This is a genomic window from uncultured Campylobacter sp., assembly GCF_937980635.1.
GTDB lineage: Bacteria > Campylobacterota > Campylobacteria > Campylobacterales > Campylobacteraceae > Campylobacter_B.
In genome coordinates this window covers 1-57,671 of the sequence record NZ_CALJPG010000037.1, presented here as the reverse complement: position 1 = coordinate 57,671, position 57,671 = coordinate 1, and the positions used below count along the sequence as shown (strand labels likewise).

Here is a 57,671-nt window from a genome sequence, read left to right as displayed (position 1 = left end):
TAGTGCCACTCCGTTTTCCATGCTCACGAGCGCGCCGTTTTGTCGCTTCTCGACCGCGCCGATGAAGGGGCGGAATTCCAAAAAGCTATGATTCATCACCCCTTCGCCGCGAGTATCGGTCAAAAACTGCGAGCGAAAGCCGATGAGACCGCGCGCAGGGATCTCAAACTCCATGCGCGTCTGCCCGTCACCGGTAGGATTCATCACCTTCATCTCGGCCTTTTTGCGACCGAGCTTTTCGATGACGGTGCCGGTGCAATCATCGGGCGCGTCGATGACTAGATGCTCGAAAGGCTCGCATTTGATGCCGTCGATCTCTTTAATGATGACTTCCGGGCGTCCGAGGCAAAACTCAAAGCCCTCGCGACGCATATTTTCAGCCAAAATCGTAATCTGCAGCTCGCCGCGACCGCTTACTTTAAATTTACCCTCGCCCGCGTTTTCATAGCGCATCGCGATGTTGGTTTTCATCTCCGCTTCCAAGCGCTCATCGATCTTGTTTGAGGTTACGAATTTACCCTCCGTGCCGGCTAGCGGTCCATCATTTACGCTAAAAATTACGCTAAGGGTCGGCTCTTCGATATGCAGCGCATCAAGCGGAATCGGATTATTGGGATCGACGATACTATCGCCTACGTCAAGCGCGTCAAAGCCCGCAATCGCCACAATGTCGCCCGTGCCCGCTGTATCAATATCGGTGCGCTCAAGCCCGTTAAAACCGATCAGTTTTGAAATTCTACCGTTGATATGCGTGCCGTCGGCTTTGGCTAGCATAACGCTTTGGTTTTTGTTTATCGTGCCGTTGAAAATCCTAGCGATGCCGATCTTACCGACGTAGTTATCATAATCGAGCGTGAAAACCTGCAGCTGCAAAGGATTATCGTCGCTGCCGCTAGGAGTAGGGACATGAGAGATGATCGTCTCAAAAAGCGGCTTCATATCGGCGCTTGCGTCGTTTAGATCGTATTTTGCGTAGCCGTTTTTAGCCGCGGCATAGATAACTGGAAACTCGAGCTGCTCGTCGTTTGCGTCAAGCGCTACGAAAAGATCAAAAATTTCATTTACCACGCGGTCCGGATCGGCTGCGGGTTTGTCGATCTTATTTACGACTACGATAGGTCTGAGCCCCAAAGATAGCGCCTTTTTCACGACAAATTTTGTCTGCGGCATAACGCCTTCTTGCGCATCGACGAGCAAAAGCACGCCGTCCACCATCTTTAGTACGCGCTCGACCTCGCCGCCGAAATCGGCGTGGCCCGGAGTGTCGATGATATTGATTTTAACGCCGCCGTAGTGGATGGCGGTATTTTTGGATAGGATCGTAATACCGCGCTCGCGCTCTATGTCGTTGCTGTCCATCACGCGCTCGCCGACTTCTTGGTGATTACCAAAGGTGCCGGATTGTTTTAAAAGCTCATCTACGATAGTGGTCTTGCCGTGATCGACGTGCGCGATAACCGCGATATTTCTGATATTTTCCAAATTTTTCTCCGTTTGCTATTTTAAAGGCTGACGATTATACTAAAAAAATTCTTAAGATAAAAATTTACGAGTACTCTTTGACTTCGCAGACAAAAAACTCATACACGCGCTGTTGGATCAATGCGTCCTCATCATCGTCGCCGATCAGACGGCGCAGATGAGAAAAATCAATCTTTTTGATATACTTTTTGTTATTTTTGATATCTCTGTCGATCTCTTTTAGAAGCGAATCTAAATTTAAACTTTTATAGGTTTTCGCCTTTAAGATATACTCTTTTACGATAGAGACCAACACGCCGATGCGCTGTTCGTCGCCTGGATAAATTTCACCCGCTATATCTTTAATCGCGTCATAATCCTCGTCGGTCTGCTTCTTTTTAGCAAGCAGCATCGCGGCAAAAATTTTAGCTCTGAACTCAATAGAGCGATGATGAGGAATAAAAATCTCGCGAAATACGGATAAAAGATGATTTTTGAAATTCATTTATAACCTTACTTTAAGAAACATTTTCATATAATCCCGATTGCCCTTTCTTAGACCTGTGCAATGCTTTTTTTAGGCACCGCTTCAGGGTAGGAATACAGCAGAGCACTTAGATCTCGCATGTGCCGCAGCCATCTGGGAAGGGGTTTTATAAATCGATCCTATTGAGCCCGAAATGCTCTTTGAAATCCTCACAAACACTCTGAAAATCGACGCCTTCAATTTTCGGCTTGGCTTTGAAAAACTCTAACATCGAATTATACCCACTAAGCAACTCCTTGCTTTTCACGCCGTAGCTGATCGAAATCCCCGCCTCGAAAAACGCCGCTAGTTTATCGCAATACTTAAGCGCTTTGCCGTCGATTGCGCGAAATTTGTCTTCATTAAACATCTTTAGGCTGCCTTCTGCAAATTTAGGCTCCTTGCCTAGCTCGAAGGTGCGGTTTTCAAACTCGTCTTTTATAAATTTACCGCCCTCTTTGCGGATACCCAAAATATAGCTAAAATCATCTCGCATATGTTCCGGCACGAAAGGTAAAATTTTATCGTCTATTAGCCGCATCTCATATTCGCCGATGATGTCACTAAGGCCTTTAACACCGTATTTTACGGGGCTAATGATGTCGCGAGTGAGGCTTTCTGGTAGATCGTGAAATAGCGCGCAGAAAAAATTATATGCCGTGCGCGAGCGGCACGCACCCACTTCAAGCGAGAAAAAGTAGCTTAAAATCGCAACTACCAGCATATGTCCCAGCACCGATGTCTCAGGGATGCGCGGCGTCTGCGCCCAGCGCTTTTGAAAACGAAGTCTGCCGCTAAGATCGACTATGCGAGCAAGTTTTTTATTCATCACGATCTTTCGCACGCCGATTAGCTCATAATAATCTTCGAGCTCCTCCTCGACCTTGGCTTTTAGCTCTTCAATATCGTTTAGAAACTGACTCGTTTGATAGACGATGTTAAATTCCCACCGCGTAGAGAGGTAGCTTGCCGCCTTTAAGATCACGGCTTCTTTCTTATGATCTTTAGAATTTAGATATTTTTTAAATCGCTCGAAAAACGCGCCGTTTTGAATAGGCAAAAGATCGCTTTCCAGGACACTTAAAACCCATTCGTTGATCTTTTTTTTCTTGGTTTTTTGGATCTGATGAAAGACGTCCGGACGGATATCGGTCACGACGATGCGCGCTAAAAACTCGAAAATCCCCGCTTCTATCACGTAGTTGATATCCACATCGCGCTCAAAGCTAGCAATAAAATAAGCGATGATAAATTTATGCGCTTGTTTATCGAGTTCAACAAGACTTACCATCTTTGGGTAATCGTTCCAGCGGCTAATGCTTGCGGATTTAAAAATTTGTTCGACTAAATTTGAGCTTATCATCGGTAAATTTGATCCGAGTTTATTTCGATTATCGTGTGGACGTTGCCGCGCGGATTAAAATCGCCCGTGATTTTCATAAATTTAGGCTTTAGCTTGCTTTGCAGCGCGCCGTAAATTTCATTTATGCTGTCCTCGTGGCTGATGTAGCGGTTCATAAAGGAATTTATGTAAATTTTAATCGCTTTAAGTTCGACTACAAGCTTGTCCGGGATATATTCCAAATAGATCGTCGCAAAGTCCGGATAGCCAGAGCGCGGGCAACGGCAGCAAAACTCGGGCAGGGTGATTTTTATCAGATAATCGCGCTTTTGTTTATTGGGCCAAACTTCTAAATTTTCGATGTCAAATTTTTCAATTTCCTCTTCGCCGTATCTCACTATGATCTCCTTAAATTCGATATATCATTCGGCTTTTCGACGCAAAATCCCTGAATATAATCGATACCCATTTTATAAAGCTGCATTTGAAATTCCTCTTTGTCAACGAAACGCATTACGGTTTTGATGCCCGATTTAGCGCAGGCTTCATTAATGCCAATAAATATGTTTTTAATCTTTTCATCGTCTAAATTTTTATTAAATTCTATGTCGTAAACGATAAAATCGACGTTTAGAAATTTTAAATACTCAAAGCTCGCGTTCGAGCCGCCGAACTGCGACAGCGCGAAGCTAAATCCGAGTTCGCGAAATTTAATCAAAATTTCGTCAAAGCGCTTGATCTCCGAATAGATAAGCTTTTCGTTAAACTCAAACACGATCTTTTTTGGATCAATCAGATTATTATCGATGAGCTTTAAAATTTCATTGCGAAACTCGTTATTTCGCAGTGTCTGAGGCATGATCTCAATAAAAATTTTAGCGTCGATATCTTTGAAATAGATGATCCTAGAAATCTGCCTCATCATCGAAATATCGTATTTAATATCGTAATGATTTAGAAGCAAAATATCTAAAATTCTACTTTTTGTGATCTTTTCGCCACTTCTTAGATCAAGTTTCGGGATTAAATTTATATGCGATTTCACGCCGTTTTTATCTGCAACGCGTTGATATTTAAAGCTAAAATTTTCGCTGTCGATCGCTTCCATAACGTCGGCGGAAAACACGTCTATTAACACTTTTTCGACGTCGATCGCCTTCTCGCCGTGTTCTTCGTCGTCTAGGTGATTTATCTTATAAAATAGTGCATTTACGATATTATTTAGATTGCGATCATACGAGCTTGGAAGCATCGTAAATTCACTTTTTATCTCTACGTTTTTAATCGTTTGACTTGAAATTTTATGTTCAAACATCCGCAAAATATGGCTTAAATTCGTAGCTTTTGATTCTACGCCGAATACAAAATAACCGTTTATAAAGCGCCCTATCGGGAGGTCCTTAAAACCCTGCTCCGCCATAAAATTTGAAAGTTCCTTACAATACTCGTATAAAATTTCATCTCCGTTTTTATAGCCGTATCGATCGTTTATGTCGATGATATTTTTAATTCGCAAAAGAACGATATTTATTTGACGATTTTTGGATAGATCATTACTTAAAATTTTTTCGATCTCCTCGCGTACAAATACGTGAGTAACGGGATCAATCAGAGTCTTTTGAAAGCCGAAGTAAATTTGATAGATGACATAATAAACATAGCAGATTAAAAGTATCAAAAACAAAATTACGTCGTCAAATTTAAACTCGCCATTTCGGAATAAAATAATTCCGAAAACAATCAAAACGCACGTAAACGGCACCGAAATTTTAAGTGCCGTTATGAAACGGTTTTCGCGCTCTTTGGTCTCACTAAATAGAACAGACATTATATATCCAAGTGTTTAACGTCTTTGGCATGATCTTGAATGTAGTTTCGGCGTGGCTCGACCTCGTCGCCCATGAAGAGATTAAAGGTATCGCTAGCACTTTGTGCATCTGCAATGCTAATTTTTAAAAGCCTTCTATTTTCAGGGCTCATAGTTGTTTCCCAAAGCTGCTCCGGATTCATCTCTCCAAGACCTTTGTAGCGCTGAATATAAGCGCCTTTTTTCGAGCTTTTTTCGATTTCGTCTAAAATTTCAATAAAATCCTTGCCAAAGCTTACATCCCGCTCTTTAATCTTTGAATAAATTCTAATTGCCTCTTCAAAGATATAATTGCCGAATAAATTCTCATCTATCACGAGCTGTTCTAGGCCGCTCGGCGTCTGAACATAAATTCTAATCCCTTCATCATTTACGTAGGAATTTAAGATATTGAATCCTTCACTTTCCAGACGCGGTTTTAAAATTTTAAATAGCTCCTCGTAGCCTAGGTTTCTCGCTTCGTCGTTTTCTATCAAAAATCTGATCGCGCTAAGCACACTGAAGCGCTTTTTGAGCTCATTTAGAAGTGAGCGGTAGTTTGAGACGATTTTTAGGTAATCGATCAGATCCTCGTTGCCGATTCCTTCAAACTCACCCATATCGATGCCAGTTTCGATTAAAAACTCGCTAAGCGCCTTTTCGTCTTTCAGGTAAATCTCTTTTTTGCCCTTTTTATATCTAAAAAGCGGCGGCTGTGCCAGATAAACATAGCCGTTTTCGACAACAGGGCGCAAAAATCTAAAGAAAAAGGTTAGAAGCAGTGTCTGAATATGGCTACCGTCAACGTCCGCATCGGTCATAATGATGATTTTGTGATAGCGAAGCTTTTCTTCGTTAAATTCCTCTCCGATACCGCAACCAAAGGCCGTGATCATATTTTTAATCTCTTCGGATTGCAAAATTCTATCCAGGCGCGCCTTTTCTACGTTTAAAATTTTACCTCTAAGCGGCAGGATCGCTTGAAACACGCGGTCTCTTCCCTGCTTCGCCGAACCGCCCGCGCTATCGCCCTCGACTAGATAAATTTCGCTAATACTAGCGTCCTTACTCTGGCAATCGGCTAGCTTTCCGGGAAGGGTACCGACGGAATTTATATTGTCTTTTTTGCGCGTTAGATCGCGCGCCTTCTTCGCCGCCTCGCGACCGCGCGCGGCTAAAAGAGCTTTATTCATAATGGCGCGCGCTTCGATCGGATTTTCTTCAAAATACTTGCTAAGTACCTCAAACGCCATCTTTTGCACGATCGGCTTAACGTAGCTGGAGCCTAACTTGCCCTTCGTTTGTCCCTCAAACTGCGGTTCGGGAACCTTAACACTAATTACCGCAATAAGCCCCTCGCGAACGTCGTCGCCGGTGATCTTCGTGTCCTTTTCGCGCGCAGCCGCATTTGCCGCGACGTAATTTGTTATCGCGCGAGTAAGACCCGCTCTAAAACCAGCCTCGTGAGTACCGCCGTCCGGAGTTTTGATATTATTTACAAAGCTCAGTAAATTTTCGCTATACGTTTCGTTATACATCAGCGCAAAATCGACCATAACATCATCTGCGCTGTCACTAAACGATACGGCTTTGGATATGGCAGGCGCCTTATTCATATCATTTACGAAGCTCTCCAAACCGCCTTCAAAGTGAAAGTGCTCGTCCCTGCCCGTGCGGTTATCTTTAAAATTTATCGTAATTTTTGGATTTAGATACGCTAGCTCGCGAAATCTTTTTGATAAAATTTCATCATCAAATTCTAAAATTTCAAAAATTTCGCCGTCGGGCCAAAACTCGATCGTAGTACCCGTGCGATTAGTAGTTTTTATCTTTTCAAGCTCGGTAGTAGGAATTCCTTTGGCAAATTCTTGTCTATAAATATTTCCGTCACGTTTGATCGTAGCAACGAGCTTTTTTGAAAGCGCATTTACAACGCTAACGCCAACGCCGTGCAGACCGCCGGAGACTTTATAAGTGTCTTTGTCAAATTTACCGCCTGCGTGAAGCACCGTAAGAACCACCGTTGCGGCAGGAATTTTTTCGGTCGGATGTATATCAACGGGAATCCCACGACCGTTATCACTAACGATACAACTTCCCTCGCTAGTGATCTCAACATCGATTGTGTCGCAGTAACCTGCCATCGCCTCGTCGATCGAGTTATCCACTACCTCATAGATCATATGGTGAAGTCCGCCGATATTGGTGTCACCAATATACATTCCTGGGCGCTTTCTAACGGCTTCAAGACCCTTTAAAACTTTAATATTACTAGCGCCGTAATTTTGCTTCATAATTTTCCTTTAAATATTATTTATCGGCATAACAACCGTTTTTAATCCATCCGCGCTAAGCACAAACGCCGTATCGGAGCTGTTAAAATCAAGCTCAAAAATTTCACTCTCGATATTACTTAAAAAATCAAGTAAAAAGCGGTTTTTCACGCCGAAAACTATCTCGCCGTTTATCTCAATCGCCGCTTCGATTTCGGTCTTTGCCTCGGAATTATCCTCGTTGATGCTCTCAAAAACCATTCCATCCTTTTTGATGGTAACCTTCATCTCCTCGCACATCGCGTTTATCGCTCGCACGCCGCTTACCATCTTATCGCGCGGAATTGAAATTTTATACGCCGTATCGTTTGGGATAACGCGTTCGTAGTTTGGAAATTTGCCATTAATAAGCTTCGTAAAAAACTCAAAATTCTCGCTCACCGCTAGCAGAACGTTTTCGTCGTAGTAAATTTTAATTTTATCTGAAAATAGCTTTTGAATTTCTCCTATCGCCTTTTTAGGGATTAAAATTTTAGTATCTAGCTCGCCCGCTTTTGATTGAGTGATCAGCTTATAAACGCTAAGTCGCTTCGTATCGGTTCCGACTAAATTTAAAAAGCCCTCTTTTACGTCGATTAAAGCGCCGTTTAGCTCATATTTCGGATTGTTCGTATCGATCGACGGATAGATCTTTTTAAGGCTTCTGCCTAAAATTCCAGCATTTACGTCAAAGCTGTTTTTACCATCTATTGTAGGAAAGCTCGGAAAATCCCTCGTTTCAAACATCGGAAGCTTGTATTTGGATTTTTTTTGCTTTACGAATAGTGCTCCGTTAACGGTTTCTAAAGTAACACTATCGTCGCTTAGACCTTTTATAACGCTAAGAAGTTTGCCTCCGTTTGCCGTAGCTTCTCCTTCCATTTCTATTGAGATATTTTGTAGATTATAGCTTAGACCGATTTCATGATCGGTAGCTTTTATACTAAAAATTCCATCTTTAGCGCTCATTAAAAGATGTGAAGTTATCGAGCTTAGATCTTTTTTATCAAGATAGGAGCTAGTATTTGAAACTATCTCTTCTAAAAGTTTTTTAGTGATTAACACTTTCATATTTTTATCCTTTTAAATTTTTATCGTTGTAGTAGTTGGTATGCAGTTTTTGTGAAAAACTTGTCCTAAAGCTTGTCTTTAGGTAGTTTATCCAGTGAGTAAGTAGCTTTGTTTTATTCACTTTCATTCACCTTTTTTGCTTTATTTTCATAAAGTTTAAATTTCATTCTTATCCTTTTTGGTTATTTTGTTTTTTAGTTCTTCGATCTTTATTTTTAACATCTCGTCGGTTTGTATGAGTTCGTTGATTTTTTTGATATTTTTGCTGATGGCGCTGTGATCTTTTAGATTAAAAAATGCGGCGATTTTAGGCATTGAGTTTTGAGTTAATTGTTTTGTTAGATATATGCAAATTTGGCGCGCTTCGACGACGTTTTTAGCTCGCGTTTTGCTCTTTAGCTCGCTAGGTTTTACGTTCAGTTCTTTTGAGATCACCTCTATAACGTGTTCAAGGCTTACACTTGAATATTTTTGATGGATCTGATCTTGCAGTGTACTTTTGGTAAATTCTAGTGTGATCTTTGTGCGAAGTATCGAGGAATATGCATTTAGTTTATTTATTGCGCCTTCGATTTCGCGGATATTATCGCCCATATTTGCGGCGATATATTCTACGACGTCGTGTGGAATTCTAACGCGATTTTCTTCGCTCTTTTTATTGATAATGGCGATTTTAGTTTCGAGATCTGGCGGGGTAATGTTTGCTATTATGCCGCTTTCAAATCGTGTTGTAAGACGACTTTCAAAGCCTTTTAGGAATTTTGGTGGTAGGTCGTTGGTTAGCACGATTTGGCAGTTTTTGTCTTTTAGCTCGTTAAACGTATAAAAAAGCTCTTCCTGAGCCTTATCGCGCCCGATTAAAAACTGAATGTCGTCGATGAGTAAAACGTCGCAGTTGCGGTATTTTTGTTTAAATTTATCGATCGAGTTGTTTTTAAGGTTAAAGACGAAATCATTAGCAAACTGCTCGCTGGTGACACAAATGACGGTCTTTCCCTTTTTGATGCAGTAATTTCCGATCGATTGAAGCAGGTGAGTTTTTCCAAGCCCACTAGGTCCGTAGATAAAGAGCGGATTAAAGCGAATTCCGGGTTCTTTTGCGACTGTAATAGAGCACTCAAAAGCAAATTTATTTGAATCACCGATGATAAAATTTTCAAAATTATAATTTTCGCTTAGAATCGTGCTCTTTGGCTTTTCCGAGATGATTTTTACCTTTTCTTTCGGCGAAATTTTAGCCTTTGAGGTGATTTTGACGATCACGTCGTTGAGCCCAAACTGTTTTTTGATAAGCTCTTTTATCTTAGTGCCATATTTTGTCTGAGCGTATTTAGCGATAAACTCGTTAGTTGCGTTGTAGATGAAAAATTCCGGGGTCGAGTTTTTATCGTTAAATTTCAAATTTTTAATGTATCTAGAGTATTCGGTAGGTAAAATTTCCTTCTCTAAATTCGATAAAATTTCTTGTGCTTGCGACGTCGCCATAAAATTCCCTTACAAATTAGATTAAGATTTTAGCTAAATTTCGCTAAATTTGCGGTAAATTTAAGTTTATTCACTTGTGATTAAACTGTGAATAAGTGTGAAAGGTGGTTATGAAAATTTTAGGAATCGATCCGGGAACTAGAAATTTAGGCTATGCGATTTTGGAAAAAGATGTGAATAAAATCACTCTCATAGAGGCGGGATTAGTGAAAATGAAGGCCGAAAACGTGCAATTTCAAATGACGCAGATGAGCGAGGCGATCGATCAAATTTTTAGCGCTCATAAGATCGATGAGGTCGCGATAGAATCGATGTTTTACGCCTACAATCCGCAGTCTGTTTTAAAGCTCGCTCAGTTTCGCGGCGCGCTGGCCCTTAAAATTTTACAAATTTTTGGAAATTTTGCCGAATACACGCCGCTTCAGGTAAAAAAATCTGTCACAGGCAAAGCAAAGGCGGCGAAGGAGCAGGTCGCCTTCATGGTGAAGCGAATTTTGGGGATTAATCAAGAGATTAAACCGCTCGACGTTACCGACGCCATCGCCGTTGCTCTCACGCACGCTCACGCGATGCGCCGGGCGCCTATATAGGAGAAAGAGTTGAAAATTGCAATCTTACAAATGAACGTGAAGCTCGCCTCTTCCACCGCGGATTGCGAGCAAAATTTTATCCGCGCGCGCGGGCTTATAGATCGCGCGTTAAGGCGCGGCGCGGACGTAGCGGTGCTGCCTGAGGCCTTTAACACGAGCTTTTGTGTACAAAATTTCAAGCGTTTAGCCGACGCGGGAGCTGCGCGAACGAAGGGATTTTTAAGCGAAATTTCGCAAAACTGCGGCGCTGTTTTAATAGGCGGATCGATAAATTCCGAGCGAGATAAAATTTATAATTCAGCTTTCGTCTATCAAAACGGAGCCGAAATTTTACGCTACGACAAGATCCACGCCTTTTCGCTCGCTCGCGAAAACGAAATCGTAAGCAGCGGCGATAAGTTAGGCATTTGCGAGATAAAATTTCAAAATCGCGCGGTCAAAATCGGCGTCGCGGTCTGCTACGATCTGCGCTTTTGTGAAATTTTTCGCGCTTTAGCGCTTCGCGGCGCGCAGATAGTTTTTGTGATCGCGCAGTTTATGCAAAGTCGCATAGAGCATTTTATCACGCTTGCAAGAGCCCGCGCGATTGAAAATCAAATTTTTATCTGCGCGGTAAACGGCTGCGGCGATACGGGGCAGGGCGAGAGTTTCGGCGGAAATTCCATGCTGATAAATCCGGGCGGTGAGATCATCGCGCGCCTAGGTAAAAAAGAGGTCGTGAAAGTCGTGGATGTAAACTTAGACGAAATTTTAAAATTTCGCGCTAAAATGGATATTTTAAAAGATATGAAATCTGAAATTTATAAGGAGTTTTGATGAAAACTTTGGTATTTGTAATCGATATGCTAAACGGCTTCGTAAAATTCGGCGCGATGGCCGATCCTAGCATAGCAAAGATCGCTCCTGCGGTGATTAGGCAGATAGAGGCGGCTAAAAATGTGCACTTCATCTGTGACGCCCACGCCGAGCGGGATTTGGAGATGAAACGTTATCCGATCCACTGTCTAGTTGGCTCGCCCGAAGCGGAGGTGATCGAGGAGCTCGCGCCCTACGTAAGCGAGCAAAACGTCACTTTTAAGCGCAGCACGAACGGCTTTCATAATTTGGATAAGAAAATTCTGGACGGCTTCGATCGCTTCGTGATTACGGGCTGTTGCACGGACATCTGCGTGATGCAGTTTGCGCTTAGCCTGCGCACCTATCTCAACGAAATTGGCGCCGATAAAGACGTCATCGTTCCGCGAGGTGCGGTGGCTACATACGACGCGCCGAACCATGAGCGCGGCTACTACGACGAATGCGCGCTAAGCTTAATGCAAAATGCGGGAATTTTGGTGGTTTAAGCTACGCTTGGATCAGACAAAATTTTAAGCTAAATTTTGTAGCGTATAAATTTTTAAAATTTAGAGCCGTTCGTAAAATTTTGAAATTTTGTGTTGCTCGTAGAATTTTAAAATTTTAATCTTTTTACGAATTTTAGCTTTGTTTTACCGCAACTGCTTTTGCGACGAAAAATCCCACTACTCCGGAAATTATCGAGCCTAAAAATACCGCGAGCTTGTCTGTGTAATGATACATATCGCTGCCGCCGTATGCGAGGCCATCGACGAAAAGCGCCATCGTAAAGCCGATACCACAGATGATTGCCACGGCGTAAAGCTGTGGCCAGCCTGCGTTTTCGGGCATGTAGGCGATTTTGGCTTTGATTAAGATCCAGCTGAAGGCAAAAATCCCGATCTGTTTACCGAAAAATAGCCCTAGCATGATACCCATCGGCACCGGGCCGAAAAGGAAGCTAGGACTGATGCCCGCTAGCGAGACGCCTGCGTTTGTAAAGGCAAAGATCGGCAAGATGAAAAAATTTACTGGGTAGGCTAGGCCGTGCTCCATATCCTTTAGCATAGAGCCCGAGCGGGTCTTAAGCGGGATGCAAAAGCCCGCAAGTACTCCTGCGATGGTCGCGTGGATACCGGAGTTTAGTACCATTACCCACAGCACCACGGCTACGATGATAAACGGAAGCTTTTTATCGACGCCAAGTCTACTCATCGATAACATTATTGCGACACAGACAGCTGCGCCGCCTAGATAGATTGCGTTTATGGTAGAGGAATAAAACAAAGCGATGATTAGAATTGCACACAGATCGTCCATTATCGCAAGCGTCAAAACGAAAATTTTAAGGCTAGCCGGGATTTTTTTGCCCAAAAGTGCCATCACGCCCACGGCAAAGGCTATATCTGTTGCCGTAGGGATCGCCCAGCCCTTCATCGCGACGGCATCGCCCCAGTTGATGATCGAAAATATGATCGCAGGCATCATTACTCCGCCCAGAGCTGCGAAGCTAGGAAGTAAAATTTGAGAGAAATGGCGCAACTGCCCTTCGATCTTTTCGCGCTTGAGCTCAAGTCCGATGGCAAAGAAAAATATCGCCATAAGCACATCGTTTACTAAAAAATGCATCGATTCATCGAGCTTTGCAGAACCCACGCCTATGGTAAATCTCAAATGCAAAAACGCTTCGTAATATTTGGATAAAAATTCTACGTTTTGAGCTACGATCGCAAAAACGGCCGATAGAAGTAATATAATGCCGGCGCTACTTTCGCTTGATAAAATTTTCTTAATGATATGTTGCACATGCTTCCTTTAAAATTTTGCTCTAATTTTATGCAAATTTTAATTAAATTTTTATCAAAACGGGTTAGTTGCTCGGTAAATTTGGCATTATTAGCATCGCATAAAGTATTATAAACATTATGATCGTAGGGCCTTCGTTGATCGCACGGAAGTATTTTCCGCTTCTGTGACACTCGTTTTTTTCAAATTTATACATATAATAATACAGCCACAAATGATAACAGATTAGCAAAACTCCGGCTAGTAATTTTATATGAAAATATCCCATTTTCATAAGCCCCGGATTTAAAACGATAAGCATAACGCCGCTAAAAACCGTCACTGCCATCGCTATCCAGCCGATCGCGTGATACAGCATCCGCTCCATTTTTTTAACGACCTTTACGAAGTCAGGCTTGTCTAAATTTTCAGCGTGATAAACATACAGACGCGGCATATAAAATAGCATCGCCATCCATGAAATAAAACCCGCAAAATGGACAAATTTAAACCAATAGTAACTCATTTTTTCTCCTTAATCTCTCATTAAAATTTCTTTTCGTGCCTCGAATTCCTCTTTAGAAATCGCCCCTTTTTGATACAGCTCAAAGAGCGCATCGACTTTTTTTAGACGTCCTTCGTAGTCGTCCTCCTCGGTCTCGCTTGCAAAAGCATTTAAATCTTCCACCCAAATTCCTACGAAAAATATGTCTAGCAAAATCCAAATTCCCCAAATCGCCCAAAACAAAAAGCCCACTAAAAACCATAGTGTAAAGCTCCCTAGCCAAAATAGCGCGATTTGAGCAAATCCGCTGATAAATTTGCCGCAATAAATTCTATGCAGTCCGCCTCCGATCGGCATAGCTGCGATCCACGAAAACGCACCTAAAAACCAAAGCGCGTAAGCGATATAATTATTTCTCTTCATTTTTCTCCTTTTTTGCGGTGCGTAAGCCCTGAAAAATAAAAATCACGACGGCTAGATCTATCATCACATCGGCGAAATTAAACACCGCAAACTCAAACCATTTATGCCACGCGACGTAATCCACGACGCCGCCGCGAATGAAGCGATCGAGCAGGTTCGAGCAGCCTCCAGCAAGCATCAGCGCAAACGGCATCCAGTGCTCGCAAAAGAGCTTTTTATGACAAAATACATACGCTGCAAGCGCTGAGATCAGCGCAATCTGGATAAATTTTAAATTTTCGCCCAAAAACGCAAACATCGAAAACGCAACGCCGCGGTTAAGCGTAAGCTCTAGCGAAAAAAACTCCCCTTGCCACGAAAAGCCGTTTAAAAACAGAAGTTTGATCGTTTGATCGATCGCAAAGATCACCGCGAAAAGCAAGATAAATTTAATACAGGTTTTAGCCATCTTGCAATCCAAATTTAAATATGTAAAGCCTGCATTTTTTGTCCGCGCCTTTTGTACCGAGCCATGAGCTTGTCGCGCCGTAAAATTTCACCGCAACGCTATTCATTTAGGGCTTTGGTAAAAAATTTCTCGACCTCGTCCATTCGCTTTTGAAGCAGTTTTTCGTTTTTGCCCTCGATTAAGAGGCGGATAACGTTTTCGGTGCCGGAGTAGCGAAAGAGCGAGCGGATCTTGTCCGCTTTGAGGCTTGCTTCAAGCTCCTTTAGCCCTTTTAATTTTTCAAGCGGCTTTTTATCCGAAATTTTTAAATTCTTTAAAATTTGCGGATAGGGCTTAATCATCCCCGAAAATTCGCTTGCCTTCTTTTTCATATCCAGCATGCAGGCGGCGAATTGCAGCGCGCTTGCGATGCCGTCGCCCGTTTTGGCGTAATCGCCAAAGATCACGTGCCCGCTCTGCTCGCCGCCAAAATTTGCGCCTAGTTCGTGCATCGTCTCAAGTACAAATTTATCGCCTACATTGCAGCGATGAAGCGCGATGTCGTGTTTAGCTAAAAAATCCTCCAGCGCAGAATTACTCATTACTGTGGCTACCATTTTATTGCCTGCTAAGCGATTTTTTCCTTTCAAATAGACTGCTAAAATTCCAAGTAGCGCGTCGCCGTGGATGATCTCGCCGTTTTCGTCCACGACTACGAGCCTATCGGCATCCCCGTCGAAAGCAAAGCCGACATCGGCGCGTAATCTTTTGACCTCCGAGGCTAAATTTTGCGGGCTTAGTGCGCCGCAAGCATCATTAATATTTTTGCCGTTAGGTTCGTCGCCGATGACGATAGTTTCGGCTCCCAGCTCATTAAATACGGTAGGTGCGACCCTGTAGCTTGCTCCGTTTGCGCAATCAAGCACGACGCGAAGCCCGTGCAGTGTCTTTTGCTTCGGAAATGAATTTTTAATATGCACGATATATCTGCCGATGACGTCGTCTACGCGCTTTGCGGCGCCAATTTGCATCATTTTGGTGCGCGCTTCGGCGATTAGATCGTCGCTGAAATAAATTTTTTCGATCTGCGCTTCCTCTTTTTCGTCGAGTTTGAAGCCCTCGCTATTGAAAAATTTAATGCCGTTGTCGTAGTATGGATTGTGGCTCGCGCTTATCATGATGCCCGCGTCGCAGCGCATATCCTCCGTAAGAAAGGCAATCGCAGGAGTAGGCATCGGTCCGATCTGGCGGACGTTGTAGCCTACCGAGGTAAGACCCGCAACGATCGCGGTTTCTATCATGTAGCCGCTTCTGCGGGTATCTTTGCCGACTAAAATCATATTCGTAACGGAATTTTTCCTAAAATAAATTCCCGCTGCCATCGCTACGCGCATAGCAAGCTCGGCGGTTAGAAATTCTCCCGCTTTGCCTCGTACGCCGTCCGTTCCGAAAAGTTTCATTATCAAATCCTTGTATAAAAATCGGCAAATTCTACCAGAAAAAGTTTAATCTTAATAAATTTAAACTATATTTAAATTTTACTTAAATTAAGCGTCGATTAAATATTTTTTACGTATAATTGCAGATTCAAATTTAACCGAAAGGGATGTTATGGCAAATCATAAATCCGCCGAAAAACGCGCGAGACAAACCATAAAAAGAACGGAGCGAAATAGATTTTATCGCACCAGAGTAAAAAATATCACAAAAGCCGTAAGAGAGGCAGTCGAGAGCAAGGATCTAGACGCAGCGACTCAGGCTCTAAAAACGGCTAATGAAAGCTTTCATAGCTTCGTAAGCAGGGGCTTTTTGAAAAAACAGACCGCGAGCAGAAAAGTAAGCCGCCTAGCCAAACTCGTAAATTCTTTAAAAACTGCCGCGTAAGCGCTCCTTACGCATAAAATTTAAATGCTAGCCGATAAACTAAAGCCTTTTTTGGATCGCTACGACGAGCTTTCGCGCATGCTTAGCGATCCCGCAGTTACCGCAGATATCGCTAATATGACGGCGCTATCTAAGGAGCAGCGCAATATCGAGCCGATCAAAGAGGCGGCTAGCGAGTATCTTAAAATTTTAAATCAGATCGAAGAAAACAAAGCCCTGCTAAGCGATGCCGATCTCGGCGAGCTAGCCAAAGAGGAGCTTAAAAGCTTAGAGAGCGAAAAACCGCAACTCGAAGAAAAAATCAAAATTTTACTGCTTCCGAAAGATCCCAACGACGATAAAAATATCTTTTTAGAGATCCGCGCCGGTACAGGCGGCGACGAAGCGGCGCTGTTTGCGGGCGATCTGCTCGGCGCATATCTGCGCTACGCCGATCTTCGCGGATATAAATGCGAGATCGTAAGCACCAGCGAAGGTAGCGTCGGCGGTTATAAAGAAGCTATATTGCTCGTAAAGGGCGCGGGAGCGTATTCGCGGCTGAAATTTGAAGGCGGCACCCACCGCGTGCAGCGCGTCCCAGAAACGGAGAGCCAGGGCAGGGTGCATACCTCTGCAATCACCGTCGCCGTCATGCCGGAGATCGAGGATAGCGAGATACAGATCAATCCGAACGACCTTCGCATCGACGTTATGCGCAGCTCCGGTCACGGCGGGCAGTCCGTAAATACCACCGATAGCGCCGTTCGCATTACTCACATCCCGACCGGTTTAGTCGTCACCAACCAAGACGGCAAGGATCAGCACAAAAACAAAGAGGCGGCGATGAAGGTGCTGAAGGCGCGCCTTTACGATATGCAGGAGCAGGAGCGCTTAGAAAAAGAGCGCAAAGATCGCAAGGATCAGGTGGGCACCGGCGACCGCTCGGGGCGTATCCGCACCTACAACTATCCGCAAAACCGCATCAGCGACCACCGCATAAATTTAACTCTCTACCGCCTGGACGCGATCATGGCGGGCGGTTTGTTCGACGAAATCATCGATCCGCTCATAGCGCACTCTCAAGCCGAAGCGATCGCAAACGCGGGCTATTAAGCCTTTTAAAATTTAAACCTTGCAGCTGCCCGCTTTGCCGAATTTTGCCTCTATTAAAAGCACCAAGATGAAGAAAATTTTTTCGTCGTTAAGCTTCGCAAGCTCGCGCAGGTTTTGATCTGCGCTTATGAGCTTGATACCGTTTGATTTCAAAATCCCAGTGAGCTCGTCCACACCAAAGCCCATTTTACCGGCAATTTCTCTGATATTGTAGGTCTCGATCGCGCCTATGATGCGATCCATATTGCAAAAGCCGGGATTTTTGCGGCTCAAAACCACGTCCAAAAACTCGCCCCATAGCTTTGCGAGCTTCTTTCGCCTCGTGATTATATGCAAGATTGCGACGCAAAGCAGGCCCAATCCTGCAATCTTATGCAGGCTCATCCAGGCCTCGTCATATTCGCCGCGCGCGAAATTTACGCCCGAAAAGCCCAAAATGCAAAGCGCGCAAGCTAGTAGCACGATGAGCGCAAATTTATAAACAATCCCCGCCTTAAGCATCAAATCTCCTTGCTTCGTTTTAAAATTTAGCGACTTCACGCGGAGTGCCTGCAAGCGCTAAGCTGCTGCACCGGTACGCCTCGCCGATCGCCGCTATCGTATCGCCTCGACGTTATTGCGCCGTCCACACCGCTGTTTCACTTATATGCTCCGCGGATCGCCATCATCGTATCGCTGCGTTTGCGCTACTTGCACTGCGCTTTACCTATATACGCATCCTGTTATCGCGGTTGCCATATTGCGTCACGGCGGTGTTTTACACTGCTTGCTGCGCCGTCATGCTATCGCGGTACCCGCTGCACTGCTCTTCGACGATCTGCCGTCACGACCACGCTGCTCGCGCCGCTTTGTACTGCCGATCCGTCGTCGCGGCAGCGTTGTTCGCTTCGATCGTAGCGCCGTTACGATGATGATTTGCCCGAGCGAAGGTTATGTCATACGGCGCCGAGTAGGTACGTATCGCCACTCCGCTTCTCGACTACGGCGTGCCGTCTGCGCCGCCGATGTGTTACGCGCCATCCGACGCACTACCGATTTATCGCGACGCCCGCGCATCGCGCCGCTGCCGCAGCCCGTTCATTTAGCACGCCGTTACTCTACCGATCGCGGCTCGGTTTAAAATTTTATCTAGGCGACGTCTCCTCGGCAGATCATCTTGCGTTTAAATTTTACCGACTTAATTTCGCGCAAAATCGTGATCACGCGCCGTCTACCGACCTCCAAGCCGCTCGCCGCCGCGTAGTCGTATGGCCCATGGCGCCGCCGTGCTGACGACTGCATGTATGGTCCGAGCATACACGGATGCGAGCCTCTACGCCTATGTAGCGAGCGCTAATTACTCATGCGCACAGGCACCGAGCGCTTCGGCAAATTTTATCGCCGCTTAATATAAACGAGTAATTTTAATAAATCTGGATTTAAAAAGATATGAATTTAAAGGCGAAATCCCTGCGGCGTGAAATTTAAAGGGCCGAATTTAAAGCTCTATCGTCCGCTCAAATATGTCCTCAAGCCCCGTTTGATGCACGATCGCTAGCATGCCGAGGCTAGACATATCCGCGCGCAGACCCAGTAGCAGCTCACGCGCCGAGGCGAGATCGAGCGCGGACGTGATCTCGTCCGCGAAAACAAAGCTCGGCTTGTGATAATAAATACGTGCGAAACTGAGCCGCTGCGCCTCTCCGCCGCTTAAAATTTTAACGTAATCGGCGCGCGAGTTTAGCATGCGGGCAAATTTCTCAAGCCCTACGCTGCGTAAAATTTCTAAAAATTCCGCATCGTCTTTGCGCGGCGACTGCGGATAAGCGATAAGCTCCTTTAGACTAAGCGGCGCCAGATAGGGCTTTTGTGGGATAAACATCACGCCCGTGCGCGGCAGGCTGATCTCACCGCGGCCGTATCTCCAAAGACCCGCCGCGTAGCGCAGAGCCGTACTTTTGCCCGCGCCACTCTTGCCTCGCAGCATTATAAACTGCGCGGGCGCGAGCTCAAAGCGTAGATCCTCGATCAGCGGCTCGCCCGCAGGCGTGAAGACCGACAAGCCCTCGCAGCGAGCGGAATTTTCGTCGCTTTGTGTGACGCAAGCACGCAGATTCGCGCTCTCGTCGTCCATGCGCGAGATGAACTCATAGATCCTCTGCACGCTCGCCGCCCACTCCATGATCTGCTTGTAATAGTCCATAAACCACGCAAATCCGTCCTGCACGCTGTAAAACGCCGAGCGCGCCTGCATCATGTCGCCAAAGCTCATCGCGCGCGACAAATACAGCGGCAAGCAGGCAAAGATCGGGATTAAATTCGTGATTTTTAGGTAGCTTGCCGAAAAGCACTCGAGGCGAAATTCCGTATTCATGATGCTGCGCCAGTTTCTCATGATCTCGCCGAAGCTCGCGCGGAAGCGGCCGCGCTCGGCATCCTCTCCGCGCATAAAGGCTACGGCTTCTGCGTTTTCGCGCACGAGCAACAGATCCGAGCGGTAGTCGGCTTCGGCGCGCTGCTTGGCAAAATTTAGCCCCCTAAGCCTGCGCCCGATGAGATGCGTGATCAGCGAGCAAAGCAGCGTATAAAGGAGCGCGACGTAGAGCAAAAAGCCCTCGATCTCAAAGTGCATGCCGAAAATTTCAAATTTCAACACCTTCGAGACCTGCCACAAGATCGCAACGAAGGCGATGAGCTTGGCGAGATTGTAGACGAGCGATTTTACGAGATCGACGCTTTTTTGCACGAGCAGCGAGCTGTCCTCGGCGATACGCTGATCGGGGTTGTCTAGCTTTGCGATCGTTTTTGAAATTTCACAATCTGCGCGAGTTTTGGATGAAATTTTATTCTCGCTTGCGCCGCTTTGCCCTGCCGCATTTTGCTCCGCCGCACTCGGTAAAATTTCAAGCCCCTTTGCGTCTCTATGCAAAGCCGCACTGTCCGCCTCGGCTGCGGAACACTCTGCGCGCTCGTTTAAATTTTCATCTAAATTTACGTCGCCGGGTTTTTCTAAATTTGATCCGCCCCTGGCGCTAAAATTTCCATCAAGGCTCGTGCGGTAGAAGTTTGCGTTATGTAGCCATTTGCGCTCCATCATCGCGCTTAGCCGCTCGCGCCAGACGATTACGAGTAGTTTGCGAAGCCAGCTACCGCAGACGATGAAAAGCACGATGAGCGCCGTGTATAGCAAAAACTCGCCCACGAGCGCGGGAATGAGCTCGCCTTTAAGCTCGCTTAGCGCGTCGTAAAAGCGCTTGTCCCACGCGTTCATCAGCACGCTAATCTTGATGATAGCGAGGCTAAAACCAAGCGCGAGCAGCAGCAGTGCCCACAGCTTCGCCGCGCCCTTGCCGAACCAGTGCGGACGTAGAATTTCAAAAAATTGCTTTAGCGTTTTCAAATTTTCTCTTTAAATTTTAAAATTTAGCGCCGGTTGCAGCGAAATTCCGCGAGATTAAATTTGATCCCGCGATCTCGCGAGCGGATTTATGCTCGCAAGTCTGCGCGTTTAATTCGCTTGGAATTTCGCGGGATTAAATCGCGAGATTAAATTTATCGCCCCTGCCCGCGCCCGCGCTAATCAATCGCTAATCAACCAAATCGCAAGTTAAATTTTGATCCCGCGGCTTCGTTTAAATTTTTCTCGTCTCGCCACGCGCGGATTGCGATAAATTTAGCTCACGCGCCTTTGCGTGCTCGCTCCACTCGCAGCTTTGCAAGTACAAAATCCGCGCGAACGAATGCAAAATTTAATCGCGCTCTTGTTATTCGCGCAAAGACCGTCTGCAGACTTCGGCGCACCGGATTGCTCAAGCTTAATGAGCGCCGATCAACTCATGCCTTCATGCAAGCCCCGCTGCGCTCGCGCCGACGCCAACCCGCGCGATCTGAGAGCATAAAGATTTGCGAATACGACTTACTCGCAAATTTTATGCATCCCGCCCAAAGCAAGGCGCGGGCAGACTTTGAGCAAAACGGCGCCTTAATATTTATAATTAAACGTCAGCATAAAATTCCGCGGCTCGCCGTAGTAGTTGTTTTGCCCCGCTACTCTATTATTTTGATTGACGAAGTAGCGCTTGTCGGTTATGTTTTTTACCGATAAATTTAAATTAAAATGCTCATTGTATTCATACGCAGCGTTGGCGTCCCATATCGTGTAGCCGCTCTGTACGGGGATGTCGTTAGCGGGGTAATAAGCGCCCGTCGAGATACTGCGCCTGGTATATTGGTTGTCGGTCTTGCTCTGATAGCGAAATCCGGCGCCCAAAGTGATCTTTTGCTGCGCTACGAGCGGAATTTCGTAGCTGCTGTAGAGCTTAAACATACGCTTAGGGATCCAAGGCTTGGCATTGGCACCCTTACGGTAATCGACGTTGCTTAGCGCTGCAAAACGCCTCTCGTCCTTCATATACTCGCTTTTATTGTAGGTATAGCCTCCGAATACTTTCCACTCATCGGTAATTGCGCCGTTTGCTTCTATGTCAAAGCCTCTGGATCTGACCTTGCCGCTGGCTACCGATCTGCTTAGACCCGTAGCGTCGTAATAATCGTAGTCGGTAACGGCTCTATTTTCCTGCTCGATCTGAAAGAAAGCCACGGTCGTATTTAGCGCGCCGTCGAAAAATTCCGACTTCACGCCCACTTCGGCATTATAGCCTACGATCGGCTCTAGAATTTTTTCGTTTCTATCCCTAGCGGTTTGAGGTTTATAAATTTCGGCATAGCTCGCATATAGCGAATGATCTCTCGAAAAATCCCACGTAAGCCCCACGTAAGGCGTGATCTTGTGTTTTTTAACGATATCGTCTTCGCTGTGGCGGCCCGTGCGATAGTTATCCGTAGCGCTTTCTCGCTTTAGCCTTGAATATCTGCCGCCTACGAGCAGATGCCAATCATCGTTAAAATTATATCTCGTGCCCATCGCAACCATCTGCTGATAAATTTTAGTCGTGTAGTAAAGATTGTAGCAGCGGGTTCCAAGCGCGCATAATGCGGTCGTATCATTCCAATTAGGCTCGTTGTTTATAAGCCCCTTATTAAAGCTCTCATACGTCAATCCCGCTGCGCCGCCGTAAACGTCTCTATCGTGCTGCGCGAATCTCTCCTTCGACGCGGTGGCGTTTATAAAAAAATCATGGCTCTGTCCGAACAGCTCATAGTTTATATCGCTACCTACTTGAAAGCTTAGCTCTTTACTGCCGTTGTCGTATCTGTCATAGCCTATGTATCTGCTCGCAGGATCCCTATCCACTCCGTGCCAGCCGCCGAATTTCAACAAGCTCTCGCTGTGAGTATAGTTTAGTTTGGCGTAAGCCTTGATATTATCGCTAAATTTATGATTTAGTTCCAAAAACGTATTATATTTTTCATAAACCGACCTGCTCCAATCCGATATAAAGGTCGTTCTTTTGCTTAAATTTAACGCGTTGCCGTCCTTGCCCACTACAGGAATGCCGAAAGGATCATAAACGCTTCTTGTCTTTTGATAGATCACGCCGGCTAAAATTTCGCTAAAATCTCCGAGATCAGCTCCCACCATCGCCGATGCCGCGCCACGCTCGGTGCCTTGTAGATCTCTATAAGAGCCCTCCTTGCCGCTTAAACCGATGAGCCGTCCTCGAACCGAGCCGCTTTCGTTTAAGCCGCCCGTTACGTCCACGCTGCCGCGATAATAATCATAGCTGCCCGCGCTTAGCGATAAATTCGCTCCGAGCTCTTTTTGAGGGCGCTTCCTTACTAAATTTATAGTTCCGCCCGGCTCGCCGTTACTCTGCGTAAGACCCGCGACGCCGCGTAAAACTTCGACGCGGTCGTAAAACGCCAAATCCGTGTGCTCCTTAGACTGCCCGTAAAGCCCCTGCGCCGCAAGCGCGGTAGTGGATTGCATGCCGTCTTCTTGGATATTATCGATGTTAAATCCCCTTGAAATCGGCAAACTCATACCGAATCTGCTAGTAGTGGTAATACCCGGTACGTAATTTAGCGCGTCGTCGACCTTAGTAAGGCTCAAATCCTTTATGAGCTGATCGGGCACGACGGAAACGGTTTGAGGCGTCTGGCGGATGCTTAGATCAAGGCCCGTGGCGGTATTCATATTATCGGTCGTATACATTCCCGTGCCCTCGGTAGTGGACAGATCGGCTTTGCCCGTGACATTTATGGTGCCGAGATTATCGCCGTCTGAGCCCTGCAGCGTAGAATTTTCAGCACTACCGCCTTGCGGCGCGGAATTTTGTACAATACCTTTAGTAGCGGGGCTTACGACGGCGTTGCCCTGCGGCGCGGAATTTACAGCGGTAGGGTGGCTTCCAGGCTTTTGCACAGAGCTCTGCGACGACGAAATTTTAGAGGCGGAGCTTGCGGCGGACGAGTTTTGAGAAGCGCTGCTATTTTGCGCCGCAGTAAGCCAAAACGGCGAGCAAAGTAGCGCAAAAGAAAGTAAAATTTTACCCTTTTTCATAAAAATCCTTTTTAGATTTTATAATCTATATCAATTTACTGGCGGGATTATCTTACAATTCTTCTTAAATAATAATAAAATTTTTAATAAACTAAATCATAAAATTATATATGCGATTACTAATTTAACGGAATTTAATAAGATCTATTGACGAATTTTTAAGAAAAATTTATATAAATTTTAAAAAGTATATGAATTTGAAAAACGAAGGATTGAAAAATTTAAAATTCTAAAATTCCGCCGCTTTAAAATAACGTAAGCGACGGAATTTAGCGTTTATCGGCGTTTGGTCTTGCGATTACGATAGCACTAGCACCGGTACAAGCGCATTGTGCAAGATATCCTCGGAGACGCTGCCTAAAAAGAGCTTTTTGAAAAATCCCTTCGTAAAGGCGCCGGTAGCGATGAGATCGAGGTTATTGGCGCGGCGATATTTGATGATCTCATCGGCGGGCACTTCGGCTTGGATGCATTTGAAAGTGGCGTTTTGAGTGCCTAAAATTTCGCGCGCCAGATCCAGCATCCGCTCGCCCTCTGTGGCACCCGCATTGATGTGCAAGACATGCTTATGTGCGCTCGCAAGAAGCTTTGAGCTCTTTATAAACTCAAGTGTGCGTTTCGCCGCGTCAGTACCGTCAAACGCAATGAGCACGGAGTTAATCGGCGAAAATTCTTTATTTACGAGCAGCGACGGCACGTGAAGCTCCTTTATCAGCACGCTTGCGTTAAAGCCTACGTCCTCGTTATTTGAGCCCTTGATACCGAGTACAAAAATTTCGGCTTCGTCCTTGTACTCGGCGATAACGTCGATGAAATCGCCATCTTTGATGATCTTACTCGCCTTTACGCCCGCAGCAGTCGCAGCGCAGATATATTCATCCAGCATCGCTTCGGCTTCTTCGTGGTCTTTCTCCGCATCCACGCCGCCTAATGTGGGACTTCCGTAGCTATTTGCAAGGATATCATTCTCTCCTAGGACGATCCCGCCTGCGGCTAGCCCATAAAAATTCTCGCCAAGCTCCGGGATTTCAACCACGTGAATAAACACGAGCTCGGCACCCAAGGTTTTAGCGACATAAATTCCATAATCTCTAACCGCCGGGGCAAGCGCATTTTGATCGACGCAAGTGATGACCTTTTTCATTTTTCGTCCTTTTAAAGATAAAATTTTGACCGAAATAAGCTTATCAAATTTTGTATAAAAGTTATTTAAATTCGGCAGATTTAAATGCGGTGCGGGCGATTTTGTGAAATTTTAAAGCCGCGTCGTAATGGATTTGTGAGGTGCGGGCGCGCTTGTGGTAAGCTAGCTCAGGCTTGGCGTGACAGCGAGCGAGCAGTTGCAGCACGTAGTAGGCGACTAAAAAGCGTTGCGGACGCGGCATGCAAAAGTACTGCTCGGGCGATTTTGAAATTTATCAAGCCGCTAAAGGCGCGGTTTAAAGCGCCGTTATTGCGGTTAGTAGCCCAAAGATGATCCCCGGGAAATTCGCCGCGGCGAGCGGATAGTCCTTTTTAGGTTTTAAAAGACCGTAGCTAACCCATATCGTGCAGTTTATCGCGGCTGCGAGCGGCTGGAGAAATGGGACTTTGTTGCCGTCTAAATTTGCCATTATGTTCGGCACGTAGGATACGTACATGATGACCGACAGGCATGTGCCCGCCCAACCTAAAATTTGTAAATTTCTTTCGCTCATTGATTTTCCTTTTTAGAAATACGTTTCAAATTTGCAAATGAAACGGAGCGGGATTTTAATACATCAAAGATAAGAAACAAATTAAAAGATGGCTAGAAATAAAATTTGACTTTAAATTTATCGCGGCGACTCCTCGCCTGCTCGCGTCTGCGTAAATTTTAAAGCGGCGTTTGAGGCGCGCATTTTAAAAAAACAAAGAAATTTAAAACGCCGGACAATGGTTGAAATTTAAATTTCAAAGAGATAAAATTTTAAACGACTGAAGCCAAATTTAAGTAAAATTTTGTAGGAAAATTACGATAAAATTTTAAAAATATGAGAAGTAAATTTTATAATTTCACGGACGTTAAAGATAGGAGTGTTTGCCCTAAGTGCGGAGGCGCGCTGCAAGATTATGCCGAGATAGAAAAGTAAAATCAAGCAGAAAAGAATAAAAAGCTTAAAAGATATTATAAATTTGAAAAAGAGCGGCTAAAGGGGGTGCAAAATCGGCGCGACAAGGAATAAAATATTCAAAAGATAGGCGCAATTAAGGCAGAAAATTTTAAAATTACGCATGTATTCACAAGCAATATCATAAGGCGTTATAAATAGAATTCCGATAGAGGAGCAAAAATAAGATGAGAATTTTGACATTAGTATCAGCCATAATTTGGATGGCAATATTTAGCGGTTGCATGAATCCGATACCCAATAAGTTTTTAACAAGCAATAATTATGGATTTATTAGTCAGTGTGCAGGCATTTTCGACTTCGGAGCGGATTATGAAATCGATGATAGCAAAATTTATGCCTTTAAAAAAAACGTGCACCGCACAATTTATATTAAAACAGGGCAAAATTTTATACCTACGCAGATAAACGCAGGGTTGGCAGGACTTGTTCCTATCGAAAGCTGCAACGATAAATGGTGTAAAATTTACTATCCTTGCGACGAAACGGAGTATTTCGTAAAGAAGGACGACATAGTAAAAAGAAAGTACTAGCCGCCGGGTGAAAGAACTTGGCGCGGATTTTAAAATTTCAATACGCGCCAAGTATCCAAGCGCGTATAGCGTAAATTTAAAGCGGCTTGAGAAGCAAATAAAACAAGAAGGATTCAAAAATGAAAAGTATAAAAGGTATTTTTCGTTATCTTTTTCCGGTAAGAGATGGACGAGAACTGTATTGGATTAAAATTCCAAAAGGGCAAAGCGATCGTTTTGGAAAAGAATTTATATTCGAGCCTGAATTGATTGCGAAATCGGACGCGGAAAAACTCGGTATAAAAATAGATCCAAAGCTTTTAAGGGATAAGCGGATTAAATTTCATATACGCGATATGTATTATAAGACATATTATGAGATAACATCTTTCGGTATCGATGAGAGCTATGCCGATTCGCGGCAAATAGATCTTGATTTGGAAGATATAAAACAAATCGTAAAATCGGATGAAGACGATCCCTACTATGTATATAGCTATAGCTTAAACATAGAGCAGATGAGATCTTTTGGGTGCATCGATATGGTTAAGCCCGGTTTTTCATACTTCTTCGAATCCACTGCTGTCCATGAAAGAATAATCAAGGCTCCAAATAGCGGCGATAAAAATATAAAAGGCTGCTATATAAATGTCTTTGATAGCAATACGGAAGCCTTTTACGTGGCGTTATTGGACGTTAAGCTGCCTTTTAGCGAAGTTGCAAAAATAGTCGCTCCGCTGAGCATAGAGTCAAATATCCACTATTCTTATAGCCTCTCCGAAGAGCAGATTATAAAATTGGGATTTCCTGAAATTTTAAAAGAAAATGGCGGCAAAATCGACGCTCAAATATCGGTAGAGATAGTCTAATTTAAAATTTAGCCGTTAAATGGATTAAATAATGCAGCCCAAAATTAGAAATTTGTGTTTATCGTTAGAAAATAGAATTTTAAATCTACATCCTTTTGATCCCGAGCAAGTATGCTGCTGCATAGCGACATGGTTTATGGAAAATAAAATTTTGTTTCTTATGAAAGAATACGACGGTTGCGGCTTGGACGAGCTGTTAAAGTTAAATTTTAAAGATTATCCGACCGAGCTATTGATTTACGGCGACGGAAAAGCGAAGGATATCTTTGGCGCAAAGATTATCAAATCGGACAAATATCGCTTGATAAATAAAATTAGAGCATTGAAAGATCAAAAGAACTTAAGACTGGTCTATGAGGAATTAAACTCGATTGTATTTGATAGTTTGGTAGTTAGCGTGGATTTGGACTTGGCGTGCGAATGTCCGCAATGGTCGCCTAGCGATTATAGAGTTATGTTAAACGAAGCGACGGACGAAATCGTTTTTACCTGCATAAATTGCGGTAAGAAATTTTATCCACATACTCTTACCGAGTGCCAAATAGATTGCGATCTTGCTATTCCTAAACGCGAATATTTTATGAATTAATACTATTTCAATCAATTAACCAAGCTCTAGCGATCAAGCAAGGAGTGGGTGGCAAGGGCTCAAATTATTTAACTCAGTCTAAATTTAACCCGCTCCGGCGCATTAAATTTCACGATCAATTTGTTCCGGGCGCTTGGAGTAGGACATTGCCTAGCTAGGGCGCCCAGGCATCGCCAAGCCCGAGCGCCGTTAAATTTCAAATTTAAAACTGTCCGAAAAGATCGTTCAGTGCCTCGCTGATGCTAGGATGCGTAAAAATTTGATTTTTGAAAAAGTCCGCCTTCGCGCCCAGCGCCATGGCGATCGCCAACTCATTAACGATCTCGTGCGCGTTTACGCAGTGAAGCGCCGCACCTAAAATTTCGCCGCTAGCTGCGTCCACGACCGCTTTCATCATTCCCTCGTCGTGCGCTACGACCTTGGCGCCGGGCACCGCCGCCATCGAAAGCTTCAGCACCTTGATCTCGCGCCCACTCTCTCTTGCCTGCCTCTCGCTAAGGCCGATGCGAGCTAGCGGTGTGCGGGTAAACAGCACGCTTGCATGCGGCGTGCGATTTTTCGTAGTGCGCGCGCCGTCTCCGAAAAGCGCGCTAAAAATGATCCTGAAATCATCCAGGCTCGTGTAGGTAAACATCTCGCCGCCACGCACGTCGCCTGCCGCGTAGATGCCAGCAGTCGAGCTTTGCAGATGCTCATTTGTGATGATATTGCCGTGCGCATCCGTCTGCACCCCCGCAGCGGCTAAATTTAGCTCACCCGTATTCGCGCGACGACCGAGGGCGTATAAAAATGCATCCGCCGCGATCAGCCTGCTCTCGCCCGCGAGGTTAAATTTTAGCTCGCCGTCATTTAAACTCAAAAACTCGCAGCCCTCGATAATCTCCACCCCTTGGGCCTGCAGAGCGGATTTGACGCTGGCGGCCACGTCCTCATCCTCGTTTTTCATAAATTTCGATCGCATCAGCACGCTGACTTTCGAACCGAATCCCGCAAACATCGAAGCAAACTCAAGCCCGATAAATCCGCCGCCGATGATTACTAGATGCTTCGGCAGGATCTTTAAATTTAAAATTTCTTCGCTACTATAAGCGATCTGCGAGCTTACATCAAAGCTAGGCTCGACCTCCCTCGAGCCCGTATTTACGACGATCGTTTCTGCCGAAATTTCACGCGTTTGTCCGTCAGGGCTTAGCACGCGCACGGAATTCGCGCTCGTAAATGAGCCTTCGCCGTCGATTACGTCGATATTCGGGTTACCTTTTAGCATGGCTAAATTTTTCGCCCTCAGCGCCTCTACGAGCTCGTCCTTTTTCTGCATGCTCAGCACGAAATACTCTCCGAGCACGCTGAAATTTACGAAGCCTGCTTCCTTGCTCGCCGTAACTAGCCGCTTGGTCGGGATGCAGCCTACGTTGATGCAGGTGCCGCCGTACATCTGCGGCGAGCGCTCGATGAGAGCGACCTTTTTGCTCAGCGCGGCGGATTTTGCGGCAAGGGTTTTGCCCGCCTTGCCAAAGCCTATTATGATGATATCATAATCCATTTTTTATCCTTTTGATCTAAAATTTCGCGGGATTATAAGAGGTTTTATTAAATTTAAAATCTGAGTGGCGCAAATTTAAAGGCACAGGCAAGAGGCGCGAAATTCCACGACGAAATTCTAACTTCGGCGCAGAATTTAATGCGGAAAATAAAATTTTGGCTCTAATTGTTTTAAAAATTCTGCGCCGATAGAATTAAAATTTTAAGCGCGGGATATGCGGCACTTTATAGCGCTTGGTAACGGATAGAATCAAATTCTAAGCCCCAAACCGCTCATAAAATTTAAAGGCGCGAAAAACGCGGAATTTACGCCGTAAAATTCCGCCATTAGCGTTTTTTTACGCCTAGCAAAAACATATCGATGCGGTCCTTGATTAGCTCGCTCGCTTTGAAATTTAGCTTTTCGTCGAAAAACAGCAGCCTGCTAAAATGCGGCTCTCTAAGTAAAAAGCAAAAATATAGTGCTAGGCTTTTTGCCGTGCGTCCGGGCGCAAACTCGTCCGCATGCGCCGCCAAATACTCATCCAGCGCATTCGGCGAACCTAGCACGCCGCTTTTTAAAAAGATTTTTGGGCTCTCGCTAAGCGCGCCGTTAAAGCCGCTGAAAAGTATCAGTCGGTAGAATTTTATCGCCTCCGGAGCGAAAAGAAACTCCAGATAAATCCCTGCAAACTCCTGCAGATACTCACGCAATTTTAGGTCTTTATTGATTCGCATGCGCTCGTTCATTCGCTCATCAAGCTTTTTACTTTGCAGTTCGATGATGCGCAAAAATAGGCTTTCTTTGTTATCAAAATACTTATAAACCGACGATAGCGAGCCGCCGCTAAGCTCGATGATATCGCTTAAGCTCGTAGCTTCGTAGACTTTGGCTAAAAACAGCTCCAGCGCCGCGTCTAAAATGAGCTTACAGCGAATTTCGGATTTTTTATATTTAGGCGATTCGGGCATTTCGCCTCCTTTGAAATACTAAAATTTTTTGTAAGTGTATAAAAAATATACTTAATTAAGCAACATTATTAGGCTAAAATTCTAAAAGCTCAGCAAAAAATAATTTTGCGCGGCTTTACAAGCGAAGCGAAATTTTATATCGCGCAAGCGCAAGCGAGCGGAATTTATTGCGCGCCGGCTGCGGTAAAGCGGAATCTATCTTTGTAAACGAAGCGTTTAATGCCTATTTTAGGCAAATTTAGCAATAATTACCTAAAACGCTAAAAGGCATCTTTGTATGAAAAAAGTCTCGATCGGCGAAGCAGCCGAAATTTTAGGAATTTCAAAAGAAGCCGTCTACAACCGCATCCGCAGAAATTCCTTGCGCGCCGAGGAAAGCGGCGGCGTACGCTACGTGCTTTTAGATGATGAAATGCAACAAAGCGAACCCGCTTCGCAAGGCTCTACTAAAAGCACACGTACTGGCGGCGGGGCGGGCACTCAAAGCTTCATCGACTATCTCATCAAAGAAATCTCCGAGCTAAAAGTTAAAATCGAAGCACTACAAAGCGATAAGGACAGACTTCACAAAGAAAAAGAGGAAATTTTAATCGCCTCAAAAGAGGAGATTAAGCTGATGTATAAAGAGCGCGACGAGAAGCTCAGGTATTTTTTGTCTTTTTTCGACAAACCGCTACTTTCGAGCAAAAGCCGCGAGACCAAACCCTACGATATCGAAGTCAAAGAAAAAACCTTCGATCGTAGCGAATGGACGAGCCTTGCAAAATTCGTAAAATCGCTCAAACGCAAAAAGCGCCTTAAAGCGCAAAGCCTAATCATCGAAAACATCGGCAAGAGCGAGTTTATCCGCGTCGAGGGAAACGAGCTTTTGATAAATCAAAGCCTAGATATAAAATCACTGAAAGGATCTAAATGAAACTACGCAAAATCGCTAGCTATGCGCTAGTAAGCGGCTTCGGGCTCGTTATGGCGGGCTCGTTAGCGGGCTGCGACGATAGGGGGCAGGAGCAAAATGTCCGTCTGCAAGAAGGCGCGCTCGTGCGACTCGAAGAGGTCGCGCCGGGAAAATATAAAATTTTAGAGGAATTTCCAAGCGAAAAAACCCAGATCATCTTAAGATCGCTCGACGGCACGGAGAGAATTTTAAGCGACGAAGAAACCAAAGTCCTTCTAGCCGAAGAAAACGCTAAAATCGACGCCGGCACTTCAAATTTAACCAATCAAAACGCGCAGCTTAGCAGCGGCGGCATGAGCCTGGGCGAAGCGATCTTGGCAAGCGCTGCAGGCGCCATCATCGGCTCGTGGATCGGCGGCAAGCTGTTTAACAACCCAGCCTACCAAAGCCAGCGCCAAACCGCCTATAAAAGCCCAAGCGCCTACTCCAGAAGCGTCGATAGCTTCAATCAAGCAAAGCAGCAAAACGACAAGGTGCGAAGCGGCAGAAGCGGATTTTTCGGCGGAAGTAAAAGTGGCAAAAGCGGCGGATTTTTCGGCGGCTAAGCGCGCCTTGAAACATACAGCGACTTTGCGCGGCGAGTTTAAATTTAGAGCGTAGAATTTTAAAATTTCCGTGAAATTTAGCATTGATTTGACGCCGATTTTTCAAAAACGCGCGAGGAAGCTCGGCTAAATTTTATCGCTTCTGCCGCGCCCGGTCCACACCGCAAGCGCGCCGTTTAAAATTTAGCCGCACATCTCGCGTGGCTTAAATTTACGCACGATCGTCGCGCATGATCTACGCTAATTAAATTTTGCCTTGCGCGCTTTAAATTTACGCGAAGCCGTATGCGTATCAAAAGCTCGCAAAAGCCGCAAAGATCGCGGCGCAGATGAGTTAAAATTTTAAAAAAAGGATAAAAATGCAACTAAAAAAGATAACGCCGTTAAGCAACGAATATCTCGAAAAGCTCGGCTTTTACTGGCACACGGACGCAGACGAGACCCCTTACGTCAGCGACGAGATCGTGCGCGTGAGCGCTGCGGAGGCGGATGCGTATTACGAAGCGGCGAACGAGCTATATGAGATGTTTGTCGCAGCCGCGCAGCACGTCATCGACAACAACCTCTTCCACGAGCTCGGCATCCCCTTCAACCTCGTAGATCTAATCAAACAAAGCTGGGAAAACGAGGTGCACTGGCACCTATACGGGCGCTTTGATTTCGCAGGCGGGCTGGACGGCAAGCCGATCAAGCTGATAGAATTTAACGCCGACACGCCCACGGCGGTGTTTGAGACGGCGATCATCCAGTGGGCGATGCTCAAAGAAAACGGCATGGACGAGGCGAGCCAGTTCAACGACCTCTACGACGCGCTGCGCGATAATTTCAAGCGGCTCGTGGTGCTTGACGGCGAGCTAAGCGATTTTTCTAAATTTTACGAGGGATGGAAAATTTTATTTAGCAGCGTCGCGGGCAACGTCGAGGATGAAAAGACGACGAAGCTTTTGCAGCAGACCGCGGAGGATGCGGGCTTTAAGACGCGCTTTGCTTACGTGGACGAGGTGGAATTTAACGACGAAGAGGGCGTGTTTTTCGACGGCGAAAACTACGAGTATTGGTTCAAGCTCATCCCTTGGGAGGCGATCGCGATCGAGGAGGGCGAGCTTGCGCTCATCTTAAAAAACATCGTGCAAAATCAAAAGGCGATCATCCTAAACCCCGCATACACGCTACTTTTCCAAAGCAAGGGGATTATGAAAATCCTGTGGGATCTGTATCCGAACCACCCGCTGCTGCTACAAAGCTCCTTTTCGCCGATCATCGGTAAGAAGATGATCAAAAAGCCGTTTTTGGCGCGCGAGGGGGCGAATGTGGCGATTTTCGACGCGGACGGCAAAAAGATAGAGGAAAACGGCGGCGAATACGAAAATCAGAAATTTTTATATCAGGAATTTTACGAGCTAAATAAAGACGAGCGCGCCCAGAGCTACCAAGCGGGGGTATTTTTCGCATACGAAGGCTGCGCGCTGGGCTTCCGCAAGGGCGGCGAGATACTAAACAATCTCTCAAAATTTGTGGGACACTACATCGAGGATGCAAAGTAGTGGCGCGGCAAATTTTAAAAATTTGAGAAATTTTAGGGCGGAGCATTTTGGTGATACATTTCGCGGCAAGGCTATCGCGGCAGTAAATTTTATCGCTGGGCGGCAGCGGAATTTAACGCTAGGAGACTACGGTAAAATTTAACGTAGCGGCGCGACCAGAATTCTGCACGGATAAAATTTTGAGCAGATCAAATTCACGTGAACTAAAATTCCGCGTAGAGCAAGTTTTGCGCGAGCTAAATTTTAAAATTTAAACGCGAGCGGCAGCAGCGATTAAATTTATCTCTCGCTTCGGCGCAAATTGAAATTTTAAATTTAGACGTAGGTTTCAGCGGCGGTAAAATTTAACGCCTGCTTCGGCGCGAAATTAGAATTTTAAAATTTAACGCCCTGCGCGCTGCGAGCATTAAATTTCGCAAGAACAGAATTTGCGATAGTTAAATTTTGCGATAGTAAAATTCCGCTAGAGCAAATTTCCGCAATAACTAAATTTGCAGAGTTAAAATTTGCCGTTTAAGCGCCGTGCTCCGATCGCGCGACGAAATTTAACGGCTAAATTTAACCGCGCAGCCATGGCTTAAATTTTTAAAACGCAAAGGGGAAAATATGAAAATCGTATGTTTGGATGCCGCGACGCTGGGAAGCGACGCCGATCTTAGCGAGATCGCGAGCTTAGGCGAGTTTGAAAGCTACGAGATGACCGAGCCCGCGCAAACCGCGCAGCGCCTAGCTGGTGCCGACGTCGTCATCACCAACAAAGCCCTAATCACGGATGAGATCATGGCGCAAACCGCGCTTAAGCTGATCTGCGTCAGCGCCACGGGTACGAATAATATCGACATGCAGGCCGCGCAGGCTCGCGGCATCGCGGTGAAAAACGTGGCTGGCTATTCGACGCAAAGCGTCGTGCAGCAGACCTTCGCGTCGCTGTTCGCGCTAACCAATGCGCTCGGATACTACGCGGATTACGGCAGCAGCGGCAAATGGTGCGAGAGCGAAATTTTTACCCACATTGACGCGCCGATCAGCGAAATTTACGGCAAAGAATTCGGCGTCATCGGGCTTGGACAGATCGGCGCAAAGGTCGCCCGCATCGCCGCCGCATTCGGCGCGAATGTGAGATACTACTCCACCGGCGGCGCGAACGACAACGGCGAGTTTGCCAGAGTGAGTCTGGACGCGCTTTTGAGAGCATGCGACATCATCTCGATCCACGCTCCGCTAAATGAAAAAACGGCGGAGTTGATCGGCGAGGCGGAGCTTGCGAAGATGAAAGAGGGGGCGATCTTGATGAATTTCGGCCGCGGCGGCATCGTGGATGAGGACGCGCTGGCTCGCGCCGTGGATGAGCGAGGCCTGCGCACGGCACTTGATGTGCTGCAAACAGAGCCGATGAGAGCAGATCATCCGCTGCTGCGTGTGAAAAATCGCCGCAATGTCGTCATCACGCCTCACATCGCATGGGCGAGCGTCGAGGCTCGCAAACGGCTGATAAAGATGATCGCACAGAATATTAGGGATTTTATGAGCGGTAAATGAATGCAGTTAAAACGCCGAAGCAAATTTAACAAGATCAAGATGCGGCGCAAGACTCACAAAGACTCTGCACATAGTATTTCAAAGCGCTACACATAAAATTTTATTAACTGAAAAGAAGCGATGCCGCTTCGGATAAAATTTTAAATTTACGCCGCTGACAAGCTATCTCTCCGCTTTGAATTCATAGATTTATCTTTTCTTGCCAATTCTTTTTATGCTCATCCAAAACCCCGTAACTATAAAAAATAACACAGAAATCGCCGCTACGCAGAACAAGAACTTGCCCGCCTCGCCAAAGATATAGCCCGAATGCACGCTCAAAACGGCTTTATGTATAGCAAACGGGCGCGGCATGGTGCTTTTCGCATCATCATAGCGAGCATGCCGCAAGATGCCCTTTTTAACGTTTACGCTCATCGTGTTCATATGCTCTTCGCCCTCTTCGCCTTTATCGAAATAAAAGATCATAAAATTTTCTCCATCTTTTTGGGCGATGATGTTAAAGAATTCGTAGTTCTCACCGCGTTCACTCTTAAAAATATCAAATGCCGTCTGCAAATTTAAAATTTTATCTTCATCCTCAAGCGAAAATCCTCGCACTTCGGTAAAACTCGTTTTCCTAAAAATTTCCTTTTCCCCTAGCGCTCTGTTGGTGATTTTGGCTATCCAATCATACGACCAATAAAGCCCACTAGCGCTTATCGTAAGCAAAACGGGCAGCAGCAAAACTCCGACCGCGCCATGCAAGCTATATAAAAACGCATAACCTCTCGCTTTAAAATTTATCCTAAATGCGCGTAAAATTTTCCCTCTAAAACTAGGATAATAGATCACCACGCCTGAAATTAAGACCAAAATAAACATAATCGTGCTAAGCGCCACGATATTTTTGCCTATTAGCCGCAGAGTTTCGTTTTTACTTAACCCAAAACCTAGATTAGTATGTAGATTTAGCGCTACGCCGATAAACGTATCGCCTATGTTTTCCGAAGTAATTTCGCCGCTATAAGGATCTATAAAATATGATTTAAACTCGCCGCCAGAATCTGTACCAGAAAGCCTAATCGCTTCGTTTTTGTTTTGAGGAATCCTATAATAACTGAGCGTAAAACCGGGCTTGACTTTTCTGAAAATATTTAAAATTTCGGCGGGCTTAAGAGCGTCTTTTCCGCTCGGGCTCACGAAAGATTTGCTTTGATTTAACGCATCTATAATCTCGTCGTGATACGAGATAATAGCGCCACTAAGGGCTACGATTAAGATCGGCACGCAGCATATAAGCGTCAAAATAAGGTGGACATTGAACCAAAATTTTTTCCTTTTTAGAATCGCCATTAATTTCCTTAAATTTTAAATCCGCGGACGAAATTTTATGCGTCGCGAATTTAAAAGTTCACGTTAAATCCAACCTGCGCCTTCATCCCGTCTACGACCATCATTTGATAATTTCCCGAGCGCGTTAGTACGAATTCGTTGAATATGTTATAAAGCGTAAAATTTAAACTTGCGTCTTTTGTGAGCTTATAGCTCGCACCCAGATCAAAAAGCGTGTATGAGCGGATATCCTCATCGTAGCTTAGGCTATCGCGCGTCCTACTATAATAATTTATTTGCGACCATAAGTTTAGCTTGGAGCTTACGTCGTAATCAAATCCTAGCTTTACCGAATGGATTGGAAAATTATTTAAGGTTTTACCCTTCTCGCTACCCGTTTTTTGCTCGGATTTCGTATAGGTGTAGTTTGCATGTAGCTTCAAATTATCTAAAATTTGATAATCGTTACTTAGCTCTAGACCCCTAACCTCGGCTTCCCCGATATTTATAGTATCCCAAATACCGCGCCTGTAAGTTTTGCCGTTATGCACGCAAGGATTTCCCGGTCTTGGACGGCAAATCAATTTCGTAGAAATTCCATCTTTGATTTCAGTATAAAACGCGGTAGCGCTAAAGTTAAATTTATCGTTATCGTCGTAAGAAAACCCGCCTTCGTAGCTTATGCTGCTTTCAGGCTTTAAAGAGCTTCTGCCTATCTGCGCTCCCTGGCCTCCTGCAAACGGCGAGGCAAGGCCCTCGCTACGCTGCTTAATATCCGGAGTTAAATATCCCGTCGAAACGCCACCTTTAATAGAAAAACTTTCGTTTAAATGATAAACGGCATAAGCGCGCGGCGATATATGGCCGCCGTAGTCCTTATCGCGATTATATCTGATTCCGCCGGTTAGCGTTAAATCATCAGTTAGATAAAAATCATCCTCGCCGTAGATCGAATAATCCCATCTTTTGACGTTTGCCTCATCTGCGATAGTGGCGGCTTCGTTTAATCTCTCGCTTCGGTATTGCACGCCCAAACTCAAAGCATTTGAATCGAAAAAATATGAGCCTTTAGAATTTAGCGTAGTCGTTCTAAGACGCAGATCCTGGTCGCCGCTTTCTTTCATGCTATCGTAATTTGCATAGCTATCTATCATAAACTTATCGTATTTTCCCTGATGAGACAGGCTTGCGGTGTAGCCCTTCATATCCTCTTTCGCAATATCGGTATTGCCTCCCCAGGCTGTTCGCGTACGCCCGTATGTACGCCTAAATTTATTATTTACTTTACGATAATCAAGCGCTACCTCATCGTTTTGCGTTACGTTATACATCAGTTTTGCGCCCATATTCGTCTCTTCATTATTTCTATTCGCATAAGGCTCCTTGTCCTCTATCTTTTCAAAAAATCTGCCGTAAAGTGCGATACCTAGTACGTCCGGGACGATAGCTCCGTTTAGATAAAAACCCGTTTGATAATCACCTTTTATTTGCGATTTTTTAGCGAAAGTATAGTATCCGTTTACATTGCCGCTAAGCTCATTTGAAAAGCCTTTGGTGATGATATTTATTACTCCGCCCATCGCATCGCTGCCGTAAAGCGAGCTCATAGGACCGCGGATGACCTCTATGCGCTCTATCGCATTTGCGGGAGGCAAGAAATTCTGACTGCTACCAATACTTCTTATTCCTTTATAAGCACTATCGCTGGTCGCAGGCTTGCCGTCGATTAAAATTTTTGTATACTTTTGAGATAGACCTCTTAGGCTTATGCCTTTTCTAGATGCAGCACCTAGCGTTGCGGTAAAGGCACTCGGCAAATCCTCTACCATTGCGGAGATATCTTGATAGTTACGCTTTTGTATCTCTTTTTGCGTAAGAACGGAGATAGAAGCGGGGGCGTCTTGGATATTTTGCCGATAGCCCGTAGCACTGACTACGGTAATTTCACCCAAATTTACGCTTTTGCCTTGTTTTTCTATCTCGCCCGATATTCCGGCTGTCGCTATAACAGCAATCAGCGATAATTTATATATTGCGCGCACAAACGCTCCTTTTCTTATTAAAATTTAAACTCATTTTACTATAATAAGATATGCATTATCAAGAAATACTAAACGGCACAGGGATTATTTTAAACGCTAAAGGGATAAGATGAGTAAAGAGATAAGTTTAGATGATTTTTTACAAAAAATATCTAACGACATTGAGCCGTCCAAGCAATGCAGGTATAGCAAAACCGAGCTTAAAAGCGAAAGTATAAAATTCAACTTTAGCTCTTTTTATACGGGCGGAGAGATAGGATATTATAGCAGCGATATAATTTGCAGAGATTTTCTTTTGCATCGCCACGAGCGAGGTAGCCGCTATTCATTTTTATTTTTCAATACGGGCGAAAATCCTATCTGCTTCAGATCGGATAAAGATCAATTCGTTTTGAATAAAGGTGAGTTTTGGCTCGGAACTATGCAAAGCAAATTGTGTGGCGTTCACGAGCTTGAAAATAAACACTATAAAAGCTCCTGCATAGCGCTTAGCACCGCTTTTGCAAATGAGTTGGGAATTTTAAAAAATTTGAATTTAGATCAAGCCGTTTGCATGAAAAAATTTAAAACAAGCGCCGTGCAAAATATCATCCTCAAAGAGATCGAAAATGCCGCGATATACGATGGCAAAATGCGAGAAATTTTTATGGAAAGTAAAATTTTAGAGATGCTTTATAGAAGTTTTTATAAATTTAATAAGCCTGAAAATACGCTTAGTCTTGATGAAAATCGCATAAAAACAGTCCAAAAAGCAAAGAAAATATTACTTGAAAATATGCAAAATCCACCTAGCATTAAAGAGCTTGCTCATCTTTGCGCTACGAACGAATTTGCACTAAAAAGGGACTTTAAAGCATATTTCGGCACGAGCGTTTATGCGATGCTGACAAATGAGCGGCTTGAGATTGCAAAAGAGCTATTAAGTCTAGATCAAATCAGCGTAAACGAAGCCGCCAAAATGGTCGGATACAATAATTTATCGCATTTTTCTAAAATTTTTAGGGCTAAATTTAATATATTGCCGATGCAACTGAAAAAGGATATAAAATTTTACTACTCGGATTAGAATTTTGCACGACCGATTATCTTTTAGAAGCCACACTCTTTCGCAACCGCATATCAAAATCTCATAAAATTTTATATCGCAACCGGACCTGCAAAAATACGGAATTTAAATTATAAATGCCGCCGAAATCTTGGCGGCAAAAGCGAGCTGCGATCAAATATCGCAGCTACGGGTATGTTCAGATGTCAAAGGGCGCCTTAAAATTTTAAATACGTCTAAATTTAAAACAGGCTATAAACCTCATCGAGCGTGAAGTGCTTTTTATCGATCTTACCGCCGTAGTATGGCTTGATATCCTCGTCAAAAGCCTTATGGAAAAATTTCGCTTTATACATTTTTACCAGGCTGCTATTGACGGCATCAAGCAGCTCAGTATTGCCCTTAGATAGGGCGACGGCGATATAATCTACCTTGCCGAGGTTGATGATTTTTGCATCAAGCGCGGCGTCGTTTCTAGCGTATCCGAGTACGACCGTATTATCGTCGGCAAAGCCTATACCCTCGCCAGCCTTTAGTCTAGCGACGCATTCATTCGCATCGGCACATGTCGCAATCTCATAGCCCGCGTTTTTAAAATGCTCCTCGGCAGTTGTGCCTTTAACGCTTAGAATTTTTTTATGCGCGATCTGATCAATTCTTGAAATATTATCATCCTTACGACTTAGCACGCCGATCTGCACTGAATAATACGGGTAAGAAAAATCGACTTTCTGAACGCGGTCTTTTGTGACGGTAAGCTTGGATATGATGAGATCGACTTTGTTTTGCTCCAGCGAGGGAACGCGATCTTTAGATGCTACGGAGATAAAGTCGATTTTGATCTTTTTATTGCCGAATAGATTTTTAACTAGCTCGTTTGCCAAGTCAACCTCAAAGCCCTTCAGCGTGCCGTTATCATCGAAGCTAAACGGGGGCTGGGAATCTTGCAAGCCTATGCGAATTTCGCCCGCTTGCTTGATATCTGCTAGGGAATTAGCGCAAAGCGCGCCAGCACCTAGCAAAATACTTAGTAGAATTTTTTTCATATTTCGTCCTTTTAATCAAAACATTTTATAAAGATCATCTAACAAGAAATATTTTTTCTCAGCCTTTCCCTTGTAAAAAGGATCAATGCTGTCGTTGAAAATTTTCTTGAAAAAGCCGTTTTTGCTGAGCTTGACAAGCCCGTCATTTAGAGCGTTTAGTAAGTCATCGTTGCCTTTTTGCACCGCGATAGCTAAAAAGTCCGTCGTGCCTAAATTCTTGATATTTACCTCTACCTTGCGATCTACAACCGAATAGCCCAAAACTACCATATTATCGTCTGCATAACCGCTGCCGCGACCGGATTTTAGCGCTCGGAAACATTCGCTAGAACTAGCGCATGAGATAACCTTAAATCCTTCCTTGTTAAAATAATCAAACGCCGTAGTGCCGGGCTCTGCTAAAATTTCTTTATCTTGTAAATCGTCTACGGTTTTTATATTATCATCGGTGCGGGTTAGCACGCCGATATTTACGCTAAAGTAGGGATTTGAAAAATCCACTAGCTTCTCGCGCTCTTTCGTAACCGTGATGGCTGCGATATCCAAATCGACCTTGTTATCTTGCACGGCTGTGATACGGTCGTTGCCTAGAGTTACAACATATTCGATTTTGCCGCCCTTATCGCCGAAAATTTCCTTTGAAAGCTCTTCAATAAGCGAAATTTCAAAACCGCTGTATTTGCCGTCCTCGGAGACGCTAAGCGGCGGCAGTGAGCCGTCTATTCCGATACGAATGAGCCCTTTTTCTTTGATCTGCGCTAAAGAGTTAGCAAATAACGAACACGAAGCGATTAACAACGCAAATATAATCTTTTTCATAAAATTCCTTTAAATTTTACTAAAATTCCGCAAGCGAATAGAATTTCATCCATCGCCACTTTAAATCAAAACAAGCTGTAAAGATCGTCCAGCAAGAAATACTTTTTATCAATGGTGCCTTTATAAAAAGGCTCAATACTCTCATCAAAAATTTTTGTAAAAAAACCCTTTTTACTTAGCTCAATTAGTCCCGCATTTACCGCGTTAAGCAGCTCAGTATTGCCCTTTTGCACCGCGATGGCCAGGAAGTCCGTCGAGCCTAAATTCTTGATATTTACCTCAACCTTGTAATCGACTACGGCATAAGCAAATACAAGTAGATTATCATCGCCGTATCCGTCGCCCTTACCCGATTTTAGGTCATTAAAGCATTCATTCGCGCTCGCACACGGTACTACGTTATAGCCCTGTTTCGTAAAGTAATCAAACACAGTAGTGCCGGGCTGCGCCAGTATAGTCTTTCCGTTTAGATCGGAGACCTTTCTGATATTATCGTCGCTACGAGTTAGCACGCCGATATTTACGCTAAAGTATGGATCGGAGAAATCTACCAGCTTCTCGCGCTCTTTCGTAACCGAGATTAGTGCGATATCCAAATCAACTCTGTTATCCTGTACCGCTTTTATGCGGTCATCACCTACCGTTACGACATATTGTATCTTGCTGCCTTTATCACCGAAAATTTCTTTAACAAGCCCTTCGATCAAGAGTATCTCAAACCCGCTATATTCGCCAGCTTTAGCGACGCTAAACGGCGGAGACGAGCCATCTATACCGATTCGAATAACCCCTTTTTCTTTGATTTGAGTCAAAGTGTTGCTAAGAAGCGAACACGCAGCCAGCATCAACGCCAAGATTATCTTTTTCATAGCGTCCCCCTTTTTTTAAAATTACAGCAAGCTATAAAGATCGTCCAGCAAGAAATACTTTTTCTCTGCAGTTCCTTTGTAGTAAGGCTCGATAAAATTATCGAACGAATTTTTGAAAAAGCCCTCTTTGCTTAGCTTGATTAGCTCGCCGTTTAGAAAATCCAAAAGCTCCGAATTGCCCTTTTTCACGCCGATGGCTAAGAAATCCGAAGTGCCTAAATTCTTGATATTTACTTCAACCTTTTTATCTAATACCGGATAAGCCAGCACGACTAAGTTATCATCGGCATACCCGTCGCCCTGTCCAGCTTTTAGCGCCTTGTAGCAAGCGTTTGCGTTATCGCATCTAGCGATATTATAGCCTTGCTTTTCAAAGTATGTTTCTGCAGTACCGCCGCTAAGAACTAAAATAGTTTTATCTTGCAATTCATTTAAAGATTTAATCTTATCTTCAACGCGGGTCAAAATGCCTATATTGACGCTAAAATACGGGGTCGTAAAATCTACCTGCTTCTCGCGCTCCGGAGTTACGGTAAGAGTTGCGATAACCGCATCCACCTTATCTTCTTGTAGGAATTTTATACGCTGATTTGCAAGCACGGAGGTAAACTCCACCTTTCCGCCCGATGGAAGCATATCTTTAGCGATAGCATTTGCCATATCGACCTCAAAGCCCTGATGCACGCCGTCTTCTATCTTGCTAAACGGCGGTTGTGCGTCATAAACGCCTATTCTAAGTACTCCGCTACTTTTGATCTCGGAGAGCGATCTTGCGCAAAGCGCGCTACTGGCCAAAGCTGCGACGAGCAGACCTAAGAGAAATTTCTTCATCCTTTTTTCCTTTCTCATAAATAATTTCAAAACTATTGCCGCGGCTACGGAAAACCTCGAAATCCCGCCCGAATGGCAAGCAGACATTAAATTCGCCCGCGGGCGAAAAGCAATTTTAGCTTTTTATATCTTTAATGATTATTAAATAGTAAGTAAAGTCGCCAAATAAATTCGCTTTTTCATTGTTTGCTTCAATTTTGCGCGAGTTTTTTAGAATTCTTATCCGCGTCCTAGCGGTAAAATTTAAAATTTTTAAAATTTTGCAAAATTTTAAAGCTGCAGAATTGGGCGAGATATTTTATGAGCGCTTTAAAACTCGCGATGAAATTTTAAAATTTTATAAGATCAAATCTTGCAGGTTGCATTTGGTAAAACAGCACAAGAAAGTAGTGTAATTTTAAAATTTCGTGCTTTGGTGCAGACATAGTGGAATTTAAAATTCTTAAATCCCTACGCCCGCTCGATAAATTGGAATTTTAAAATTTTTAGCAAGCGTCATATTCTAAAAGCAAGCAAAATTAAATCTGTGCCACGCTGCAGAATTTCGCGATAAAAGCGTGCCGCCAGCGCTAAATTTTGCGCTATAAATCATACTACAAACATCAGCTTGGCGCAAAGCACGATGATGAAGCCGAAAGTAAGCGCGATTTTATGGATGTTCGTTCGCAAAAACTCCGGCGCGGGCCTTCCCATCGCGCGGCAGCTTAAATTTATCGCTACGCACACGGCGATGATGAGCGCGAGCGTGACTTTTAGCATAAAGATTTTTTGAAGCGGCGTGCCGAAATACCCGCCGTTAGCGCTTCCGACCCAGCGGCTCATCATCATTCCGCCGGTAATTATCAATGTAAAAAGGCAAACCGGCATGATCTTAATCGCGCGCGAGCCGATCACCTTTTTAACGCGCTCAAAATCCGCGCCCAGCACGCCTTTGAGCCGCGAAAAAATCACGACGTCGAAAAATATGTAGCCTAAAAAGATAATGGCGCAGATGAGATGCACGATCTGCACGTAAGGATAAATTTGCTCCACCACCGCTCCTTGCTATGAAATTTCGCCCATTTTATGCGAAATTTCAAATTTTAGCAATGATTTTCATCAACGCACCGCGAGCGGTTAAATTTAAGCCGATCGTGCGAGCAGCGCAGATAAATTTTCGCAAAATCACGCAGTCAAATTTAAAAGCAAAGCCGCGCAGCTAAATTTAAAAATGGACGCGCCCATAAATTTATAAATTTATGGGCGCCGCAGCACGGTTAAATTTTATAAAATTTCAAAGCATCATCGAAAAGATTATGCCAAATATGATTAGCGGGATATTAAAGAAAATAAAGGTCGGCACGCAGGTATCCCACATATGGCTATGCCCGCCGTCGATATTCAGCCCCACGGTAGGCCCGAGCGTGCTATCGCTCGCAGGCGAGCCCGCATCGCCGATACCCGCAGCCACGCCGATGATAAAGATCGTCGCTGCAGTGCTAAAGCCCAGCTGCGCGGCTAGCGGACAGTATATCGTAGCGATGATGGGGATCGTGCCGAAGCTCGAGCCGATACCCATCGTCACGAGCAGTCCGATGCCGATCATCAACAGCGCGCCGCCTAGCTTGCCGCCGCTTAAAGTGCTCGCTACGTGCACCAGCTCGTTCACGCCGCCGGTTTCTTTTAAGATCGTGCCGTATCCTGCGGCGATCAGCATCAAAAACGCGATATAGCCCATCATATGCACGCCCTCGTCAAATACGTTATCCAGCTTCTTCCACTCGATGCCTTTGCTCGCAAGCATCACTAAAATTCCGCTAAGCGCGGCAAACGGAAGGGATTTGATCCAAATTTGCACCGCGAAGCACACCGCGATGCCCGCTAGAGCGCCCCATTCGCGCATACCCATCTTAAGCTCGCTAAAATGCGCATCCAGGCTCTGTTTGGTTTCGGCGTAGTCTCTCGGCTTGCGGTAGTAGATCACGGCTAGGATGAGGCCCACGAGCATCGGCACTGCGCTGAGCCACATCACGCTTGATATGTCGCCAAGGCTTACCGCGATGCCGTTTGCGTTCATATTTTTTTCGATTAGCCCCATAAAGATAAGTCCAAATCCCAGCGGCAGCGCCATATACGGCGTCTGCAAGCCGAACGTCAGCGCGCACGCTACGGCGCGGCGGTCGATCTTTAGCGAGTTCATGATCTTGACTAACGGCGGGATCAAAATCGGGATAAAGGCTATATGCACGGGGATTAAATTTTGTGAAAAGCACGCAAAAAAGGCGATCGAAAAGATAAAGACGTATTTTTTGTCGCTGATTAAATTTGCTACCGCGCGCACCAAGATCGCCGTTAAGTTGGTCTTTGAGATCGCGCTTGCGATGACGCCTAGCAGCAGATACGAAAGCGCGGTTTCTAAATTTCCGCCCATGCCGAGGCTGCCGGCGTTTTCAGGGTTGCCGTTTATGAATAAATTTATGGCATCGCCCAGCGGGATATTGCTTGAGAGCACGGCGCATATCGTGCCGATTAGGATCGCAAGCATTACGTTGCACCTCAGCAAGCATAGCGCGCACATCACACAGATACTGATAAATACGGGATTAGTAAGCATCTTTTGCCTTTTTTGGAATTTTTGCAATTATATAGAATTTAGGGCTAAATTTTGCTAAAATCGCGCAAAAAATCGGCTAGGACAGCGATGAAATATTTTTACTCCTCTTTTGTAGTAAGCCTAATTGCGCTTGCTATCGCGTTTTATATCGGCGGTGCGGGTGCCGCTTATATCTGCGCGCTTTTGTGCGCACTCGAAATCAGCCTCAGCTTCGACAACGCCGTAGTCAATGCCAAAGTGCTAAAAGATATGGCGCCGGTGTGGCAGAGCAGATTTATCCTCTGGGGTATTCCGATCGCGGTTTTTGGCATGAGGTTTTTATTCCCCGTACTAATCGTCGCGGCTAGCGCGCATCTGGGTCTTTGGGAAACCCTCGTGCTAGCGCTTAAGCAGCCGCAGCGCTACCATGAAATTTTAAGCGAAAACGAAGCGCAAATTTACGTCTTCGGCGGCGCGTTTTTACTGATGGTCTTTTGCGATTTTTTCTTCGATACGCAGCGCGAGCTACACTGGCTAGGCATAATCGAAAATAACGGGCTCGTGCGATTTTTAAAGCGCATTCCAAACGCTCCCACGCTGATCGCTCTAGCCGCGGGGCTCGTGCTGCTTGCTAAAACGGGCTCGGCTACGCTCGGCGCAGCGTATTTCGGCGCGATCTTACTCTATCTACTCATCTCCTGCTTCGACCGCCTTTTCGGCACGGACGGCGTAAAAAACGGCTTTGCGGGCTTTTTATACTTAGAGACCCTGGACGCGAGCTTTAGCTTCGACGGCGTGATCGGCGCGTTTGCGCTAAGCGATAATATCTTCATCATCATGCTAGGTCTTGGCGCTGGCGCGATGTTCGTGCGCTCTATCACGCTGTATCTCATCGCCCGCGGCACGCTGTCGCACTTCGCGTATCTGGAGCACGGCGCGCACTACGCTATCGCGTGTTTGGCGTTTATAATGTTTGCCAAGCTGAAATTTGAAGTAAGCGAGATCATAACCGGCACCGTGGGGATCTTATTCATCGCGCTATCGCTCCTTTCGTCGGTGCTTTACAACCGCCGCAACAAACGTAAACTCATCGAAACGATCGCGGGAAATAACGAGTAAAATTTCATCGCATATCTTGCCGTGCGCGAGATCAAATTTTAAAATTTCAAGCTACTGCCGCAAGCGGTAAAATTTGCTCGCTTGTGCCGCGTTAAATTCTAAGAGACGCCGAATTTCAAAAAGCGCTAAATTTAAAGCCGCGGGCGATGAGATTGAAATTTTACTAAAAGCGTTAAATTTTAAACTGCGAGATGGCGTTTTAAAATTCAAATCAGCGATCGCGCGAGCTCAAGCCTTTATCGCGCAATCTCTGCAGCTCTTCGCCGCCGGGTGGCGGGCTATTTGCGGGCTCACCGCTCTCGCTTGCGCCGCCAAAAAGTTCCTCATTCAAGCGCAGCTCGTCAATGATACCCAGAAGCTGCAAAACTTCGGCCTTTATCCGCTCGGCGTCTTTTGGCGTAGTGCGCGGCGAAAACAGCGCGGCTTCGAAGCGGTTTTTCGCGCCGTTTAAAAATAGATAAAATTTGCCGTCCATAAACGCCGCACTAAGAGCAATCTTGGGCGCAAGCTTAAGCTTCAAAGCTCCGAGACGCTCCATAAAGCTAGGCGTCAAAAGATACCGCGCCTCGATCTTATCGCTTGCGAACACGCGAAATTCCTCGCCGAAAATCACATCGTCCATCAGCTCCTGATCGCCTAAAAATTTTGTGCCTGGCGAGCGGTCCGCGATGATGGTCTGCCCCTTAAATTTCTTATAAAACTCGCACACCAAAACCGAGCCGCTAAAGGCCTGCACGTATTCGCCGAGCCTCCAAGCGTTCCAAAGCGCGATCGCCGACAGCAAAAAAGCCGCAGAAAGATCGCTCTTGGATCTTTGGGATAGCCTTACAAGCTCCATAGACTCGCGCGTTTCATAGATTTTTATCGCCTCACTTAGGCTAAATTTTACCCCTTTATAAACACCGTCTATCTGATCCTCGGCTACGAATTCATTGTTCGGATAGATGCCTGTTTTGCGGAGCTCTTCCTCGTCTATGCCGCTTTGCGGCTCGTATCTAAAGGCGGGATCGATATCTGAAATGATGGCGCGGATGAAGGCGTCTTTGTAAAAGGCGTTGTACTCCCACTTGGCGATGGAATCATCAAAAATCCCCCATACGCAGCTTACCGCAATTATCGGGATCATCGCAGACATCAGCACGGCGGAGGAGTATTCGTTTTGGATCAAGTCGTGGATAAACCAGCCGACGGAAAAAACCGCGATGCATAGCAATAAAATCAACGGTTTTAGAAATTTTATCTTGCACTGCTGCTGCTTTTTTGCCAGTTCCTCTATCGCTCTGTCAATATCCAAAATTTAACTCCAAATTTGATTTGCCGAAATTTTGCCCCTTATTCTACGCTAAATTTTATTAAAATTTCATCCGTTAAGCGAGTTTAAGATTTTTTATGCTATTTTTGAGACCTATTTCGATCAAAAGGCGAGAGATGATAAATTTACCGAAAAATTGCGTGGTTTTTACCTATCCGAAAATGGGCGATAGCGGCAAATTTTTGCCCGCAGAGTTGCGCGGCGCAGCGGGGCTTACGGGCTGCACGCTTCAGTGCAAGGCCTACGAGAGCGCGTTTGCGCAGATAAAAGCCCTCGGCTTTGAGCTTATCGCCGTAGGCAGCATGGGCGAGGCGGGCACGAGCGAGTTTAAGCGCGCTACGGGTGCTACGTTTGAGTTCATAAACGACGAAAAATTCGAGCTTGAAGCGCCGCTTGGGCTCGAGACTTTCACGACCGGCGACGGGAAGAAATTTTACCACCGCCAAACCCTGATTTTTCAGGATGGCAAGGAGATAAAGCGCTTTAGCCGTATCGCTAAGCCCGAGCAGGACGCGCAAAACGTACTCGCGGCGCTAAAGGGCCTATAATCGATCGCTTCGGCGCCGCGCTTTAAATTTTGCGCTCCAAACGCTCTGCGGCACAAGACTAGAATTTAGGGCGGAGCGCATTTCTATTAAATTCAGCATTTTTAATTAAAATGGCGCTAAATTTAACGGAGGCTGGTATGAAAAAATTTCTATTTTTAGCGCTATTTTGCGCCCTTGCAGCAAACTGCGACGAGAGCGCGCGAGTAGATAAAATTTCTGCGGCGGGCAAAGCAGACAAAACAACGAGTATCGGCGAGACCGCCGCGCAAAACGCTCACTTTCTAAAGAGCGGTCAAGCAAGCGCCGGCTCGCAAAGCAGCGCCGATGCAGTCATCCAAACGGACGGAATTTCGCGGGCGGATCTGCAAAGCTGCATCGTAAAAAGCGACGAAGGCTCCTGCGAGCGCATCGCGCGCGGTCTGAAAAGCGGCTGCGAGCGCAAAGATCAGCTGTCGTGCTTTTTCTACGCAGATGCGCTAGGGCGCGGCTTGGGCGTAGAGAAGGACGTCGTGGCGTCGTTTGAGCTTTTTCGAGAGCAGTGCGATGCCGACAGTAGCGAGGCGTGCTACGAGCTGTCGGTCAAATATCTCCAAGGAATCGGCACTCCTCAAAGCTTTGAGCTCTCGGGGCAGGCGCTAGATAAGGCATGCAAAATGCACAACAAGCGCGCCTGCACGGTGCTCGATCTACTGCCGAAAAATTAGCGCGGCAGAGGCAAAGCGCTTCTTTGGGCGGCACAGAATTGCTTTTTAGGGCTAGACCGCGTAGATTGCCGGACGTCTTGCAAATTTCGCCACACGAAAGCTTAAATTTTACAACTCGCACCTAGATGAGCGTGCGATCCGCATCTAAAGGCGCCGATCATCGCGTGGCAGCCCCGTTCTGCTTCGAATGAGCGAGGTTCGGTTTTAAAATTTAAAGTGATTTTCGTGGGTGCGGCGCGATGAAGCAGTAAATCGGGGAGAGCGGCAGATAAACGAAACAAAAGGAGCAGAGATGAAAGCTTTAAAGCTTGCGCTAACGGCGGCGCTGGCGCTTAGTTTGGCAAACGCGGAAGGCAAAGCCAAAGAATTTAAATTTAGCGGCTCAAAAACTAGCGCGCTTTTAGCAAAGTGCGGCAAAAAGGACGCCGCCGCATGCTACGAAGCGGCGATGAGATACGAGCTGGGCGGTCGCGGCGTCGTGCGAAACCGCCTCAAAGCGCAGGGCTTTTTCGCAGACGCCTGCGAGCTCGCCACCCTCGCCGAGCGGAAGCAGGGAAATAAAATGGGCGGCGCAGGCGAGCGCGCGATGAGCAATCTGCGCGAGCGAGCCTGCCTGGGCAACGCCGCGGTGCTGGAGAGTTTCGCGAGCGGGCAATGCCGCAGCCTCGTGATATACGACGAGCTTTGCGAGGACGGCTCGCAGGAGGCGTGCGACAATCTAGCGCAGATGAAGCGCGATGGCTGGGCGCCCAAAGAGAGCTGCAGCGAGGAGATAGTCGCGAAATTCGGCGACGGCAAGTCGCAGAGATGAAATTCCATTCTATTTTGCGACGGTAGAATTTTAAAATTTCGCGAATATAAAATTTGCCGAAATTTTATAGAGCTCGACCGAAAATGGTAACAAGGTGGACTAAATTTTAAATTCTAAAACGCGTTTAAATTTGCGTCGTAAGCGGCGTCGATTTTAGACTCAGCAGAAATTAGAATTTGTGCAACAAGGCTCTTTGAATTACAAATCGTGCGTGACGGCCAGGCTAAAATTTTAAGAACTAGAATTTAAACAAAATCTGCAATCTAGCCGTGATGATATAATTTTTAGAATTTTGCAAGCGTAAAATATCAAAATTTTGCGTATCTACGTCGAACCGCCCTCCCAAAAAAAGCGCGAAATTGGAATTTTAAACTGTCGTCTTGTACGAGGAGGCGATAATTTTAAGCAGCTAGAATTTCAATTAATGCGGATTAAAATCCAAGCGCGGCATGCAAAGGTGGTACTGCAAGCGATGGAATTTCAAATATGGGCTCAAGGCTAGCAAGACGTAGAATTTAAACGCCACGAGCGATAAATTTCAAAACACCCATTTTAAAATTGAGAAGCGGAGATTTAAATTTAAGTGTGGCGAGCGATTAAATTGTAAGGGGTGCTTAAATTCAAATATCGCAGCTCACAAATTATGCGTAAATTTTGCGCCTAAATTCCGCAAGATTTGGTGCGAGATAAGCGTTTAATGATATCGTAGCTAGATCATTAAACCAAGCTTCAATCACGCTAAAACCCTATTTACCGAGCGCTTGTGCAAGCGCGTATTTCAAACCGCCGAAGCAAAAAAAGCCTGATCGAAAGCGTTTGGCGGCGTATATCTCAACCGACCGCGCCTCATATTTTACTTTATAGCCTAGCTCGCGCACGAAATTTAGATTTTGAAATTTCGCGCAAAAATATTATAATTTCGCCCAAATCACGGCTAGGACGGAAAATGAACTCACGCGTGCAAAACGAATATCTAAAATCAAAAATTATGAGCGCCGAGGAAGCCTGCGAGCTGATCCCAAATGGCGCATCGGTGGGCTTTAGCGGCTTTGTTGGGGCGGGCTGCGCACTAGCGCTGCCGCAGGCTCTGGCGCAACGAGCGACAGCGCTGCACGAAAAAGGCGAGCCCTATCAAATCGAAATTTTTACAGGTGCATCGACCGATCCGCTTTTAGACGGAGTTTTGGCAAAAGCAGGTGCCGTGAGCTTTCGCGTGCCGTTTTTTACGGATGCCGATATGCGCCGTGCGATAAATAGTGGTGCCGTGCGATACGCGGACGTGCATCTATCAAGCCTTGCCGCGCAGCTTAAAGCTGGCTTTTTTCCACATCTAAACTTTGCCGTGATCGAAGTAGTGGCGATTAAAGAAGGCGGTGAGCTCGTGCCGTCCACATCGCTAGGCAACAACCAAGCCTGGCTCGATATCGCCGATCGCGTGATTTTAGAAGCGAATTACTATCAGCCGCTTGAGCTGGAGGGCATTCACGACGTTACGGATCTGCGCCTACCGCCGCATGCTGAGGATCTGCCGATCAAGCACGTAGGCGATCGTGTAGGCAGCCCTTATATGCATGTAGATCCTGCCAAAGTAATCGCTGTCATAGAGGCTAGGACGCATGATCGCGTCAATAATTTCACCGCCGTGGATGAAATTTCAAGTGCGATCGGGCGCAATGTCGTAAAATTCTTAAAAAACGAGGAGGCTTGCGGCAGACTTCCCGCAAAGAAGCTACTGCCGCTACAATCGGGCATCGGCAACGTCGCCAACGCCGTGCTTAGTTCGCTACAAAATGCTGGCTACCAAGGGCTGCAATGCTACTCCGAGGTGATCCAAGACGGCATGCTAGATCTCATCAAAAGAGGCGTCGTAGGCACTGCAAGTGCCACGGCGCTATCGCTTAGTCCCGCAGGTGTCGAGGAATTTCAAAAAAGCATCGATTTCTACCGCAAACACATCATACTACGTTCACAAGATGTCTCCAACTCGCCAGCACTCATCAGAAGGCTTGGCGTCGTGTCGATGAATGGCATGCTAGAGGCAGACATCTACGGCAATGTAAACTCCACTAACGTCATGGGCTCGCAGATGAAAAATGGCATCGGCGGTAGCGGTGACTTCGCTCGCAACGGATATTTGTCGCTATTTCTTAGCCCGTCGCTAGCTAAAGGCGGCGCGATTAGCGCTATCGTGCCCTTCGTGAGTCACGTTGATCATACCGAGCACGACACTCAAGTCATCATCACCGAATACGGCATCGCCGATCTGCGCGGTAAATGCCCTCGTGAGCGTGCTCGCGCGATGATAAGCATCGCGCATCCCACTTACCAAGACGCGCTGAGAGATTATTTCGAGCGGGCATGTGCGCAGCCCTGTGCGGGGCATACTCCACACATCTTAAGCGAGGCGCTGTCGTGGCATCAAAGATTTAAAGATACGGGGAGTATGAAGGCTTAGAGCGAATTTGCTCAAGCTAATGCGCTAAAACCTAAAATTTAAGCTCATTCTTGCTGAAGTGGGAAGTTTGCACTTAAAAATTTCGCCTACATTTGAAAGCTCTATCGCTAATTAGAGTAAAGCTCGTTAAAATTTTTATTTTGTAAAGCTCGCGTGAAATGTTATAAAACGAATGGATCGAAATTTGCGCCATAAAATTTTAAAATTTGCAGGCGGGTTTAAGGCGCGGAATTTAAAAGGTTCTTTGTCAATAGTGGGGGGTGTAAAAACACCTCTATCTATTGCAAAGGCGTAAATAAATTTTATATTTGTTAACCCAGTTTTGAATATTACCTTCACTGATTCCTAATTCAATAGAAACTTGATAAGTAGATTTTCCTTTAACAACTTCTAATACACTATTATATTTATCCTCTACTAAAAAACTATTGTTATGAGATTTATGCTTTAATACCTCAATTCCATGTGTTTCTACTAAATTATTCCATATTCTTATGTAGTTACGGAAGTAATATTTGTTGATACCTCTAGGTGTATCAGCCCATTTACCTTGTTTGTATAATTCTATACAGTTCTTTTTAAATTCATAGCTATATTTCATAAAAATACCCTCCTTACTGGTTTGTCCAGTAAAGAGGGTACATATCAAAACCCTTCTCTTTTTCTTTTATAGAACTTTTGCGTTATATACTTCTTCGGGCTTAGCGGCCAATAGTCTTGCTGCCATATCTTTTTTCATCTGAATCAAAGTAGTCTCTTCTTCTTCACTTCTATCTTCTTTTCTTGCTAATTCAACAAATTCTTTTAGTACAAAACCTGGCTTTATGGTTATAACAACTGTTTTATCTCTATACTTGAATTTAAAATAATATCTTCCATGGGGACTTTCTAAGACTTCTTCAGCTTCTTTTAAATTAATATCAACGGAAATTCTACCATCTGTTACGCATCTTGTTACCATTTCAAAAGCATCTAGCCCTCCCGGTCCAGGAAATGCTGTAATAAGATATATCTCTCTTCTTTCTAATAATTTCCCATCATCTAAAAGTGGAAAGGCTCTACTCATGACTTGAAATGCATGAGCTACTCCCCCGGGATAACCTACACCATGATAGTTTAGTAAATTATCAAAGCTATATTCTAATTCATGTCCTTTTTCTAATACTTTTATTTTATCCATGTTTCTTCCTTTCTTGTTAAACTACTTCCTCAATATTGTAGCAACTTCATCATCTGATAATTTGTAATCATATACATATTCAAAGAAATTCTTTAACTCTACTTCCATGTCCATATCTGAAAACAATTGTGGATACTGTATTTTTGCAGCCCATTTAACTGTAAGCGGAGTTTCAACCCCAGGAGGATCCCATCTATAAACACCTATAGGAATTTTGTATACTTGTTTGTTAGCTACAGCTTTAATTGTTGACCAGTTTCTACCTTCCTGCTTATTTTCAATAAAGTCTTCCGGCATTAAGTCTGAATGATTTCCTAAATAAATGATATCAGGGTTCCATACAATCATCTGCTCCATGTCCACTTCAGCAAATTCACCCTTAAGCTCGTGGGCCGGATTATGGGCTCCACTTGGTTTCATCCAATGGTCGTATGCTTTTACAGCTATTTTCATGTCACTATAAAACTCTATAACTTTTGGTTTATCTTCATCTTTTATTTCAGCTAACTTTGATGTTACTTCATTAATTCCTTTGTCCATATATTCAACTAATAAGTCGCCACGTTCTTTCTTTTGAAGTACTTCAGATATTATTTTTATATTTTCTTTTATACTGTCAAATTCTGCCCTCTTTAAAGCTACTACCTTAAGTCCTGCAGCTTCCATTTTTTCAATTTCTTTCTCACTATTCAAATAAATAAACACTACATCCGGTTTTAGCTTCAATAACTCTTCCACGTTAACAACTGAGTTTTTTGAACACCATTTAGTATTCGCATTAGCTAGTTGTGGATACATGTTTTTTAAAACACTTTCTTCAAAAGCTTTAATAGAAGATGGGTTGCATCCTACAATTTTATCTGTCTTTCCATCAATTGCATATATTATAGACGGAAGAGGCTTGTCCACCGTTGCAATTCTTTCCGGTGTTTTTTCAAATTTAATCGTTTTTCCTCTAACATCAGTAACCGAGTATTCGCTTTCTTTTACCTCTTTAACTTCTTGCACTTGACTAGCTTCTTTTTCGCTGCCGTCACAAGCATTTAAAATTAATGCTAGTACTAAAAATAATAATAAACTAATCCTTCTTTTCATTTTTCCTCCTTTGAAAATTATACACTTAGTGGATAAACTCCAAACAAATCTGCAACTTCTTCTCTTAATATATGAGGTCTTTGTCTAAGAGCTTTGCCAACTTCTATCTTTCTTTCTAAATCAACTTGATTAATTCTTTCTTTTAATTTTCCTTCTTGTTCACTCCTTTCTTTAGCAGAGTAAGGTTCTTGATATAGGGTTTTAATAGCTTCATTAATTTCATCTTTTGAATTAAAGGTTCCCAGTACAGAATCTATAAAAGGAAAGGACAGAATATATGCATATGCCGCTTGAACCAAAGTTTGGTCTTCTTTTATACGAATAGCGTTAAATATATCTTCATAAAGCAACAAGTCTCCTGTTGCCAGCGGATTCATAGCTATTGTCCCTATATCTTTTTCATGAGTCTTCATTATTCCTTTTAATCTGTATTTGGAATTAATTATATTAAAGCCCTGTAAACTATAATCAAATTTATACTCCCCAATCATCTCAATTAGTTCTTTATTTTGTAAGTGTGAAGAAAAAGTAATATGCTTAATAAGTCCTTCTTCTCTTGCTTTTTCCATCTCTCTTATAGCTCCATAGTTTTTAGCTCCTCTCCATTCTTCAAAAGATTTTACACCCCAAAGACAAGTAAAGGAGTCAATACAACTTATTCCTAAATTCTTCAAAGAATTTTCAAGATTTTTTCGAAATGTTTTAGAATCTCCGGCATGTGTCTTTGACATAATATAAAATGGTTTTTTATGCTTCTTCATTTCTTTTATGGCTGTACCTAATATAAGTTCTGAACAATTGTTTCCATAAGTATCGCCAGTTTCAAAGAAATTTATTCCTTGTTTATATGCATAGAAGAAATTTTCTGCATGTTTATCTATATCTTGGGGATTCTTTAAGTGATGACTTCCCATAGATATTCTTGAAATTTGTATGCCTGTAGATCCTAATTTTCTATATTCCATTTATTAACCTCCTTCTAACAGTTCTATATGGTTTTATAAGGTGCAACTGTTTTGTATTCAACTTCTTCTGCTTGAAAAATTAAAATTTTAGCTTTGATTTGAAAATACTTTTGTAAGTTATCTTCAGTAATGGCTTTCGAACTTTCATCAAAGGTTGTTTTGTAGTCACTACCGATAAACAAAGTTTTGTCAGATATCTGCAATGCATGACTAGGAAAATGAGTGTTTATTATGCAAGCAGATTTTTTATTTACATTTATATGTTTAATTGCCTCTATGATTCTAATTTGATTCTTCATATCCAGGTTTGACTCCGGTTCATCTAAAATAAGAAGTTTTGGATTAGAAACAAGAGCTCTCGCAATCATAACCATTTGAAGCTCTCCTCCGGATAGCTCATCACAGTATCTATTTGATAGCTTTTCAACTCCTAATTCTTTTAAAGTTTCATAAGCTTTATCATAATCTTCCTTCGTAGGGATATGGAAAAAACTGTTTTCCTTGTCTAAACCCATCACAACCATTTCTAAAACCCCATAACTAAACACACTTTTCTTAACTTGAGGAACATAACTTAAGTTTTCCCATAATTCTTTTTCTGCATATTCATTTATATCTTTGCCGAACAATAAGGCTTTTCCCGTGTCCCATTTTAAAAACCCCATAAGACACCTTAAGAAAGTAGTTTTACCCACCCCATTGGGTCCAAGAATGGACATTATTTCTTCTTCTTTTAAATCAAATGAAATATCTTTTAAAATTTTTCTCTTGCCATATGAAAAAGTACCTTTTTTAACTTGGAGTATCATCTTCTTTCTCCCAAATTTTTTCTAAGTATAGTTATGAATAATGGCGCACCTATAAATGCTGTTAATATTGAAATGGGAATTTCATTGCTTGTAGCTGCTCTTGCAAGGGTATCTATCAGTAATAAATAAATTGCTCCCATAACACAACAAGTTGGAATAAGGTACCTATTATCATTTCCGATAACCATTCTGGCCAAATGGGGAATTATTAAACCTATCCATCCTATAATTCCACATACAGAAACTGTAGTTGCAGTTATCAATGTTGAGAGTAAAATAACCACAATACGTAATTTTTTTACATTAATTCCTAAAGACCTAGCCTCATCAGAATCTAGAGATAAAAGATTCAATTTCCACCTTAATAGAAAGAAGCCGAAAATACAAGGTATTATTATTATTGAACAAATAACAAGGTCTCTATAGGATACACTTGCTAAACTTCCCAGCAACCACATAGTGATAGTTGGAAGCTTATCTTCCGGATCTGCTATATATTTAATAAATGATATTGAAGCATCAAATAGTGACTTTACAATTACTCCGGATAAAACTAACACATACAAATCTGTTCGTTTTTTTACTCTGGATAGGTTTAAAACTATATAAACTGCTAAAAGCCCCAGAAACAAAGAAACATGCTGAGTCACTATCATGTCTAGGGATAATAATATAGATAAAGCCGCCCCAAAACCTGCTCCTGAAGACACCCCTAGTAAGTCCGGGCTAACTAAAGGGTTTGAAAAAACAGTTTGATATGCTGCTCCTGCCAGTGATAGCCCTGCACCTACTAAAACTGCCATAAGTATTCTAGGTAGTCTTATGTCAATTACTACACTAGTTTCATGTACGCCTAAGCCGCTAACATCTCCGGTTATTGTTTTGTATATAATCATAAATGCTTCATAGGGGCT

56 protein-coding genes and 1 other RNA gene (1 of these 57 running past the window's edge) are annotated in these 57,671 nt (G+C 44.4%); 21 read left to right on the top strand and 36 right to left on the bottom strand.

What is annotated here, in order from left to right; genetic code table 11:
* Together typA and Q0460_RS10250 are read right to left on the bottom strand one after the other, a co-directional pair.
* A protein-coding gene (gene typA, locus Q0460_RS10255; protein WP_299086626.1) for a translational GTPase TypA crosses the window boundary here: on the bottom strand, positions 1-1,482 show its 5' portion. Its footprint begins 321 nt before the window's first position; the window shows 1,482 of its 1,803 coding nt (coding positions 1-1,482); the start codon lies at positions 1,480-1,482; its stop codon lies beyond the left edge, outside the window.
* A gap of 64 nt (positions 1,483-1,546) precedes the next feature.
* Positions 1,547-1,966, bottom strand: coding sequence for a hypothetical protein (locus Q0460_RS10250; RefSeq protein WP_299086625.1), 420 nt, complete (start codon positions 1,964-1,966; stop codon positions 1,547-1,549).
* A 47-nt stretch (positions 1,967-2,013) separates the two neighbouring features.
* Here Q0460_RS10250 and ffs point away from each other — a divergent pair.
* Positions 2,014-2,111, top strand: an RNA gene (gene ffs, locus Q0460_RS10245) — signal recognition particle sRNA small type.
* A 3-nt stretch (positions 2,112-2,114) separates the two neighbouring features.
* Here ffs and Q0460_RS10240 read toward each other — a convergent pair.
* The 6 genes from Q0460_RS10240 to dnaA all read right to left on the bottom strand — a co-directional run bounded on the left by Q0460_RS10240 (position 2,115) and on the right by dnaA (position 10,043).
* Complete coding sequence (locus Q0460_RS10240) at positions 2,115-3,350, bottom strand: HD domain-containing protein (RefSeq protein ID WP_299086624.1); 1,236 nt, start codon at positions 3,348-3,350, stop codon at positions 2,115-2,117.
* Complete coding sequence (gene queF / locus Q0460_RS10235; RefSeq protein WP_299086623.1) at positions 3,347-3,727, bottom strand: preQ(1) synthase; 381 nt, start codon at positions 3,725-3,727, stop codon at positions 3,347-3,349. The genes Q0460_RS10240 and queF overlap by 4 nt, the downstream gene beginning before the upstream one ends.
* Positions 3,727-5,157: an EAL domain-containing protein gene (locus Q0460_RS10230; protein WP_299086622.1), complete on the bottom strand. Its 1,431-nt coding sequence runs from the start codon at positions 5,155-5,157 to the stop codon at positions 3,727-3,729. The genes queF and Q0460_RS10230 overlap by 1 nt, the downstream gene beginning before the upstream one ends.
* Positions 5,157-7,469: a DNA topoisomerase (ATP-hydrolyzing) subunit B gene (gene gyrB, locus Q0460_RS10225; RefSeq protein ID WP_299086621.1), complete on the bottom strand. Its 2,313-nt coding sequence runs from the start codon at positions 7,467-7,469 to the stop codon at positions 5,157-5,159. The genes Q0460_RS10230 and gyrB overlap by 1 nt, the downstream gene beginning before the upstream one ends.
* Before the next feature lie 9 nt (positions 7,470-7,478).
* The gene (gene dnaN, locus Q0460_RS10220; protein ID WP_299086620.1) at positions 7,479-8,558 is read right to left on the bottom strand and encodes a DNA polymerase III subunit beta; all 1,080 of its coding nucleotides are present in this window, start codon (positions 8,556-8,558) and stop codon (positions 7,479-7,481) included.
* A gap of 156 nt (positions 8,559-8,714) precedes the next feature.
* Complete coding sequence (dnaA, locus tag Q0460_RS10215) at positions 8,715-10,043, bottom strand: chromosomal replication initiator protein DnaA (RefSeq protein ID WP_297881694.1); 1,329 nt, start codon at positions 10,041-10,043, stop codon at positions 8,715-8,717.
* 110 nt (positions 10,044-10,153) lie between these two features.
* Between dnaA and ruvC the strand changes: the two genes are divergently transcribed.
* From ruvC to Q0460_RS10200, 3 genes are read left to right on the top strand one after another with little or no spacing between them, the layout of a single operon-like run.
* Positions 10,154-10,633 carry a crossover junction endodeoxyribonuclease RuvC gene (gene ruvC / locus Q0460_RS10210; protein WP_299086619.1) on the top strand — a complete coding sequence of 160 codons (480 nt, stop codon included), beginning with the start codon at positions 10,154-10,156 and terminating at the stop codon, positions 10,631-10,633.
* Positions 10,634-10,642: 9 nt separating this feature from the next.
* Positions 10,643-11,449 (top strand): nitrilase-related carbon-nitrogen hydrolase, encoded by an 807-nt coding sequence (locus Q0460_RS10205; RefSeq protein ID WP_299086618.1) that lies wholly within the window; start codon positions 10,643-10,645, stop codon positions 11,447-11,449.
* Positions 11,449-11,976: a cysteine hydrolase family protein gene (locus Q0460_RS10200; protein ID WP_299086617.1), complete on the top strand. Its 528-nt coding sequence runs from the start codon at positions 11,449-11,451 to the stop codon at positions 11,974-11,976. Before Q0460_RS10205 ends, Q0460_RS10200 begins: the two co-directional genes overlap by 1 nt.
* A 133-nt stretch (positions 11,977-12,109) precedes the next feature.
* On the opposite strand, the gene nhaA is transcribed toward Q0460_RS10200, so the two are convergent.
* From nhaA to glmM, 5 genes are all read right to left on the bottom strand, one after another.
* On the bottom strand, positions 12,110-13,273 hold the full coding sequence (gene nhaA / locus Q0460_RS10195) for a Na+/H+ antiporter NhaA (RefSeq protein WP_299086616.1): 1,164 nt from the start codon (positions 13,271-13,273) through the stop codon (positions 12,110-12,112).
* Positions 13,274-13,337: 64 nt separating this feature from the next.
* Positions 13,338-13,778: a CopD family protein gene (locus tag Q0460_RS10190; protein WP_291938887.1), complete on the bottom strand. Its 441-nt coding sequence runs from the start codon at positions 13,776-13,778 to the stop codon at positions 13,338-13,340.
* A 9-nt stretch (positions 13,779-13,787) separates the two neighbouring features.
* Positions 13,788-14,180 carry an SHOCT domain-containing protein gene (locus Q0460_RS10185; RefSeq protein ID WP_297916965.1) on the bottom strand — a complete coding sequence of 131 codons (393 nt, stop codon included), beginning with the start codon at positions 14,178-14,180 and terminating at the stop codon, positions 13,788-13,790.
* Positions 14,167-14,628, bottom strand: coding sequence for a signal peptidase II (gene lspA / locus Q0460_RS10180; protein WP_297960229.1), 462 nt, complete (start codon positions 14,626-14,628; stop codon positions 14,167-14,169). Before lspA ends, Q0460_RS10185 begins: the two co-directional genes overlap by 14 nt.
* Before the next feature lie 98 nt (positions 14,629-14,726).
* The gene (glmM, locus tag Q0460_RS10175) at positions 14,727-16,067 is read right to left on the bottom strand and encodes a phosphoglucosamine mutase (protein WP_299086615.1); all 1,341 of its coding nucleotides are present in this window, start codon (positions 16,065-16,067) and stop codon (positions 14,727-14,729) included.
* A 151-nt stretch (positions 16,068-16,218) separates the two neighbouring features.
* Between glmM and rpsT the strand changes: the two genes are divergently transcribed.
* Together rpsT and prfA are read left to right on the top strand one after the other, a co-directional pair.
* Positions 16,219-16,491: a 30S ribosomal protein S20 gene (gene rpsT / locus Q0460_RS10170; RefSeq protein ID WP_291938896.1), complete on the top strand. Its 273-nt coding sequence runs from the start codon at positions 16,219-16,221 to the stop codon at positions 16,489-16,491.
* A 24-nt stretch (positions 16,492-16,515) separates the two neighbouring features.
* Positions 16,516-17,583, top strand: a complete 1,068-nt coding sequence (gene prfA / locus Q0460_RS10165) for a peptide chain release factor 1 (protein WP_291938898.1) — start codon at positions 16,516-16,518, stop codon at positions 17,581-17,583.
* Positions 17,584-17,595: 12 nt separating this feature from the next.
* On the opposite strand, the gene Q0460_RS10160 is transcribed toward prfA, so the two are convergent.
* The 6 genes from Q0460_RS10160 to Q0460_RS10135 form a co-directional block, all read right to left on the bottom strand.
* Positions 17,596-18,084, bottom strand: a complete 489-nt coding sequence (locus tag Q0460_RS10160) for a chemotaxis protein (protein ID WP_299086614.1) — start codon at positions 18,082-18,084, stop codon at positions 17,596-17,598.
* 322 nt (positions 18,085-18,406) lie between these two features.
* On the bottom strand, positions 18,407-18,550 hold the full coding sequence (locus Q0460_RS10155) for a hypothetical protein (protein WP_299086613.1): 144 nt from the start codon (positions 18,548-18,550) through the stop codon (positions 18,407-18,409).
* 510 nt (positions 18,551-19,060) lie between these two features.
* On the bottom strand, positions 19,061-20,962 hold the full coding sequence (locus Q0460_RS10150) for an SbmA/BacA-like family transporter (protein ID WP_299086612.1): 1,902 nt from the start codon (positions 20,960-20,962) through the stop codon (positions 19,061-19,063).
* Between the two features lie 582 nt (positions 20,963-21,544).
* Complete coding sequence (locus Q0460_RS10145) at positions 21,545-24,025, bottom strand: TonB-dependent siderophore receptor (protein WP_299086611.1); 2,481 nt, start codon at positions 24,023-24,025, stop codon at positions 21,545-21,547.
* 298 nt (positions 24,026-24,323) lie between these two features.
* Positions 24,324-25,169, bottom strand: a complete 846-nt coding sequence (locus Q0460_RS10140; RefSeq protein ID WP_299086610.1) for a universal stress protein — start codon at positions 25,167-25,169, stop codon at positions 24,324-24,326.
* Between the two features lie 295 nt (positions 25,170-25,464).
* Positions 25,465-25,722 (bottom strand): SemiSWEET family transporter, encoded by a 258-nt coding sequence (locus tag Q0460_RS10135; RefSeq protein WP_005872903.1) that lies wholly within the window; start codon positions 25,720-25,722, stop codon positions 25,465-25,467.
* Between the two features lie 620 nt (positions 25,723-26,342).
* Here Q0460_RS10135 and Q0460_RS10130 point away from each other — a divergent pair.
* From Q0460_RS10130 to Q0460_RS10120, 3 genes are all read left to right on the top strand, one after another.
* Positions 26,343-26,708 (top strand): hypothetical protein, encoded by a 366-nt coding sequence (locus Q0460_RS10130; RefSeq protein WP_299086609.1) that lies wholly within the window; start codon positions 26,343-26,345, stop codon positions 26,706-26,708.
* Between the two features lie 119 nt (positions 26,709-26,827).
* Positions 26,828-27,556: a hypothetical protein gene (locus Q0460_RS10125; protein WP_299086608.1), complete on the top strand. Its 729-nt coding sequence runs from the start codon at positions 26,828-26,830 to the stop codon at positions 27,554-27,556.
* Between the two features lie 31 nt (positions 27,557-27,587).
* Positions 27,588-28,145, top strand: coding sequence for a hypothetical protein (locus Q0460_RS10120; RefSeq protein ID WP_299086607.1), 558 nt, complete (start codon positions 27,588-27,590; stop codon positions 28,143-28,145).
* Between the two features lie 202 nt (positions 28,146-28,347).
* On the opposite strand, the gene Q0460_RS10115 is transcribed toward Q0460_RS10120, so the two are convergent.
* Both Q0460_RS10115 and Q0460_RS10110 read right to left on the bottom strand, forming a co-directional pair.
* On the bottom strand, positions 28,348-29,688 hold the full coding sequence (locus tag Q0460_RS10115) for an FAD-dependent oxidoreductase (protein WP_299086606.1): 1,341 nt from the start codon (positions 29,686-29,688) through the stop codon (positions 28,348-28,350).
* Positions 29,689-30,014: 326 nt separating this feature from the next.
* Positions 30,015-30,638: a TetR/AcrR family transcriptional regulator gene (locus Q0460_RS10110; RefSeq protein ID WP_299086605.1), complete on the bottom strand. Its 624-nt coding sequence runs from the start codon at positions 30,636-30,638 to the stop codon at positions 30,015-30,017.
* A 277-nt stretch (positions 30,639-30,915) separates the two neighbouring features.
* Here Q0460_RS10110 and Q0460_RS10105 point away from each other — a divergent pair, with 277 nt between their 5' ends.
* The 4 genes from Q0460_RS10105 (at position 30,916) to Q0460_RS10090 (ending at position 35,221) form a co-directional block, all read left to right on the top strand.
* Positions 30,916-31,554, top strand: coding sequence for a helix-turn-helix domain-containing protein (locus Q0460_RS10105; RefSeq protein WP_299086604.1), 639 nt, complete (start codon positions 30,916-30,918; stop codon positions 31,552-31,554).
* Complete coding sequence (locus Q0460_RS10100; protein WP_299086603.1) at positions 31,551-32,138, top strand: UPF0323 family lipoprotein; 588 nt, start codon at positions 31,551-31,553, stop codon at positions 32,136-32,138. The genes Q0460_RS10105 and Q0460_RS10100 overlap by 4 nt, the downstream gene beginning before the upstream one ends.
* A 359-nt stretch (positions 32,139-32,497) precedes the next feature.
* Positions 32,498-33,682 (top strand): glutathionylspermidine synthase family protein, encoded by a 1,185-nt coding sequence (locus tag Q0460_RS10095; RefSeq protein WP_299086602.1) that lies wholly within the window; start codon positions 32,498-32,500, stop codon positions 33,680-33,682.
* A 606-nt stretch (positions 33,683-34,288) separates the two neighbouring features.
* Positions 34,289-35,221 carry a D-2-hydroxyacid dehydrogenase gene (locus tag Q0460_RS10090; RefSeq protein ID WP_299086601.1) on the top strand — a complete coding sequence of 311 codons (933 nt, stop codon included), beginning with the start codon at positions 34,289-34,291 and terminating at the stop codon, positions 35,219-35,221.
* 189 nt (positions 35,222-35,410) lie between these two features.
* On the opposite strand, the gene Q0460_RS10085 is transcribed toward Q0460_RS10090, so the two are convergent.
* Complete coding sequence (locus Q0460_RS10085; RefSeq protein WP_299086600.1) at positions 35,411-36,556, bottom strand: PepSY domain-containing protein; 1,146 nt, start codon at positions 36,554-36,556, stop codon at positions 35,411-35,413.
* A 50-nt stretch (positions 36,557-36,606) separates the two neighbouring features.
* Positions 36,607-38,577, bottom strand: coding sequence for a TonB-dependent receptor (locus Q0460_RS10080; protein WP_299086599.1), 1,971 nt, complete (start codon positions 38,575-38,577; stop codon positions 36,607-36,609).
* 109 nt (positions 38,578-38,686) lie between these two features.
* Here Q0460_RS10080 and Q0460_RS10075 point away from each other — a divergent pair, with 109 nt between their 5' ends.
* Positions 38,687-39,643 carry an AraC family transcriptional regulator gene (locus Q0460_RS10075; protein WP_299086598.1) on the top strand — a complete coding sequence of 319 codons (957 nt, stop codon included), beginning with the start codon at positions 38,687-38,689 and terminating at the stop codon, positions 39,641-39,643.
* A 221-nt stretch (positions 39,644-39,864) separates the two neighbouring features.
* Here the strand turns inward: Q0460_RS10075 and Q0460_RS10070 are convergent, their stop codons facing one another.
* The 4 genes from Q0460_RS10070 to Q0460_RS10055 all read right to left on the bottom strand — a co-directional run bounded on the left by Q0460_RS10070 (position 39,865) and on the right by Q0460_RS10055 (position 43,187).
* Positions 39,865-40,668 carry a transporter substrate-binding domain-containing protein gene (locus Q0460_RS10070; protein ID WP_005872862.1) on the bottom strand — a complete coding sequence of 268 codons (804 nt, stop codon included), beginning with the start codon at positions 40,666-40,668 and terminating at the stop codon, positions 39,865-39,867.
* Positions 40,669-40,683: 15 nt separating this feature from the next.
* On the bottom strand, positions 40,684-41,487 hold the full coding sequence (locus Q0460_RS10065) for a transporter substrate-binding domain-containing protein (protein ID WP_005872860.1): 804 nt from the start codon (positions 41,485-41,487) through the stop codon (positions 40,684-40,686).
* 65 nt (positions 41,488-41,552) lie between these two features.
* A complete protein-coding gene (locus tag Q0460_RS10060) occupies positions 41,553-42,356 on the bottom strand; it encodes a transporter substrate-binding domain-containing protein (RefSeq protein WP_297904070.1) in 804 nt (267 codons plus the stop codon).
* 21 nt (positions 42,357-42,377) lie between these two features.
* Positions 42,378-43,187: a transporter substrate-binding domain-containing protein gene (locus Q0460_RS10055; protein ID WP_299086597.1), complete on the bottom strand. Its 810-nt coding sequence runs from the start codon at positions 43,185-43,187 to the stop codon at positions 42,378-42,380.
* Positions 43,188-43,369: 182 nt separating this feature from the next.
* On the opposite strand from Q0460_RS10055, the gene Q0460_RS10050 reads away from it, so the two are divergent.
* Positions 43,370-43,582: a hypothetical protein gene (locus Q0460_RS10050; protein WP_299086596.1), complete on the top strand. Its 213-nt coding sequence runs from the start codon at positions 43,370-43,372 to the stop codon at positions 43,580-43,582.
* Between the two features lie 193 nt (positions 43,583-43,775).
* On the opposite strand, the gene Q0460_RS10045 is transcribed toward Q0460_RS10050, so the two are convergent.
* A complete protein-coding gene (locus Q0460_RS10045; RefSeq protein ID WP_299086595.1) occupies positions 43,776-44,219 on the bottom strand; it encodes a copper resistance protein CopD in 444 nt (147 codons plus the stop codon).
* Between the two features lie 14 nt (positions 44,220-44,233).
* Here Q0460_RS10045 and Q0460_RS10040 point away from each other — a divergent pair, with 14 nt between their 5' ends.
* Positions 44,234-44,389: a hypothetical protein gene (locus Q0460_RS10040; protein ID WP_299086594.1), complete on the top strand. Its 156-nt coding sequence runs from the start codon at positions 44,234-44,236 to the stop codon at positions 44,387-44,389.
* A 71-nt stretch (positions 44,390-44,460) separates the two neighbouring features.
* On the opposite strand, the gene Q0460_RS10035 is transcribed toward Q0460_RS10040, so the two are convergent.
* On the bottom strand, positions 44,461-45,780 hold the full coding sequence (locus Q0460_RS10035) for a Na+/H+ antiporter NhaC family protein (protein WP_299086593.1): 1,320 nt from the start codon (positions 45,778-45,780) through the stop codon (positions 44,461-44,463).
* Between the two features lie 87 nt (positions 45,781-45,867).
* Between Q0460_RS10035 and Q0460_RS10030 the strand changes: the two genes are divergently transcribed.
* The gene (locus Q0460_RS10030; protein WP_299086592.1) at positions 45,868-46,878 is read left to right on the top strand and encodes a DUF475 domain-containing protein; all 1,011 of its coding nucleotides are present in this window, start codon (positions 45,868-45,870) and stop codon (positions 46,876-46,878) included.
* Positions 46,879-47,089: 211 nt separating this feature from the next.
* On the opposite strand, the gene Q0460_RS10025 is transcribed toward Q0460_RS10030, so the two are convergent.
* Positions 47,090-48,172, bottom strand: a complete 1,083-nt coding sequence (locus Q0460_RS10025) for a DUF3137 domain-containing protein (RefSeq protein ID WP_299086591.1) — start codon at positions 48,170-48,172, stop codon at positions 47,090-47,092.
* Between the two features lie 134 nt (positions 48,173-48,306).
* On the opposite strand from Q0460_RS10025, the gene Q0460_RS10020 reads away from it, so the two are divergent.
* The 4 genes from Q0460_RS10020 to Q0460_RS10005 all read left to right on the top strand — a co-directional run bounded on the left by Q0460_RS10020 (position 48,307) and on the right by Q0460_RS10005 (position 52,708).
* Entirely contained in the window at positions 48,307-48,738 is a 432-nt protein-coding gene (locus Q0460_RS10020; RefSeq protein ID WP_299086590.1) for a redoxin family protein, read from the top strand.
* Positions 48,739-48,875: 137 nt separating this feature from the next.
* A complete protein-coding gene (locus Q0460_RS10015; RefSeq protein WP_299086589.1) occupies positions 48,876-49,442 on the top strand; it encodes a sel1 repeat family protein in 567 nt (188 codons plus the stop codon).
* Between the two features lie 292 nt (positions 49,443-49,734).
* Positions 49,735-50,253, top strand: coding sequence for a hypothetical protein (locus tag Q0460_RS10010; protein WP_299086588.1), 519 nt, complete (start codon positions 49,735-49,737; stop codon positions 50,251-50,253).
* Between the two features lie 946 nt (positions 50,254-51,199).
* On the top strand, positions 51,200-52,708 hold the full coding sequence (locus tag Q0460_RS10005; protein WP_299086587.1) for a succinate CoA transferase: 1,509 nt from the start codon (positions 51,200-51,202) through the stop codon (positions 52,706-52,708).
* A 274-nt stretch (positions 52,709-52,982) separates the two neighbouring features.
* On the opposite strand, the gene Q0460_RS10000 is transcribed toward Q0460_RS10005, so the two are convergent.
* The 6 genes from Q0460_RS10000 to Q0460_RS09975 all read right to left on the bottom strand — a co-directional run.
* On the bottom strand, positions 52,983-53,309 hold the full coding sequence (locus Q0460_RS10000; protein WP_299086586.1) for a hypothetical protein: 327 nt from the start codon (positions 53,307-53,309) through the stop codon (positions 52,983-52,985).
* Positions 53,310-53,375: 66 nt separating this feature from the next.
* Complete coding sequence (locus Q0460_RS09995; protein WP_299086585.1) at positions 53,376-53,888, bottom strand: hypothetical protein; 513 nt, start codon at positions 53,886-53,888, stop codon at positions 53,376-53,378.
* A gap of 21 nt (positions 53,889-53,909) precedes the next feature.
* Complete coding sequence (locus Q0460_RS09990) at positions 53,910-54,983, bottom strand: ABC transporter substrate-binding protein (RefSeq protein WP_299086584.1); 1,074 nt, start codon at positions 54,981-54,983, stop codon at positions 53,910-53,912.
* Between the two features lie 17 nt (positions 54,984-55,000).
* Positions 55,001-55,948: an aldo/keto reductase gene (locus Q0460_RS09985; RefSeq protein ID WP_009649659.1), complete on the bottom strand. Its 948-nt coding sequence runs from the start codon at positions 55,946-55,948 to the stop codon at positions 55,001-55,003.
* Positions 55,949-55,971: 23 nt separating this feature from the next.
* Positions 55,972-56,757 (bottom strand): ABC transporter ATP-binding protein, encoded by a 786-nt coding sequence (locus tag Q0460_RS09980; RefSeq protein WP_299086583.1) that lies wholly within the window; start codon positions 56,755-56,757, stop codon positions 55,972-55,974.
* The coding region (locus Q0460_RS09975) for an iron ABC transporter permease (RefSeq protein ID WP_299086582.1) at positions 56,754-57,671 on the bottom strand (918 nt) is incomplete at its 5' end. The genes Q0460_RS09975 and Q0460_RS09980, both read right to left, overlap by 4 nt.

Coding starts and splice junctions, on each gene's coding strand:
- Q0460_RS10250 (WP_299086625.1), bottom strand. CDS start 1,966: ATGAATTTCAAAAATCATCTTTTATCCGTATTTCGCGAGATTTTTATT.
- Q0460_RS10240 (WP_299086624.1), bottom strand. CDS start 3,350: ATGATAAGCTCAAATTTAGTCGAACAAATTTTTAAATCCGCAAGCATT.
- Q0460_RS10230 (WP_299086622.1), bottom strand. CDS start 5,157: ATGTCTGTTCTATTTAGTGAGACCAAAGAGCGCGAAAACCGTTTCATA.
- gyrB (WP_299086621.1), bottom strand. CDS start 7,469: ATGAAGCAAAATTACGGCGCTAGTAATATTAAAGTTTTAAAGGGTCTT.
- dnaN (WP_299086620.1), bottom strand. CDS start 8,558: ATGAAAGTGTTAATCACTAAAAAACTTTTAGAAGAGATAGTTTCAAAT.
- dnaA (WP_297881694.1), bottom strand. CDS start 10,043: ATGGCGACGTCGCAAGCACAAGAAATTTTATCGAATTTAGAGAAGGAA.
- ruvC (WP_299086619.1), top strand. CDS start 10,154: ATGAAAATTTTAGGAATCGATCCGGGAACTAGAAATTTAGGCTATGCG.
- Q0460_RS10200 (WP_299086617.1), top strand. CDS start 11,449: ATGAAAACTTTGGTATTTGTAATCGATATGCTAAACGGCTTCGTAAAA.
- Q0460_RS10190 (WP_291938887.1), bottom strand. CDS start 13,778: ATGAGTTACTATTGGTTTAAATTTGTCCATTTTGCGGGTTTTATTTCA.
- Q0460_RS10185 (WP_297916965.1), bottom strand. CDS start 14,180: ATGAAGAGAAATAATTATATCGCTTACGCGCTTTGGTTTTTAGGTGCG.
- lspA (WP_297960229.1), bottom strand. CDS start 14,628: ATGGCTAAAACCTGTATTAAATTTATCTTGCTTTTCGCGGTGATCTTT.
- glmM (WP_299086615.1), bottom strand. CDS start 16,067: ATGAAACTTTTCGGAACGGACGGCGTACGAGGCAAAGCGGGAGAATTT.
- rpsT (WP_291938896.1), top strand. CDS start 16,219: ATGGCAAATCATAAATCCGCCGAAAAACGCGCGAGACAAACCATAAAA.
- prfA (WP_291938898.1), top strand. CDS start 16,516: ATGCTAGCCGATAAACTAAAGCCTTTTTTGGATCGCTACGACGAGCTT.
- Q0460_RS10160 (WP_299086614.1), bottom strand. CDS start 18,084: ATGCTTAAGGCGGGGATTGTTTATAAATTTGCGCTCATCGTGCTACTA.
- Q0460_RS10145 (WP_299086611.1), bottom strand. CDS start 24,025: ATGAAAAAGGGTAAAATTTTACTTTCTTTTGCGCTACTTTGCTCGCCG.
- Q0460_RS10140 (WP_299086610.1), bottom strand. CDS start 25,169: ATGAAAAAGGTCATCACTTGCGTCGATCAAAATGCGCTTGCCCCGGCG.
- Q0460_RS10135 (WP_005872903.1), bottom strand. CDS start 25,722: ATGAGCGAAAGAAATTTACAAATTTTAGGTTGGGCGGGCACATGCCTG.
- Q0460_RS10130 (WP_299086609.1), top strand. CDS start 26,343: ATGAGAATTTTGACATTAGTATCAGCCATAATTTGGATGGCAATATTT.
- Q0460_RS10125 (WP_299086608.1), top strand. CDS start 26,828: ATGAAAAGTATAAAAGGTATTTTTCGTTATCTTTTTCCGGTAAGAGAT.
- Q0460_RS10120 (WP_299086607.1), top strand. CDS start 27,588: ATGCAGCCCAAAATTAGAAATTTGTGTTTATCGTTAGAAAATAGAATT.
- Q0460_RS10115 (WP_299086606.1), bottom strand. CDS start 29,688: ATGGATTATGATATCATCATAATAGGCTTTGGCAAGGCGGGCAAAACC.
- Q0460_RS10110 (WP_299086605.1), bottom strand. CDS start 30,638: ATGCCCGAATCGCCTAAATATAAAAAATCCGAAATTCGCTGTAAGCTC.
- Q0460_RS10105 (WP_299086604.1), top strand. CDS start 30,916: ATGAAAAAAGTCTCGATCGGCGAAGCAGCCGAAATTTTAGGAATTTCA.
- Q0460_RS10100 (WP_299086603.1), top strand. CDS start 31,551: ATGAAACTACGCAAAATCGCTAGCTATGCGCTAGTAAGCGGCTTCGGG.
- Q0460_RS10095 (WP_299086602.1), top strand. CDS start 32,498: ATGCAACTAAAAAAGATAACGCCGTTAAGCAACGAATATCTCGAAAAG.
- Q0460_RS10090 (WP_299086601.1), top strand. CDS start 34,289: ATGAAAATCGTATGTTTGGATGCCGCGACGCTGGGAAGCGACGCCGAT.
- Q0460_RS10085 (WP_299086600.1), bottom strand. CDS start 36,556: ATGGCGATTCTAAAAAGGAAAAAATTTTGGTTCAATGTCCACCTTATT.
- Q0460_RS10075 (WP_299086598.1), top strand. CDS start 38,687: ATGAGTAAAGAGATAAGTTTAGATGATTTTTTACAAAAAATATCTAAC.
- Q0460_RS10070 (WP_005872862.1), bottom strand. CDS start 40,668: ATGAAAAAAATTCTACTAAGTATTTTGCTAGGTGCTGGCGCGCTTTGC.
- Q0460_RS10065 (WP_005872860.1), bottom strand. CDS start 41,487: ATGAAAAAGATTATATTTGCGTTGTTAATCGCTTCGTGTTCGTTATTT.
- Q0460_RS10060 (WP_297904070.1), bottom strand. CDS start 42,356: ATGAAAAAGATAATCTTGGCGTTGATGCTGGCTGCGTGTTCGCTTCTT.
- Q0460_RS10055 (WP_299086597.1), bottom strand. CDS start 43,187: ATGAAGAAATTTCTCTTAGGTCTGCTCGTCGCAGCTTTGGCCAGTAGC.
- Q0460_RS10040 (WP_299086594.1), top strand. CDS start 44,234: ATGAAATTTCGCCCATTTTATGCGAAATTTCAAATTTTAGCAATGATT.
- Q0460_RS10035 (WP_299086593.1), bottom strand. CDS start 45,780: ATGCTTACTAATCCCGTATTTATCAGTATCTGTGTGATGTGCGCGCTA.
- Q0460_RS10030 (WP_299086592.1), top strand. CDS start 45,868: ATGAAATATTTTTACTCCTCTTTTGTAGTAAGCCTAATTGCGCTTGCT.
- Q0460_RS10020 (WP_299086590.1), top strand. CDS start 48,307: ATGATAAATTTACCGAAAAATTGCGTGGTTTTTACCTATCCGAAAATG.
- Q0460_RS10015 (WP_299086589.1), top strand. CDS start 48,876: ATGAAAAAATTTCTATTTTTAGCGCTATTTTGCGCCCTTGCAGCAAAC.
- Q0460_RS10010 (WP_299086588.1), top strand. CDS start 49,735: ATGAAAGCTTTAAAGCTTGCGCTAACGGCGGCGCTGGCGCTTAGTTTG.
- Q0460_RS10005 (WP_299086587.1), top strand. CDS start 51,200: ATGAACTCACGCGTGCAAAACGAATATCTAAAATCAAAAATTATGAGC.
- Q0460_RS10000 (WP_299086586.1), bottom strand. CDS start 53,309: ATGAAATATAGCTATGAATTTAAAAAGAACTGTATAGAATTATACAAA.
- Q0460_RS09995 (WP_299086585.1), bottom strand. CDS start 53,888: ATGGATAAAATAAAAGTATTAGAAAAAGGACATGAATTAGAATATAGC.
- Q0460_RS09990 (WP_299086584.1), bottom strand. CDS start 54,983: ATGAAAAGAAGGATTAGTTTATTATTATTTTTAGTACTAGCATTAATT.
- Q0460_RS09985 (WP_009649659.1), bottom strand. CDS start 55,948: ATGGAATATAGAAAATTAGGATCTACAGGCATACAAATTTCAAGAATA.
- Q0460_RS09980 (WP_299086583.1), bottom strand. CDS start 56,757: ATGATACTCCAAGTTAAAAAAGGTACTTTTTCATATGGCAAGAGAAAA.